The 57,671-nt window shown below is 43.2% G+C and carries 51 protein-coding genes (2 of these 51 cut by a window edge); 34 read left to right on the top strand and 17 right to left on the bottom strand.

Features of this window, described 5'->3' with window-relative positions:
- Positions 1-334: the 5' portion of a condensation domain-containing protein gene (locus tag ACNQO6_RS15040; RefSeq protein WP_440209488.1), read on the bottom strand. The gene continues 2,609 nt to the left of window position 1, outside the view; 334 of the gene's 2,943 nt are visible here — the first part of the coding sequence; it begins with the start codon at positions 332-334; its stop codon lies off the left edge, out of view.
- Positions 335-495: 161 nt separating this feature from the next.
- On the opposite strand from ACNQO6_RS15040, the gene basE reads away from it, so the two are divergent.
- The 9 genes from basE (at position 496) to dhbA (ending at position 11,418) form a co-directional block, all read left to right on the top strand.
- The gene (basE, locus tag ACNQO6_RS15035) at positions 496-2,124 is read left to right on the top strand and encodes a (2,3-dihydroxybenzoyl)adenylate synthase BasE (RefSeq protein ID WP_440209487.1); all 1,629 of its coding nucleotides are present in this window, start codon (positions 496-498) and stop codon (positions 2,122-2,124) included.
- Positions 2,125-2,142: 18 nt separating this feature from the next.
- The gene (locus ACNQO6_RS15030) at positions 2,143-3,012 is read left to right on the top strand and encodes an isochorismatase family protein (protein ID WP_440209486.1); all 870 of its coding nucleotides are present in this window, start codon (positions 2,143-2,145) and stop codon (positions 3,010-3,012) included.
- Between the two features lie 115 nt (positions 3,013-3,127).
- On the top strand, positions 3,128-4,279 hold the full coding sequence (locus tag ACNQO6_RS15025; protein WP_440209485.1) for a histidine decarboxylase: 1,152 nt from the start codon (positions 3,128-3,130) through the stop codon (positions 4,277-4,279).
- Positions 4,280-4,522: 243 nt separating this feature from the next.
- Positions 4,523-6,133, top strand: coding sequence for an ATP-binding cassette domain-containing protein (locus ACNQO6_RS15020; protein ID WP_440209484.1), 1,611 nt, complete (start codon positions 4,523-4,525; stop codon positions 6,131-6,133).
- On the top strand, positions 6,130-7,713 hold the full coding sequence (locus tag ACNQO6_RS15015; protein WP_440209483.1) for an ABC transporter ATP-binding protein: 1,584 nt from the start codon (positions 6,130-6,132) through the stop codon (positions 7,711-7,713). Before ACNQO6_RS15020 ends, ACNQO6_RS15015 begins: the two co-directional genes overlap by 4 nt.
- 67 nt (positions 7,714-7,780) lie before the next feature.
- Positions 7,781-8,515: a thioesterase II family protein gene (locus ACNQO6_RS15010; protein ID WP_440209482.1), complete on the top strand. Its 735-nt coding sequence runs from the start codon at positions 7,781-7,783 to the stop codon at positions 8,513-8,515.
- 9 nt (positions 8,516-8,524) lie between these two features.
- A complete protein-coding gene (locus ACNQO6_RS15005) occupies positions 8,525-9,280 on the top strand; it encodes a 4'-phosphopantetheinyl transferase family protein (protein WP_440209481.1) in 756 nt (251 codons plus the stop codon).
- Between the two features lie 124 nt (positions 9,281-9,404).
- Entirely contained in the window at positions 9,405-10,574 is a 1,170-nt protein-coding gene (locus tag ACNQO6_RS15000) for an isochorismate synthase (protein ID WP_440209480.1), read from the top strand.
- A gap of 91 nt (positions 10,575-10,665) precedes the next feature.
- Positions 10,666-11,418 carry a 2,3-dihydro-2,3-dihydroxybenzoate dehydrogenase gene (dhbA, locus tag ACNQO6_RS14995; protein ID WP_440209479.1) on the top strand — a complete coding sequence of 251 codons (753 nt, stop codon included), beginning with the start codon at positions 10,666-10,668 and terminating at the stop codon, positions 11,416-11,418.
- A gap of 159 nt (positions 11,419-11,577) precedes the next feature.
- On the opposite strand, the gene ACNQO6_RS14990 is transcribed toward dhbA, so the two are convergent.
- Positions 11,578-12,744: a hypothetical protein gene (locus ACNQO6_RS14990; RefSeq protein WP_440209478.1), complete on the bottom strand. Its 1,167-nt coding sequence runs from the start codon at positions 12,742-12,744 to the stop codon at positions 11,578-11,580.
- Positions 12,745-13,328: 584 nt separating this feature from the next.
- Here ACNQO6_RS14990 and ptsP point away from each other — a divergent pair.
- The 4 genes from ptsP (at position 13,329) to ACNQO6_RS14970 (ending at position 20,205) form a co-directional block, all read left to right on the top strand.
- Entirely contained in the window at positions 13,329-16,190 is a 2,862-nt protein-coding gene (gene ptsP / locus ACNQO6_RS14985; protein WP_440209477.1) for a phosphoenolpyruvate--protein phosphotransferase, read from the top strand.
- Entirely contained in the window at positions 16,183-17,133 is a 951-nt protein-coding gene (gene pfkB / locus ACNQO6_RS14980) for a 1-phosphofructokinase (protein ID WP_440209476.1), read from the top strand. Before ptsP ends, pfkB begins: the two co-directional genes overlap by 8 nt.
- Positions 17,120-18,832 (top strand): fructose-specific PTS transporter subunit EIIC, encoded by a 1,713-nt coding sequence (locus tag ACNQO6_RS14975; protein ID WP_440209475.1) that lies wholly within the window; start codon positions 17,120-17,122, stop codon positions 18,830-18,832. The genes pfkB and ACNQO6_RS14975 overlap by 14 nt, the downstream gene beginning before the upstream one ends.
- Positions 18,833-19,056: 224 nt before the next feature.
- Positions 19,057-20,205, top strand: a complete 1,149-nt coding sequence (locus ACNQO6_RS14970) for a DUF1624 domain-containing protein (RefSeq protein ID WP_440209474.1) — start codon at positions 19,057-19,059, stop codon at positions 20,203-20,205.
- Positions 20,206-20,306: 101 nt separating this feature from the next.
- Here ACNQO6_RS14970 and yghU read toward each other — a convergent pair whose 3' ends face one another.
- Entirely contained in the window at positions 20,307-21,158 is an 852-nt protein-coding gene (gene yghU, locus ACNQO6_RS14965; protein WP_440209473.1) for a glutathione-dependent disulfide-bond oxidoreductase, read from the bottom strand.
- A gap of 116 nt (positions 21,159-21,274) precedes the next feature.
- Positions 21,275-22,189 carry a LysR family transcriptional regulator gene (locus ACNQO6_RS14960; protein ID WP_325779674.1) on the bottom strand — a complete coding sequence of 305 codons (915 nt, stop codon included), beginning with the start codon at positions 22,187-22,189 and terminating at the stop codon, positions 21,275-21,277.
- A gap of 111 nt (positions 22,190-22,300) precedes the next feature.
- On the opposite strand from ACNQO6_RS14960, the gene ACNQO6_RS14955 reads away from it, so the two are divergent.
- Both ACNQO6_RS14955 and ACNQO6_RS14950 read left to right on the top strand, forming a co-directional pair.
- Positions 22,301-22,732, top strand: a complete 432-nt coding sequence (locus ACNQO6_RS14955) for a CidA/LrgA family protein (protein WP_440209472.1) — start codon at positions 22,301-22,303, stop codon at positions 22,730-22,732.
- Between the two features lie 11 nt (positions 22,733-22,743).
- A complete protein-coding gene (locus tag ACNQO6_RS14950) occupies positions 22,744-23,433 on the top strand; it encodes an LrgB family protein (protein WP_440209471.1) in 690 nt (229 codons plus the stop codon).
- An 81-nt stretch (positions 23,434-23,514) separates the two neighbouring features.
- On the opposite strand, the gene xseB is transcribed toward ACNQO6_RS14950, so the two are convergent.
- From xseB to ACNQO6_RS14935, 3 genes are all read right to left on the bottom strand, one after another.
- Complete coding sequence (gene xseB / locus ACNQO6_RS14945; RefSeq protein ID WP_440209470.1) at positions 23,515-23,718, bottom strand: exodeoxyribonuclease VII small subunit; 204 nt, start codon at positions 23,716-23,718, stop codon at positions 23,515-23,517.
- The gene (gene xseA, locus ACNQO6_RS14940) at positions 23,693-24,970 is read right to left on the bottom strand and encodes an exodeoxyribonuclease VII large subunit (protein WP_440209469.1); all 1,278 of its coding nucleotides are present in this window, start codon (positions 24,968-24,970) and stop codon (positions 23,693-23,695) included. Before xseA ends, xseB begins: the two co-directional genes overlap by 26 nt.
- A 155-nt stretch (positions 24,971-25,125) precedes the next feature.
- Positions 25,126-26,484, bottom strand: a complete 1,359-nt coding sequence (locus ACNQO6_RS14935; protein ID WP_440209468.1) for an amino acid permease — start codon at positions 26,482-26,484, stop codon at positions 25,126-25,128.
- Positions 26,485-26,625: 141 nt separating this feature from the next.
- Here ACNQO6_RS14935 and ACNQO6_RS14930 point away from each other — a divergent pair, with 141 nt between their 5' ends.
- From ACNQO6_RS14930 to ACNQO6_RS14895, 8 genes are all read left to right on the top strand, one after another.
- The gene (locus tag ACNQO6_RS14930; RefSeq protein ID WP_440209467.1) at positions 26,626-26,949 is read left to right on the top strand and encodes a hypothetical protein; all 324 of its coding nucleotides are present in this window, start codon (positions 26,626-26,628) and stop codon (positions 26,947-26,949) included.
- Entirely contained in the window at positions 26,946-27,371 is a 426-nt protein-coding gene (locus ACNQO6_RS14925) for a hypothetical protein (protein WP_440209466.1), read from the top strand. Before ACNQO6_RS14930 ends, ACNQO6_RS14925 begins: the two co-directional genes overlap by 4 nt.
- Positions 27,372-27,615: 244 nt before the next feature.
- Positions 27,616-28,275: an amino acid ABC transporter permease gene (locus ACNQO6_RS14920; RefSeq protein WP_038345077.1), complete on the top strand. Its 660-nt coding sequence runs from the start codon at positions 27,616-27,618 to the stop codon at positions 28,273-28,275.
- A complete protein-coding gene (locus ACNQO6_RS14915) occupies positions 28,265-28,936 on the top strand; it encodes an amino acid ABC transporter permease (RefSeq protein WP_032866812.1) in 672 nt (223 codons plus the stop codon). Before ACNQO6_RS14920 ends, ACNQO6_RS14915 begins: the two co-directional genes overlap by 11 nt.
- Positions 28,933-29,664 carry an amino acid ABC transporter ATP-binding protein gene (locus tag ACNQO6_RS14910; protein WP_440209465.1) on the top strand — a complete coding sequence of 244 codons (732 nt, stop codon included), beginning with the start codon at positions 28,933-28,935 and terminating at the stop codon, positions 29,662-29,664. Before ACNQO6_RS14915 ends, ACNQO6_RS14910 begins: the two co-directional genes overlap by 4 nt.
- An 18-nt stretch (positions 29,665-29,682) precedes the next feature.
- Positions 29,683-30,585 carry a transporter substrate-binding domain-containing protein gene (locus ACNQO6_RS14905; protein ID WP_440209464.1) on the top strand — a complete coding sequence of 301 codons (903 nt, stop codon included), beginning with the start codon at positions 29,683-29,685 and terminating at the stop codon, positions 30,583-30,585.
- Between the two features lie 34 nt (positions 30,586-30,619).
- Entirely contained in the window at positions 30,620-31,486 is an 867-nt protein-coding gene (locus ACNQO6_RS14900) for a cysteine ABC transporter substrate-binding protein (protein WP_440209463.1), read from the top strand.
- 232 nt (positions 31,487-31,718) lie between these two features.
- Positions 31,719-33,125: a molybdenum cofactor biosysnthesis protein MoeA gene (locus tag ACNQO6_RS14895; RefSeq protein ID WP_440209462.1), complete on the top strand. Its 1,407-nt coding sequence runs from the start codon at positions 31,719-31,721 to the stop codon at positions 33,123-33,125.
- A gap of 74 nt (positions 33,126-33,199) precedes the next feature.
- On the opposite strand, the gene ACNQO6_RS14890 is transcribed toward ACNQO6_RS14895, so the two are convergent.
- The gene (locus ACNQO6_RS14890; protein ID WP_440209461.1) at positions 33,200-34,423 is read right to left on the bottom strand and encodes an MFS transporter; all 1,224 of its coding nucleotides are present in this window, start codon (positions 34,421-34,423) and stop codon (positions 33,200-33,202) included.
- 150 nt (positions 34,424-34,573) lie between these two features.
- On the opposite strand from ACNQO6_RS14890, the gene ACNQO6_RS14885 reads away from it, so the two are divergent.
- Together ACNQO6_RS14885 and ACNQO6_RS14880 are read left to right on the top strand one after the other, a co-directional pair.
- Complete coding sequence (locus ACNQO6_RS14885) at positions 34,574-35,350, top strand: AraC family transcriptional regulator (RefSeq protein ID WP_440209460.1); 777 nt, start codon at positions 34,574-34,576, stop codon at positions 35,348-35,350.
- A 91-nt stretch (positions 35,351-35,441) separates the two neighbouring features.
- On the top strand, positions 35,442-36,593 hold the full coding sequence (locus tag ACNQO6_RS14880; RefSeq protein ID WP_440209459.1) for a winged helix-turn-helix domain-containing protein: 1,152 nt from the start codon (positions 35,442-35,444) through the stop codon (positions 36,591-36,593).
- A 205-nt stretch (positions 36,594-36,798) separates the two neighbouring features.
- Here ACNQO6_RS14880 and ACNQO6_RS14875 read toward each other — a convergent pair whose 3' ends face one another.
- Together ACNQO6_RS14875 and ACNQO6_RS14870 are read right to left on the bottom strand one after the other, a co-directional pair.
- On the bottom strand, positions 36,799-38,049 hold the full coding sequence (locus ACNQO6_RS14875) for an MFS transporter (RefSeq protein WP_343581424.1): 1,251 nt from the start codon (positions 38,047-38,049) through the stop codon (positions 36,799-36,801).
- A gap of 63 nt (positions 38,050-38,112) precedes the next feature.
- Entirely contained in the window at positions 38,113-39,264 is a 1,152-nt protein-coding gene (locus tag ACNQO6_RS14870; RefSeq protein ID WP_440209458.1) for an acyl-CoA dehydrogenase family protein, read from the bottom strand.
- A gap of 329 nt (positions 39,265-39,593) precedes the next feature.
- On the opposite strand from ACNQO6_RS14870, the gene ACNQO6_RS14865 reads away from it, so the two are divergent.
- Together ACNQO6_RS14865 and ACNQO6_RS14860 are read left to right on the top strand one after the other, a co-directional pair.
- Complete coding sequence (locus tag ACNQO6_RS14865) at positions 39,594-40,811, top strand: CaiB/BaiF CoA transferase family protein (protein ID WP_440209457.1); 1,218 nt, start codon at positions 39,594-39,596, stop codon at positions 40,809-40,811.
- 162 nt (positions 40,812-40,973) lie between these two features.
- Entirely contained in the window at positions 40,974-41,819 is an 846-nt protein-coding gene (locus ACNQO6_RS14860; RefSeq protein WP_005231232.1) for an IclR family transcriptional regulator, read from the top strand.
- A 25-nt stretch (positions 41,820-41,844) separates the two neighbouring features.
- Here ACNQO6_RS14860 and ACNQO6_RS14855 read toward each other — a convergent pair whose 3' ends face one another.
- The 6 genes from ACNQO6_RS14855 to ACNQO6_RS14830 all read right to left on the bottom strand — a co-directional run bounded on the left by ACNQO6_RS14855 (position 41,845) and on the right by ACNQO6_RS14830 (position 48,424).
- Positions 41,845-43,020, bottom strand: a complete 1,176-nt coding sequence (locus ACNQO6_RS14855; RefSeq protein WP_440209456.1) for an MFS transporter — start codon at positions 43,018-43,020, stop codon at positions 41,845-41,847.
- 69 nt (positions 43,021-43,089) lie between these two features.
- A complete protein-coding gene (locus ACNQO6_RS14850; RefSeq protein WP_009515938.1) occupies positions 43,090-43,932 on the bottom strand; it encodes an IclR family transcriptional regulator in 843 nt (280 codons plus the stop codon).
- 107 nt (positions 43,933-44,039) lie between these two features.
- Positions 44,040-45,245: a 3-oxoadipyl-CoA thiolase gene (locus ACNQO6_RS14845; RefSeq protein WP_440209455.1), complete on the bottom strand. Its 1,206-nt coding sequence runs from the start codon at positions 45,243-45,245 to the stop codon at positions 44,040-44,042.
- A 14-nt stretch (positions 45,246-45,259) separates the two neighbouring features.
- Positions 45,260-46,783 (bottom strand): 3-hydroxyacyl-CoA dehydrogenase, encoded by a 1,524-nt coding sequence (locus ACNQO6_RS14840; protein ID WP_440209454.1) that lies wholly within the window; start codon positions 46,781-46,783, stop codon positions 45,260-45,262.
- A gap of 61 nt (positions 46,784-46,844) precedes the next feature.
- Positions 46,845-47,606, bottom strand: coding sequence for an SDR family oxidoreductase (locus ACNQO6_RS14835; protein WP_440209453.1), 762 nt, complete (start codon positions 47,604-47,606; stop codon positions 46,845-46,847).
- 29 nt (positions 47,607-47,635) lie between these two features.
- Positions 47,636-48,424, bottom strand: a complete 789-nt coding sequence (locus tag ACNQO6_RS14830) for an enoyl-CoA hydratase (RefSeq protein WP_440209452.1) — start codon at positions 48,422-48,424, stop codon at positions 47,636-47,638.
- A 315-nt stretch (positions 48,425-48,739) separates the two neighbouring features.
- On the opposite strand from ACNQO6_RS14830, the gene ACNQO6_RS14825 reads away from it, so the two are divergent.
- Genes ACNQO6_RS14825 through ACNQO6_RS14800 form a run of 6 tightly spaced genes read left to right on the top strand, consistent with a single transcriptional unit; the run spans position 48,740 to position 55,195 of the window.
- Positions 48,740-49,894 carry an acyl-CoA dehydrogenase family protein gene (locus tag ACNQO6_RS14825; RefSeq protein ID WP_440209451.1) on the top strand — a complete coding sequence of 385 codons (1,155 nt, stop codon included), beginning with the start codon at positions 48,740-48,742 and terminating at the stop codon, positions 49,892-49,894.
- Between the two features lie 58 nt (positions 49,895-49,952).
- The gene (locus tag ACNQO6_RS14820) at positions 49,953-51,236 is read left to right on the top strand and encodes an MFS transporter (protein ID WP_440209450.1); all 1,284 of its coding nucleotides are present in this window, start codon (positions 49,953-49,955) and stop codon (positions 51,234-51,236) included.
- 47 nt (positions 51,237-51,283) lie between these two features.
- Complete coding sequence (locus ACNQO6_RS14815) at positions 51,284-51,952, top strand: 3-oxoacid CoA-transferase subunit A (RefSeq protein WP_101236984.1); 669 nt, start codon at positions 51,284-51,286, stop codon at positions 51,950-51,952.
- Positions 51,952-52,605 carry a 3-oxoacid CoA-transferase subunit B gene (locus ACNQO6_RS14810; RefSeq protein WP_005287070.1) on the top strand — a complete coding sequence of 218 codons (654 nt, stop codon included), beginning with the start codon at positions 51,952-51,954 and terminating at the stop codon, positions 52,603-52,605. Before ACNQO6_RS14815 ends, ACNQO6_RS14810 begins: the two co-directional genes overlap by 1 nt.
- 39 nt (positions 52,606-52,644) lie before the next feature.
- Positions 52,645-53,961, top strand: coding sequence for an outer membrane trimeric porin-like protein DcaP (dcaP, locus tag ACNQO6_RS14805; RefSeq protein ID WP_440209449.1), 1,317 nt, complete (start codon positions 52,645-52,647; stop codon positions 53,959-53,961).
- A gap of 16 nt (positions 53,962-53,977) precedes the next feature.
- A complete protein-coding gene (locus ACNQO6_RS14800; protein WP_440209448.1) occupies positions 53,978-55,195 on the top strand; it encodes an MFS transporter in 1,218 nt (405 codons plus the stop codon).
- 15 nt (positions 55,196-55,210) lie between these two features.
- Here the strand turns inward: ACNQO6_RS14800 and ACNQO6_RS14795 are convergent, their stop codons facing one another.
- Positions 55,211-55,648: a PaaI family thioesterase gene (locus ACNQO6_RS14795; protein WP_440209447.1), complete on the bottom strand. Its 438-nt coding sequence runs from the start codon at positions 55,646-55,648 to the stop codon at positions 55,211-55,213.
- A 325-nt stretch (positions 55,649-55,973) separates the two neighbouring features.
- Between ACNQO6_RS14795 and ACNQO6_RS14790 the strand changes: the two genes are divergently transcribed.
- Positions 55,974-57,671, top strand: partial view of an acyl-CoA dehydrogenase C-terminal domain-containing protein gene (locus ACNQO6_RS14790; protein ID WP_440209446.1) — the 5' portion only. It continues 105 nt past the right edge of the window; 1,698 of the gene's 1,803 nt are visible here — the first part of the coding sequence; it begins with the start codon at positions 55,974-55,976; the stop codon falls past the right edge of the window.

Genomic DNA, 57,671 nt, shown 5'->3' with positions numbered 1-57,671 from the left:
CACTAAGCTTTGAAAAATCATCGACTTCCAATATCTGTTGCGGTATCTCAGGCATGATGTTCGGGATGCCGTCGGCATTCAAACTTAATCTCAAGATCGAGTGTTCTCGATAAAGTCGTTGAAGTGCTAAATGTAATTTTTGTAAATCAATAAACTGACCGTCAAATTCTGCATAGAGGTGAGCAGCGACCCCACCTAAGGTTGCGTTGCCAGAGCGACCAAACCAGCAAGCCGCCTGCATCGAAGTTAATTCACACATTGAACGATAACTCGGTTGACAAATTAATCTTGTTTCAGCATCATACAAACAAATGAAAATGATTACCAGTTGCATTTGTTAATCATTTTCAACTTTGCTGTGAATAGATAGCTTGTCCGTCTTAAGAAATTTCTTTGGTCGGTATTTAAATTAAATATCTATACCGATATTTAATAAAAGTTACGAATAATCAATAGCTTGATAACCATTAAATTAAATCGAATATTTAGAATGCCATGAAAAATCAGTTGATTGAGTTTGTTCGCTGGCCCAAAGAGCGGGCACAACATTATCGAAATAAAGGGTATTGGATTGACCAGCCTTTGACGCGTATTTTAACGGCAGGGGTTCAATCGCATCCGCATTCGCCAGCCATTATTTGTGGTGAGCGACAGTTGAGTTATATCGAGCTGGATCGGTTATCAACAAATCTAGCGACTCGACTCGCTGAAAAAGGCTTGGGCAAGGGGGATACTGCTTTAGTACAACTTCCCAATATTGCAGAGTTTTATATTGTGTTTTTTGCCTTGCTTAAGACGGGTGTGGTTGCGCTCAATACGCTATATAGCCATCGTCAATATGAACTCAATGCCTTTATTCAACAGATTCAACCTAAGCTTTTAATTGCTTCGCGTCAGCATGAAGTATTTAGCAATAATCAATTCATTGATTCACTTGATGACGTAAATTTAAGCCCTGACATTATTTTGATGCTCAATCATCAAGTCACTGATTGCGGACTATTAGACTGGATTGAAACACCCGCAGAAACCTGTATCGATTTTTCATCTACACCTGCCGATGAAGTTGCTTTCTTTCAGTTGTCAGGCGGAAGTACGGGAACACCAAAACTTATTCCACGTACCCATAATGACTATGACTATAGTGTGCGGGCCAGTGCCGAGATTTGTGGTTTAAGCCCGAATACCCGCTTATTGTGTGCGCTACCAGCGCCGCATAACTTTATGTTGAGTTCACCGGGTGCATTAGGGGTTTTACATGCTGGTGGATGTGTTGTGATGGCCCCCAATCCTGAACCGCTGAATTGCTTTTCTCTTATTCAGAGACATCAAGTCAATATGGCCGCTTTAGTGCCAAGTGCCGTCATTATGTGGCTGGAAAAAGCCGCACACTATCAAGATCAAATTCAGTCTTTAAGGTTGCTTCAGGTGGGGGGAGCCAGCTTCCCTGAATCTTTAGCCCGTCAAGTACCTGAAGTCCTCAACTGTAAATTACAACAAGTCTTTGGAATGGCAGAAGGCTTGGTCAATTACACCCGACTCGATGACGCCGATGAGCAAATATTTACGACACAAGGGCGTCCTATCAGTTCTGATGATGAAATCAAAATTGTAGATGAGCAGTACAGAGAAGTTCCGGAAGGTGAAATAGGGATGCTTGCGACTCGCGGTCCTTATACCTTTTGTGGTTATTACCGCAGCCCTGAACATAATTCACAGGTCTTTGATCAGGACAACTATTACTATTCTGGCGATCTGGTGCAGCGTACTCCTGAGGGGAATTTACGGGTCGTCGGCAGAATTAAAGACCAGATTAACCGCGGTGGTGAAAAGATTGCGTCGGAAGAAATTGAAAAACTTATTCTTTTGCATCCGGACGTTATTCACGTTGCTCTGGTTGCAATTGTGGACGAGAAATTCGGTGAAAAGAGTTGTGCCTTTATTGTTGCCCGTCATCCTGAACTTAAAGCTGTGGCGCTGAGACGCCATCTCATGGAGTTGGGGATTGCACAATATAAGCTGCCAGACCAGATCAAATTAATTGCAAGCTTGCCCCTGACCGCTGTTGGTAAGGTGGATAAAAAACAGCTTCGCAGCCTATTAAATACCGCTATAACATCTTGAATAAATATTGAGCAAAATATGGCTATTGCAAAAATTTCTACTTATCTGATGCCCGCACCACAAAGTTATCCAGCTAACAAAACAGACTGGCAGTTAGAGCCTAAGCGGGCAGTTTTATTAATTCATGATATGCAACGTTACTTTTTAAATTTTTACGATGCGGAAAGTGAATTAATTAAAACGGTTGTTAATCATTTGGTTCGACTCAGAAGTTGGGCGCATCAGAATAATGTTCCTGTGGTCTATACGGCACAGCCTTATGAACAACCAGAGGCAGATCGTGCATTATTGAATGCGATGTGGGGACCGGGTTTGCCCGCTTCAACCATCGATCAGCAAAGCATTATTGATCAACTTTCTCCTGCTGAACATGACATTGTCCTCACGAAATGGCGTTATAGCGCGTTTAAACGTTCGGATTTGCTTGAAAGAATGCAAAACTGGAATCGTGACCAGCTCATTATTGGCGGTGTCTATGCCCATATCGGCTGTATGGTGACGGCAGTTGAAGCCTTTATGAATGATATACAAGCTTTTCTTGTTGGGGATGCAGTCGCCGATTTTTCTGAAGAAGAACATCGTTTAGCGTTGCAATATGTCTCTTCACGCTGTGGGCAGGTCGTGGACACTGAATCTGTCGTGGGACAAGCGACAAGTGCCATTACCCGGCCTTGGTTAGAGCAAAAAGTCCAGCAGCTCATAGAAGAGGAAGAATTAGATCCAGAGGAAAATCTGATTATGTATGGATTGGACTCCTTACGGATTATGCAGTTTTCTTCGGAACTGAAAGCGCAGGGAATCAATATTAGTTTTGAAGAATTAGGACGCACACCGACTTTATCAAATTGGTGGTCGTTGGTTGATGCACGGCAAAGGATTGCGGGGTAAAGGGTTGCCACCATAAGGCATACGACAATTCCTGGTCGCTAAATTTATACATGAAATTGATATCTTTGATAGCGACTCCTTAGACGACGTGTTCGTCATATGAACGGAGCAAGAAATGAATTTATCGCCTGCTGATCATGAGAAAATAGAGAAATTCTGGCATTACTGCTTAAAACATCAATACTTCAATATTGGCTATCCTGAATCTGCAGATTTTGATTATTCCGCTTTATTCTGTTTTTTCAAATTTTCTATTAATAATTGTGGTGATTGGAAAGACGTGAGCAATTATGCATTGAATTCTTTTGATTTTGAAAAAGATGTGATGGCCTATTTTGCTGAAATTTTTCAAATTGCTTTTGAGGAAAGCTGGGGATACGTGACCAATGGGGGGACAGAAGGCAATATGTTTGGCTGTTATCTGGCACGTGAATTATTCCCGGATTCGACACTCTATTACTCAAAAGATACGCATTATTCGGTTGGAAAAATTGCCAAATTATTGCAGATGAAATCTTGTGTGGTTGAATCATTGGCGAATGGTGAAATCGACTATGATGATTTAATGGATAAAATAAAAACCAATAAAGAAACACATCCCATTATTTTTGCAAATATTGGTACCACCATGACCGGCGCAATTGATGACATTACAATGATTCAACAGCGCCTGGAGCAAATCGGGATATTGCGTCGAGATTATTATATTCATGCCGACGCTGCCCTAAGTGGCATGATTTTACCTTTCGTCGATCAACCTCAGGCATTTTCTTTTGCGGATGGGATCGACTCGATCTGTGTGTCTGGTCATAAAATGATTGGTTCACCGATTCCGTGTGGCATTGTTGTGGCCAAACGTCAAAATGTAGAGCGTATATCGGTAGATGTGGACTATATCTCTACACGTGATCAAACCATTAGTGGTTCTCGCAATGGGCATACGGTTCTGTTGATGTGGGCGGCTCTTCGTAGCCAAACCAATTTACAAAGACGACAGAGAATCCAACATTGTCTCAAAATGGCCCAGTATGCGGTTGATCGCTTTCATGCAGTGGGAATTCCGGCATGGCGCAATCCGAATTCAATCACGGTGGTATTTCCGTGTCCTTCTGAGCATGTCTGGAAAAAGCATTATCTGGCCACTTCAGGAAATATGGCGCATCTAATTACCACGGCACATCATCGAGATACACGTCAGATTGACCAGTTAATTGACGACGTTATTTTTGATCTGCAAGGCGCCGCTAAACGTACAGTCGGTTTTTAGTCTTATACAGCAAAATATTTTGGACGAATCCATATTCATTTTTACAGTCTAAAAAAGAATTAAAAATATTTTAACCGGATTATTGGGAATTGATGATGCAATTAAATTTTCTAAAAAAATACTGTTTATCAGTTTTTCTTGTTCATGCTTCTGTAATACCAGCAAGGGCGCCTGTTGCAGGTCAATTACTGCGTAACTTTATCTTAAGTGCCGCTTTTTCTATGAATATAAAGAGAGTTAAGCATGTCTGATTTAAAGTTATTTCATCTAATGACAGACTCTTCCTTGGTACCTGCACTCAAGCCAGCATTTCCCAAATTATTGGCCGGAACGCTTGCTGCGGTATGTTCAGGTCTAGCCATGTTAACGGCGCTCTGGGGGATGATTCAGTTGATCGGTTATTTGTCGGCGTACTGGGTGATCTTTTCAACGGTTTTCTGGATGATCGGGGCAGTGCTGGCTGCACTGGCTTCATGGTTAGTACATGATGCAGAGGCAGGATTTTCGGCACGATTACGTCGTCAAATTGCTCATCATTTGATTCGGTTACCGACGACCACCTTATCAAAGCAGGGCGACCAAAGCCTAAAACGACTGGTTTCAGATGATATCGCAGCCTTACATCATATGGTGGCGCATTTACCGTCGGAAATTGCGATTTTTGCTGTGATCCCTTTAGTTTCTATTGTGTTATTAATGGCCTTGGTGGGCCCGATGGCGCTGTGGGTGTTATTACCGGGTGCAATTGCTTCACTCTATTATTTAATTATTGTTCCCCATGTATCAAAACGGGATGGCGCTGCCCGTATGCAGGTCATGATGGATATTATTGGTACAGCTGATGATTATGCGCGTGGCATACGTGATAACCGAATATATGGGCAGCAATCAGGTGCCTTAACGGCCTATACTCAAGCAGCACAAAATTTCACCCAAAATATGGTGTCCTGGGTAAGCAAAGTCGCCACATTAGCTGCTGTTGCCACGGCATTGCTACAAGCGGTTGCAACCTTTGCCATCGCCTATCTGGTTGCCTATCAATACGACAGCATGACCTTGGCGGCAACACTTTTCTTTAGTCTGGCCATCGTGACACCTTCACTACGATTAGGGCATGGTCTTGATTATGTGGCGGCTGGACGAGCTGCAGCGACGCGTTTATCTGCATTCTTGGAAGAACCGGTACTCTCATCTGGCAATCTACAACAGATTGAGGAAGAGCTAACACTTGAAATCGTTAATGCAAGCTTTGCAATTGAAAATCAAAAAGTATTGGACCGATTAAGTTATTCATTTCCAAAAAATTCAATAACTGCAATTACGGGACCGAGTGGCGTTGGGAAAACGACCTTACTGCGCGCACTTGCTGGATTAGCCGAATTGCAACAAGGAGCCGTTCAATTAGCAAAAACAGATATTTTGCAATTACATGAAAAGTTGAGACATGAAAAGATTTTGTTTATTCCACAAGGTGGAGATGTATTACCGACCACAGTAAGAGAAAACCTGTCCTTATCGGCCGTGAATGCAAATGATGAGCAACTTGAACAGGCATTACGCAAGGCCCAACTAAAAGTAGATTTAGATGCAGATGCAACTTTACTTTCAGGTGGTGAAAAACAGCGCATAGGAATAGCACGGGCGTTTTTATCCTCAGCGCCTATTGTTTTATTAGATGAGCCCACCAGCGCACTCGATCAGACCAATGCGACAAAAATAATATTGGAATTAAGCCTCTTGGCTAAAAAGCAGCATAAAACCATCGTCATGGTCACTCATGATCTCGCCTTAGCTGCTCATGCCGACAACAGCTTGGTGCTTAACGGTCCAACTGACTCAGGAAAATCTGTATGAATACTGCTGCTGAATTAAATAAAGATCCGATTTTCTCGATGCTTCCTCGTACAGCCAAACAAAAATTAATGATTGTTGGGTTGGGATGGATCGTTGTGGCGGCAATTGAAGCAATCGCATACACCGTCTTGGCCTTTGCAATTGTGAATCAATGGTCGCCAAGCTGGGTGGTGATCAGTGCCATTGCCGCAATATTCGTGACAGTGGTCGTCACTCGTGCTGGCTTTCTCACGGGCGTGCGCTTAGCGGGGGACCTATTTGCTGAGCTGGGCAAAGCTTTAGCGCGTGCCAAGCTCTCCTGGTTTAGCAATGAACAGCGTGCCCATATCAAGACAATTGCCGGACAGGGAATTCCCGGGTTTATGAGTATTCCGGCTCATCAATTGCAAACCTTTTTACATGCGCCTTTTATGCCTTTGTTTCTCACCATAGGCATGGGCATGCTTGCCGGAGTCGGGGTAACATTCGTTGCTTTAGGCTTAGTTTTATTCTCTTTATTTGCTCAATTTCTGGCACAACGTGCACTCATGCATAGTGATCAAAAGCGTCATACTGCCGATCTAATGGCTGCACAAGCAACGCTGGAACTGGTGGACCATGTTGAGTTATTACGTACGGCAGCCGGTCCTGAACGTGCGGTCCAAAGGCTGGAACATCGTTGGCAAGAACAAGAAACGACTTTAATCGGTATTAATCGTGCTGCCGCATTTGCAAGTTTTGTGGCAACCCTGGCCAGTGTTTTACCGATTGCCGGGATGGCAACCTATCTACTGATGACCGGTGTCAATCAAGCTGCTTTGGTGTTGGCCTTACTCGTCTTAATTGGACGTGCGGCAGCACCCTTAGCTGAACTTGCTACCGCAGGGTTACATATCAATGATTTGTTTGCTGCCCTACGGAACTTCAATCAGATCACACATCCCCCGGAGTTGCCTGAGCCATTACATCCTCAAATTCCTACGGATCATCATATTGCGGTACAAAACATGAGTTATGCACCCGTACTTGAAAATATATCATTCGACATTGCATTGGGGAGCAGAGTATGGGTGACCGGACCAAGCGGTAGTGGTAAGAGTACTTTACTTGAATTGCTGACCCGCTTTGATGATCCCCAAAGAGGAAAAATCACATTGGGTGGCATTGCTCTTGATCAAATGAAATATCAAGATCTGGTTGCAAATATCGCTTATGTCACCCAAGAACCGATTTTGTTCACGGGAACACTGGCTGAAAATATCCGTTTAGGAAAACCTGATGCAACGGATGATGAAGTCGAAATGGCTGCAAGGACTGCGGTATTAGGCGCAATTCTTGACCGTAGTCCAGAAGGCATTCATCAATCTGTGGGGAAGCAAGGCGCCGTATTGTCGGGAGGCGAACGACAGCGAGTGGCAATTGCGCGAGCATTACTCAAAAATGCACCAATCTTAATCCTTGATGAAGCCACTTCTGCCTTGGATGAAGGAACTGAACAGGAAATCGTTACAGCGATACGTACTCTTTCTTCTACGGTTATTTTTGTGACCCATCGTGATTCAGCCATTTGGCAGCCAACTCAAATATTAACTTTAGCCTAAGCTATTTCGTTTATGCAGCGCCCCCTGAGCATTTTGTCATGCTCAGGGGGTGCTAGGATTATTAAAAATGAATAAACATCAATATCATATGTTTTGCTTGCCGCCAGCAGGGAGTAGCGCGAGTATTTATCATTCATGGAAAAAGCAGATTTCTGACCATATTGTTATTATTCCAATTGAATATTCGGGCCATGGTATAAAAATAAATGAACCATTGATTGATGATCCTGACTTATTGGCGATGCAAATTGTCAATGAAATACAAGCTTACTCAGACAAGCCGTTTATTTTGTTTGGACATAGTGTGGGAGGGGGCTTGATCTGGAAGGTGCTCAATCATTTGAGTGAAAAAGACATGCTTGATCAGTTGAAATTAATCGTTATAAGTAGCCGACCTGAGCATCATCATATTCAGCATATGCGCTACAAACATGAGCTAACTGATGAGAAAATTATTGATGAATTAAAGCGATACAACAATTTCCCTGACGAAATTTTAAATCATCCAGATGCACTCAAGTTTTTTCTCAACATTATCCGTAATGATTTTCATCTGAGTGACCGATTACTCAGCGAGAGCATTCATAAGACTGAGGTTCCGGTTGTTGCATTCTATGGTAAACAGGACCCGGATATCCCTGACAAGACGATGATGGATGCATGGCAACAACACACTGAAAACTGGTTGGGTAGTATCGAGTTTGAAGGGGATCATTTCTACTTTCTCAATGCCGAGATCCGAGTCAAAATGCTTGAAAAAATAGCCGCTATCATTGAAACATTGCACATACATATTGAATAAATACAGACGATGAAGAGCGATAATCCGTTAAATAGCGCATTCAATGCTTGTCTGGATGACCTAAATATTCACTATGAAAAGTTAACGGCTTTTGGAGTAGAGATACATAAAGTCCAGCTCAGTCAAATCAAAGACAGATCTAAACTTGATCATCTATATCGGGAGCTGGATATATTTCTTCCAGCGAAGATTGCAGGTGCACGCTTCATTCGTCAATTCGAATTTCTGGCAGGGCGTTTAGCTGCCAAATATGCATTAGAAAGCTTCAACTTACAGGATTTTATTGTCCATCAAGGCCAACAAGGTGAACCACTCTGGCCAGAAGGAGTCATTGGAGGGATTAGCCATGTGCGATCGGAAAAAAAATGTCATGCCATCGCCTATGCTAAAAATCATACCTTTAAAGAAAAAATATTTGGAATCGATATAGAGTCTCAAAAACACGATATTTTTTTTAATCAAAAAGATGAATTTTATGATGTTTTTTTAAATGGAACTGAACAGGAAGAAATGAAAAGACTGCGGAAAAGTCAGGCATATCTGGATGTGACAATATTCTCCGCGAAAGAAAGTGTCATGAAAGCATTCTATTTAAAATACAAACAAATTGTTGATTTTAAAAATATAAAATTTAAAGCGCTAGCGGGTGATTTTCTTTATTTTGATGTCATGCAACAGCCTTTAATGCAGAGAAACCTGGAGGTTAAGGTTCATTTTTTCTATACCGATGACGAGATCATTACAATTTCGGGCCTTGAAAATTAAATTTTTTATTGATAATAATAATCATTTGCATTAATGTGTGTATCAGTATTTTTATACGCCTATATTTAAAAACAAGTACGACAGCATTTACTTGAAAAAAATCAATGTGAGAGGTGATAGATAGATGATGCAGACTCAAGTATCAGAACCACAAAATTTAGATCATGACGGCCAAAACAAATTTTCATGTTTTTCAACCAAGAACTACCATCTCGAGGTGAATGACTTCGTTAAAACGATCAATACACCTGCAGCAGATACCGCACTATTTAATGAAGAGATTGCGAAATGTTTTGCAGAAATTAAAGCACAAGGGCATCAAAATCCGGTTTTAATTGGTGCTCTACCTTTTGATATTACAAAGAAAAGTAGCTTAAATTTTTATGCTGATTATAAAAAAATAACGCAGCCATCTTTGACGGATCATGCATTAAAAAATATGAATAATATTGAAGTCATTCATAAATCATTACTGATTCAACGTCAAAAATTTGAAGGAGCAGTACAGTTAGCCCTAGATGCTTTTGAGAAAAAAAAGGTAGAAAAAGTTGTACTTTCCCAAGCAGTTGAATACGAATTTAATCACCGGCAACAACCACAAAACCTATTGGCTGCCTTATTAAAACAAAATCCAAATGCCTATAATTTTGTGATTCCGGTCGAACATCATAATTATATTCTAGGTGCAAGTCCTGAACTGCTTTTATCAAAACAGGGACGTCTTGTAATGAGTAATCCATTGGCCGGTTCTCGACCTAAATCCCGGATTTCTGAAAAAAATCGAGTCAGCCAACAAGAACTCCATCACTCGGAAAAAGATCAGAACGAACATCGGATTGTAGTCGAAAATATTATAAAAAATCTGGCCACATATTGTGTCGAGCTCAAAGTCTCTGAATTTCCGGATATTTTAGAAACATCAACAATGCTGCATTTATCCTCAGAATTTCAGGGCGTACTCAAACAGCGGGCACCGGATGCATTGAATCTGGCATTGGAATTACATCCAACGCCAGCAGTCTGCGGCGCACCGACTGATGTTGCCAAGCAATTTATTTTAGATCATGAAGGTTATGACCGACAGTATTATACGGGGTTAGTCGGTTGGATGGATGCGGAAGGTAATGGGGAATGGGTAGTGACCATTCGATGTGGCTTACTCAGTGAAAACAAGATGCGCTTGTATGCGGGTGCGGGCATTGTAGCAGGATCCGATGCTGAATCTGAATGGCTGGAAACGGAAGCCAAAATGCAGACCATGTTAAATATTTTTAATACAAGCAGCGCTGTTTGAGGATGCGTTTTGCTCAGGCCTTGCCAGACAGCGTGCATCTCTGGGCTGATCATTCCAAGCTGGATATAGAATATATAATGAGAATTGAATTGTGAATACGACTGAGAAAAAAATTGCATGGGTTGTTGGCGTCAACCTGGGGATTGGACTGGAGGTCATGCAGCGTCTATGTGCTGAAAATATACAGGTGGTCGGTATAGATAAAGCAAACGATCAAGTTCCTGAGCCGTTTAAGGAGATGATCCAGATTTGTGACATACGCGATGAACAGCAAATTTCTAATCTCTGTCGTAGATTGTTAATCAACAGTCCTCCTGATTATTTTATCCATGTTGCGGGAGTCTTACATTTGGGGCAGCATGATGAAATGACATTTGCCCAATGGAGAGAAACATTTGAAGTCAATCTATTTTCTCCCTTTCATTTTTTTCACCATTTAAGTCCATATTTTAAAAAGAAAATGAGTGGAAATATTGTGATGATTTCTTCTAATGCCACCAAAGTACCCCGCATGGGTATGTCTGCATATGGTGCATCTAAATCTGCGCTCACCTATTTCAGCAAAACAGTGGCGCTGGAACTGGCTCAATATGGTATACGCGTCAATATTGTCTCGCCAGGTTCAACAGCGACGGCGATGCAATATCAGTTATGGACCAATCCAGAAGGTGAAAAAAATACAATTACAGGGAATCTTGAGCAGTTTAAGGTGGGAATACCGCTAAAGAAAATTGCGAAAGTAGAAGATATCGCCAATGCGGTCATGTTTTTCATCAGTGACCAATCCTCCCATATTACCATGCATGATTTAGTGATTGATGGTGGCGCAAGCTTGGGGAGTTGAATACTTGGCGAGTTAAGCCCACTGAGTGCTTATTGATGAATATCACACCCTCGAAAGTTGAGCTTATGTGAGTAAAGATGAGTTACAAATACATCGCTGTATTTAGGGAACAAGCGCAATCAAACCAGATTGCGTTTGTTCCATGATGTCTACGACAAATTAAAAATGGTACTGGAACATGACATTCACGAGTTTATTCCATTTACCGTCATCTCCCTGTGCGAGTGAACTGCTGTTTCCGCCGACAAAGGGGTCATTTTTACTCATCACATATTCTGTATTTAAAGACATATTCTTGTATCCCCAAGTGACACCTAGAATATTTCTCTGAGAGTCATTAAAGTTTTGTTCCTGTTTATGAAAACCACTGAATACCAGATAAGGAGTTACATTGAGCGACTCCATCACGTCTTTAAATACATAGCTGGTATCAAGCGTATAGAAATAACCTGTGTTGGCAATGTCATATTCGCTATCAAATGAGCCAAAAGTTGACTGATCAGGGCTTAAGGCATCCTTATTGCGAATCGACTGTTTGCCGCCCGTCAGCACAACATTCAGGTTTTTATAATGAATGCGATTAAACAATGCCCAGGTATTTCTTGAACCGTCAGCCCCATTCTTGTTATTTTCAATGTCTGAGTACCAATAACTTCCACCTACCGATACATTGAGATCATCACGGCTTAAAAGCGCCTGATCCACTCGCGCCATCCACATATTTTTTTCGTTTAAATTGGTTTTTAATGGATCGGAAGAGTGGACCATATTGGCTGTGTAACGGGCTGAATCCTGACTTGCGCCATGATAGTTGCCCCCATCGCTGGCAAAATAGGCCAGATCGATTTTGGTTAAGGAAGGCAGTTCAGTGTGATAATTTATCCCTAAATTGGTCGCATCCTGCAGCCCCATGGTATTGTTGAGCCCTGCATAAAAGCTACTATCCCAAAATCTTCCCGGACCAAAAGGGATTGGTTGCAGGCCCAGTGTAATATTATCCGTGGCATTTAAACGATAGCCCGCATAACCATAGACCAAGGTTGAAAAGTCACATAAACGGTCATATTGATAACAACGATATTCCAGCTTTCCAAACCAGTCCGAGCGCTCATAATCTAAACGTAAAATGGCAGCATCGAACTTAATTTTTTGATCGGAAGCTGGCTCGCCATAGTGTTTATCTTGATAGTTGGCGCGTAAGGTTCCTGAAACAGTTAAGGCGCCCAATTGATTTTGTGCATCACCCAATGTAATGCCAGCAGTGGCTGGTAAAGAAATCGCGAAGAGTAAAAAGCTTAAAGCAGATTGTGCGTAGATTTTTTTCAAAATATTATCCGTATTTATTCAATAAGTTAATTAATTTTCTATAAAAGAAAATACATGTTGAAAGGTCTCAAGGCGTTTTATGGTAATTGTTCATAACCGAATGGTCTAGTTTTTGTAGGGAATTTGGGACTGCAGAAAGGCGGTTTTAAGTCTAAAAAACATCGGGATTTGATGAAAATTTGGTCAGTTGGCCAATGTGGAATTTTAATCTTTTAAGCTTAATTTTATGTGGTCGGATACAGGTTGGGGCTTTGTGAATGTGTCGATGGAGAACAGACCTATCTAAGCCTGAATAGGCATTTTTGAAGGCAGTGGATTGAGCGCTTTGCTTTTTCATTCTATGAAGCTTGAGCGAAACGTTATGATTCAAGTGCTCGACTCTTTGGCACAAACTGGAAGCCAGATCAAGATTGGGCTAAAAAATATTCTGTGAGTGATTTTATTTTTCATAAGATTTGTGACTGTTAAAACGAGAACTCGACACCTTATTGTAGAATGGAGTCAAATTGGATGAACTTTTTTTATATTTCCTTCATTCATACTTAACGAACAATAACGGTTTCAACTTTTTTGAAGGACACTTTATGTTTGTACTTGAGCCAAAGCATGTACATATGAATCTACGTGCCAAGGATAAGGCAACAGCACTGCAATGTTTAGTTAATATTCTGGTTGAAGATCAGTTAACGACAGCAGAGTATTTGACGGGTTTACAGGATCGTGAAGCGCAGGGTGCCACTTATCTGGGACAAGGTATTGCCATTCCACATGGTACACCTCAGTCGCGTGAATTTATCAAACAGACCGGGATCCGGCTTGCGCATTTCCCGGAAGGTGTGGTGTGGGACGGGGAGCATAAAATTTATCTGGCTGTGGTCATCGCTGCCAAATCAGATGAGCATTTACAGGTTCTGCAAATCCTGACCCGCGCTTTAAATCACGATGTCAGTGTTCAGGTACAAACGGCAACCACGGCTGAGCAAATTATCGATATTTTGCAGGTACGCCCGGATACGTTGGTTATCCATGAAAATTTAATCCAGACCCAGACCCATGTTGAAGATATTGATGATTTTTTCTGTGCCGCAGCAAAATTATTAAAACAGCAAAAACTGGTGGAAGCGGGTTTCCTGAGCCAGTTAGATCCTAAAAACCTGATTCAGATTCAGGATGCCATCTGGACCATTTCAGGAAAAAATTACGTTGCAGAAGCCGCCGTCACTATTGTGAAATCCGATCAGATTCTGAATTTTGCACAGGGACAAATACAAACTCTAATCTGTATTGCCCAGCATGAGCAACTTGATACCGTACAGTTGAATCATTTAATTGATCTTCTATTTCAGTCAAATATTCAACAGCAACTTCAAACTGAACAAAGTCGCCATGAAATCGCCAAACTGATTGGTGCAGAAATTATTCCGGACTGGCCGTATCAGCCGGTGGTGCTTGCCAATAAGCATGGCTTGCATGCCCGTCCTGCTACGCAACTGGTCAATATCAGTAAAACATTTAAAGGTGACATTCAGGTTGCAGTGGATGGCGGCCCATATGTTTCCGCGAAAAGTCTGACCAAACTACTGGCTTTGGGTTGTCAATATGGGCAGACCCTGACCTTTATTGCTGAACCCAATACCGATGCCGTAGAAGGTCTCACGGCTATTGTTCAGGCGGTTAAAAATGGTTTGGGTGAAGAGGTTGAACCACTTGACCAATCTGAAACAGCTTCAATGGTTCAAGCAGAAACAGCGTGGGAAGAAATTGTTGATACGGATTTACCTGCTCAGGGAACAGCTGCATCTTCAGGTCTTGCTTTTGGCCCAGCCCATGTGATCAAACCGAAAAAATTTCAATATGAACGTTTTGGGCGCAACCTTAAAGCAGAAAAAGAAAAACTGGAAATCGCACTGTATAGCGTAAAAAACACGATTCACCAGCTCATCCTGAAAACCGAGATTGACGAGATTAAACAAATCTTTCAGGCACATCTGGAAATGCTGGACGACCCCGACCTGATTCAGCAGGTGCATCAGGGTTTAAATCAGAATTTAACAGCTGCAGCAGCATGGCATGACTATATTGAACAGGCTGCACAAACCCAGGCAGCGTTGAATGATCCACTGCTGGCAGAGCGCGCAGCGGATTTACGCGATATCGGAGACAAGGTTTTAAGTGTGCTGTGTGATGAGGTGATGCCGCTTGAACCTGAGCAAGCTTATATTCTGGTCATGCATGATCTTGGGCCTGGGGATGTGGCGCGTTTAGACAAAGACCGCGTAGCAGGAATTTTAACAGCTGTTGGTGGAGCATCGGCACATAGTGCGATTGTGGCACGCGCATTGGGCATACCTGCTGTGGTGGGTGCGGGTGAGCAGATTCTAAAGATTGAGACACAAACCACCGTGCTGATTAACGGTGACACGGGCGTAATTGATATTGATCCAGCAGCTGAGCAGATTGAGCAGGCGATTCGTGAGCGTGAGCAGCAAAAACAGCGACGTCAGCAAGCGGAACGCCATTGTCAGGAAGCAGCGATCACGATAGATCAGCATCAGGTTGAGATTGCAGCCAATATTGGCAAGATTCTGGATACCGCAAAGGCGGTTGATCATGGTGCGGAGGCGATTGGTTTATTGCGGACCGAGCTGGTGTTTATGGCACATCGTCAGGCGCCTAATGAAATTACCCAGGAAAAAGAATATCGTCATGTGCTGGATACCCTTGCAGGACGTCCACTGGTGGTACGGACACTGGATGTCGGTGGTGATAAGCCATTACCTTATTTGCCGATTGCTACCGAAGAAAATCCGTTTCTCGGTTTACGTGGAATCCGCCTGACCTTGAGGAAACCGCAACTCTTACGACAGCAGCTCATAGCCTTGGTCAAAGCCGCAGATGGACGTCCTTTACGGATTATGTTTCCGATGGTGGGGCGAATCGAAGAGTGGCGTGCAGCCAGACATATTCTGGATGAGGTGCTGGCAGAATATCCATGTGAAAACCTGCAAGTGGGAATCATGATTGAAGTCCCTTCAGCTGCCTTGCTCGCACCATTACTGGCCAAAGAAGTGGATTTCTTTAGTATCGGTACCAATGATTTAACCCAATATACCTTGGCGATTGACCGTGGACATCCCGTATTGTCTGCCGAAGCGGATGGATTACACCCAAGTATTTTATTATTGATTGATCAGGCAGTCCGGGCAGCACATGCACACCAAAAGTGGGTCGGGGTGTGTGGTGAACTGGCAGCCGATCCGAAGGCTGTTCCGGTTTTATTAGGCTTGGGGGTGGATGAACTGAGTATGTCTTCATCCAGTATTCCTTTGGTCAAAGCACAAATTCGGACTTTGAATTATGCAGATTGCCAGCAACTTGCTCAACGTGCTTTACAGTGTGAAAGTGCCACAGCAGTCCGTGATTTGGTGGAGTTGACGCATGGCTAAAATATTAACCATTACTTTAAACCCTGCGATTGATGTCACCGTTGAACTGGATGAATTACGAGTGGGTGAGGTCAACCGCCAGCAACAGGTACAATCTCATGCTGCAGGTAAGGGACTCAATGTTGCACAGGTGTTGCATGATCTTGGACATGAGCTGATTGTGTCAGGCTTTTTAGGGAAACAGAATCGGGCCTTGTTTGACCAGCATTTTCAGGCGATGCAGTTTGATAACCAATTCATCTATGTAGATGGTGAAACCCGCCAGAATATTAAGATTGCTGAACAGTCTGGACGAATGACCGATATTAATGCCAAGGGCTTTCGGGTGTCTGAGCATGATAAACAGGCATTTTTTGCGCGTATTCAGGCCTGCTCGCAACACATCGATTATGTTGTGATTGCTGGCAGTCTGGCTCAGGGTTTTAGCATAGATGATTTTAAGTACCTGATCTCGATCTTGCACAAACAGCACAAGCATGTTGCGATTGATAGCAGTGGGCAGGCCTTGGTGGCTGCGATTGAAATGAATCCGTGGATGATCAAACCCAATACCGATGAATTACAGGAAAGTTTTGGTGAAGCAGCTGAAAATTTTTCCCAACAGCTTGCCTTGTTCCAACGCTTAAATTGTCAGATTCAACATATTGTGATTTCGATGGGAGAAGCTGGTGTTAACTGGATCAATCCGGCACTGGCCTTGCATGCCAGTCCGCCTCACGTCACTGTAAAAAGTACCGTCGGTGCAGGTGATTCATTACTGGCAGGCATGGTGCATGGCTTGGTAAGTAACATGACAGCTGAGCAAACCCTCAAAACGGCTACCGCCATTGCCAGTCATGCAGTGACGCAAGTCGGCTTTCGTGTGCCTGAAGCTCAGCGACTGGAAGCGCTAAAACAACAAACCATAATCAACACTTTGGATAACTCTGATGCAAACAATTAAATCTGTTTTATTTGTGATCAATTCGCAACAGTATGTCAATGCGTTGATTCTGGCAAAAAAACTGTCTCAGCTGGCACAGCAGCAAGGCTATGACAGCGCGATCATTGCTGTGCAGGATCAACTTCCTGAACAAGATTTTGATACGGCTGTTTTTATCGGGCAGGCACCCTCACAACTTGAGGCTTTTAATGACTATGCGGTTGCCACTATTTCATTGCAGCAAGCGATGGATAATGCCGAGCAGTCTTTGCAGGATGCTTTAAGCAAGACCACGACAGTTGCACAATTGGCGACACAGCCAAATGATCAGCATCAGGCACAGAATTTTGTTGCGGTGACAGCTTGTCCAACAGGTGTGGCACATACCTTTATGGCGGCAGAAGCATTACAACAGGGTGCAGCTAAATTGGGTTATCGCATTCAGGTCGAAACACAAGGTTCGGTTGGTGCTAAAAATATCCTGACGGATGAAGCCATTGCTGCTGCGGATATTGTGATTCTGGCTACCGATATTGAAGTTAATACCGACCGTTTTGTGGGTAAACGCGTGTATCGTTGCGGTACAGGCTTTGCATTGAAGCAAACCGACAAGGCATTTGCGGAAGCAATCACGGAAGCCAAGCTTTTAGAATCCTCTAAACAAAACAGCCAAAAAGCCAATCCAGAGGCCAATAAGGAAAAAACAGGCGTTTATAAACACCTGTTGACCGGGGTGTCCTTTATGCTGCCAATGGTGGTAGCGGGCGGTTTGCTTATCGCGCTATCTCTGTGTTTTGGACTGAATGCGGCTGAGCAGGCGGGAAGTCTGGCTGCTGTATTAAAGCAGATTGGTGCGGCTGCTTTTAGCCTGATGGTGCCGATGCTTGCCGGATATATTGCTTATTCGATTGCGGATCGTCCGGGTCTGGCGCCTGGTCTGGTCGGTGGCCTCATCGCAACGCAATTAAATGCGGGCTTTTTAGGGGGGATCGTGGCTGGCTTTTTAGCTGGCTATATTGCCTTATTGCTAGCCAAAAAAATCAAGCTGCCTACCAGTCTGGAAGCCTTAAAGCCGATTTTAATTGTGCCCTTATTGGGAACATTATCCGTCGGTCTGATCATGTTTTATGTGGTGGGACATCCGGTCGCGCAAATTTTTGAGATGATGAAGGATTTCCTCAACAATATGGGCACCACCAACGCCGTGCTAATGGGTATCGTACTGGCTTCGATGATGTGTATTGATTTAGGCGGGCCGATTAATAAAGCAGCCTATGCCTTTACCGTGGGTTTATTGACCACCAATACCTATATGCCAATGGCCGCGACCATGGCTGGCGGAATGGTGCCTGCGATTGGGATGGCGATTGCAACCTTATTGGCAAAACAAAAGTTCAACCAAAGTGAGCGAGATGCAGGTAAGGCCGCATTTGTGCTGGGGCTATGCTTTATTTCTGAAGGGGCGATTCCATTTGCTGCCAAAGATCCGATTCGGGTAATTCCTGCCTGTATCGCAGGTGGGGCAGTCACAGGTGCCTTGGTGGCATTATTCCATTGTGAATTGGTGACACCGCATGGTGGGATTTTTGTGTTGCTCATTCCTAATGCGATTAGTCATGCCTGGCTTTATCTTGCCGCTATAGCAATTGGTAGCTGTATTACCGGTGTAATTTATGCGCTGTTAAAACGCCGTGAAGTGGTGGAGGTCCAGGCTACCTAGGCTTTGGGTCTTCTCCGTTAAAATATATAAGGTAGATTGTTGGGCACAATGATCTGCCTTTTTTATTTGTCATTACATCTAGATTACATTAATCAATGTATCGAAGATCACAGCGAATTTTTGTGTTAATTCAATGAATTTTATCTTTCATTTGCCAGCCATTATTTCATTCAATCACTAATTATTGTTATGATATAACATAACTTTAATTTATTTATGATTTTATGTCTGATTTATCTCAACGTTTACAAGCGATTGATGCACTAAGAGGGTTAGTGATTCTGATCATGATGGTTGATCATGTACGGGAAACCTTTTACTTACATCATCAAGTTCCGGATCCGATGGTGATTTCTGAAACAGAAGGATCACTGTTTTTTAGCCGGGTTTTAGCCCATCTTTGTGCACCCGTTTTTGTGGTGCTGACCGGTTTATCTGCTTATCTCTATCAGGCCAAGAATAATAGTATTACGATGACGCGCGAATTTTTGTTGAAGCGTGGTTTATTTTTAATTGGACTCGAACTACTGATTGTCAATTTCGCGTGGACAGGTAAATTCCCGCCCGATGTGATTTATTTACAAGTCATTTGGGCCATTGGTTTTAGTATGATTGCCTTGGCATTACTCATTGGCTTGCCACAAAAACTGCTGTGGGGCATTAGTTTGCTGATCATTTTTGGGCATAATTTAATGGACCATATTTCATTCGCACAGGGTTCTGTGATGAATGCGGTATGGTTGGTCTTACATGAACGGGGCTGGATCAACTTTGGAGATGTGCTACGGGTCAGAACATCGTATCCCGTGTTGCCTTGGATTGGTGTGATTACTTTAGGTTATGGTCTTGGCCAGGTTGTTTTTGGCAAACCGAAGACGACTCAGCAAAAGAATCGTATGCTCTTCACTTTTGGTTTGATTGGCATTGCTTTATTTTTCGTATTAAGGATGCTCAACATTTATGGTGACCAAGCTTGGGAAATGATGCCAACGTGGAGTGAAACATTGATGAGTTTCCTGAACTTGACCAAATATCCACCTTCATTATTTTTCATTTTATGGAATGTGGGTATCGGACTTATTATTCTGGTCTTATTACAGAAGATTGAAACCAAAAACTGGGTCAAGCCTTTAATCATCTTTGGCTCGGTACCAATGTTTTTCTACATCGTGCATTTATTTGTACTTAAAGCCTTATATATTATTGCTGTAGGTATTTGGGGACATAATTATGGCGATTATTATGGCGTGGATCACATGGCGACAGTGTGGGGGATTGCTGTGATTTTAAGCATTGTTTTATATCCGGCGATGCTGAAATTCTCTTCCTTTAAACATCGTAATAAGCATATTCCGTTGCTTAAATATTTTTAGTTTATTGAAAATAGAGTTGTTTTCTCATATTCAGCTTGAATGAGATCGACTATTTAACGATTCAGAAAAACCTCTTGTCTAAGCCAAGAGGTTTTTTACTCTCATTGCAACTTATCTTGGGTTTTGGTCTCAAAGTCACTGGCATCATGCCGATCATGCAGTTGACTGGCTAAATCGCCAAAAGTACGATTCACCATACGACCACGTTGTACCGCAGGGCGCGCCAGTATGGCATCGGCCCAGCGTTGCACATGTTGATACTGATCGACGCTTAAAAACTCATCCGCATTATAAACCCAGCCTTTGACAACGCTGCCATACCACGGAAAAGCCGCAATATCGGCAATGCTATATTCCTGACCTGCGAGGTATTCGTGCTTTGATAAATGTTGGTCTAATACGTCCAGTAAACGTTTAGTCTCCATCGCAAAACGGTTAATCGCATATTCAATTTTTACGGGCGCATAGGCATAAAAATGTCCTAAACCCCCACCAATATAAGGTGCGCTGCCCATTTGCCAGAATAACCAGTTTAAACATTCGGTGCGTGCAGCAATGTCAGTGGGAATAAAGGCTTTAAATTTTTCAGCCAGATAGAACAGGATTGAACCTGATTCAAATACCCTGAGGGGTGGATTTTGACTATGATCCACCAAGGCGGGAATCTTAGAGTTCGGATTAATTTCAACAAAGCCGCTACCGAATTGTTGGCCTTCACCAATTTTGATTAACCATGCGTCGTATTCTGCCTCGACATGTCCAAGCGCGAGTAATTCTTCTAGTAGAATCGTGACTTTTTGTCCGTTCGGAGTGGCAAGTGAATATAACTGTAATGGGTGCTTTCCGACCGGGAGCTTGTGCTCATAGCGACTCCCTGAGGTGGGCTGGTTGAGATCAGTTTTTTCGCCAGTCCATTGCCAGACTTTAGGTGGGATATAGTTTGAATCCTTCATTTTTATTGGCCATATCATGAATCGATTGATTCAGTGTAGGTGAGCCAGCGCAGGATTGAGTGGGTTTTTTGTGGCAAAACTTTAACCGTTTTTGAATCAACAAGACTGAAGCCTGATTAATCAGATTTTGATTGCATGATCTGAAAGTGTTGATCAATCACATGTAGCCAGGCCTGTACTGCCGGAGAGACGGGCAGATTCTTTTTCCATGCCATAGCCAGATGCCACTGAATATTTGGCTTTTCTAGGGGAATGGCGGCAAATAAATCGGGATCGAGCATGTCGGTATAATATTGCGGTAACAGGGCAATACCCATACGCTGCAGCACCATATCTGCCAGCAGGTTCCATTGACTGGTACGGCAGGCAATGCTTGGGTAGAAACCATGCTGTTCACAGGCATCCAGAATAATACGATTCAGCGAGAAGTTTTCAGGAAACATCAAAAAGGATTGATGCTGTAATTCTTCTAGATGTATTTTCTTTCGTGTTGCCCACGCTGCGTCTCGTCTTAATAGTACCATCAACGGATAATCACACAATTCAATGCTATTAAAAATGTGCTGGTCAAAAGGATGCAGCAACACGCCTACGTCCAGTTCATTATTTAATAACGCCTGTTCAATTCCTTTGGAACCGACCTCAAGAAAGGCAAGCTCGATCTCTGGCCATTGTTGATGATAATCAAATAGGGCGGTGGTCAGCAGTTGCGAGCCTAAAGGCGGAACTCCCAACTTTAAAGTGCCAGTTTTTAGTTGCTGATAATTTTCGATTTCCAGAAAAATATTTTGTTCTGCTTGAAGAAGTTCGAGTGCATGTTGATAGATGCGCTGGCCAATTTCCGTCAGTTCAACCTGTCTTTTTCTGCCGTGTTCAGGTTTTACCAAGAGCTGTACCTGCAGTTGTTCTTCCAACTGCTGCAAGATTTTACTGATGGTCGGTTGAGTCAGATAGAGCTGTTCTGCGGTACGGGTAAAACTTTTGGTTTTGACTAGCGTGACAAAGCATTGAAGTGATTTGAAGGAAAGCATAATAAAGGTAATATTATTCCGTTTAGGCATAATATTAACATGAATAATTCATATTTTCCGAATAGCACTGGGCTAGCATAATGAGGTAGTTCACTAATTTATTTGCTTGTCATGAGTACTGAATCCACTTCTGCAACGTTTTCTCCCAATAACTTGTTCACATTGCTCAAACAGATTTTAATTCTGGCGGCTTTTTGGGGCGCAGGCTATATTCTGCATCAACAACTCGGTGTCCCGATCTCCGCAGGGATTTTAGGCATGTTGTTATTGCTGATCTGTCTGTCTCTAAAACTGATTAAAATAGAGCAGGTGGCCATGGGGGCTACGGTGGTTTTAGGCGAGTTATTGCTATTTTTTGTACCTGTAGTTGTTGCCGTAGTCCAATACAAAACCTTATTTATGACTGAAGGCTGGCAGATTGTACTGAGTATTGCCTTAGGCACAATTCTGGTGATGTTGAGCACCTGCTTAACCATTCATTATTACAATCGTCTCAAAAGCTATTTGCAAACACGTAAAGCGTTTCAGCATAAGCATATCTAAAGGCATTTCACATGAATATCTGGTCAATCCTGTGTCTGATCTGGACGTTGCTCGCCTATGTGGTTGCAAAACGCCTCTATCAGAAACATCCTAAATTATGGCTTTCACCTGCGATTAGTGTGCCGGTGCTCACGATTGTATTGATGACGATTTTTGGCATTTCCTATCAGACTTATGCCCAAGATACGCAATGGATCGTGAATTTGCTTGGACCAGCAACGGTTGCCTTTGCTGTGCCTATTTACCGCTATCGCGATACCATCCGTAAAAACCTGGGGGTGTTATCCATCGCGATCATTGTCGGCATGAGTGTGGGGGTTATGTCGGCTTATGAGATGGCACAACTGTTTCATTTCAGTCCCGAAGTCACCAACAGTTTGATGGCCCGTTCAATTTCAACACCTTTTGCGATGATTCTCGCTGAAGATATTCATGGTTCGGCTGCACTGGTGTCGTTATTTACCGTAATTACCGGCTTGGTCGGGATGATTTGTGGCGATGCTATTTTAGCATTCACCAAAATCCGTTCAGCGGTAGCCAATGGTGCCGCATTCGGTAATGCAGCTCATGGTTTTGGTACAGCCCGGGCGCAGCAACGTAATAGTGAGGAAGGGGTGATTGCCAGTTTAACCATGGTGATTGCGGGTATCCTGATGGTATTGGTCGGGCCGTTTGCCATTCACCTATGGTTATTAATTTAAGTCTTGAATTGACTGTTACATAAGAAAATAGGGCGTGAGTCAAAGCTGATCGTTAATCACAGCAATTGGCCTTTGGGTTCTCTATGACTCACTGTCCTTAAAGGTTTCATTCAAGGCCAGTTGCACTGCATCGACTCTGGATTTACAGGCTTTATAAGCCGTCATTGATTCCTCGACGATTTTCATTAAATTATCAATATCCGGTTGTTCCTGCGCTTCCAGTAGTTCGGCATTTTTTTTTAATAATGCATAACCGTCTTTAAAACTTAGTTCTTTCTTCATCATGGTCAATCACCTCGGTAAGCTTGGCATGGATATAGCCATCCTGCATTTCAATAGATAGGGATGAACCCGCTTGATGGATAGAGCGAATCGCCTTGTTTTCACTACGGACAATGCCATAACCCTTGGCGAGTACGTTTCTGGGATTTTGCAATAAAGTTTCCCGCATCAAGGTTTCGATTTGAGTCGAGGCCGTTTTGAGTTGCTGCTTGGCAAAATATTGTAGTGTTGATCTGGCAACCTGAAGCTGCATATGGCTGGTGCTGATCTGGTTCTCAGCCTGTGACCTGATACGATGAATCAACTGCTCATTCTGGCTTTGATAAGCCGTAATCTGATGTTGAGACAGCAATTTGATGCTTTGAAAATATTCCATCACTTCTACAGAACGTTGCGAGATCAGATTGCGGATACCTGCAATCACCTTACTTGGCGTATCGAAGGAACGATGCGCAATTTCATCTAAAATGGTTCGATCTTTTTCATGTCCAATCCCGACCCAAATCGGTACTTTACGTTTACATAGCAGGGCGGCCAGATCATAGTCATTTAAATAGGCCAGATCGTTGACTGCACCGCCACCTCGAATGATCACGATCAGGTCGGGCGGAATGGTGTAATCTGCTGCCCATTGACGTAGTCCTGTGCCTAAGGACTCCATAATGCTATTGGCTGCGGTATTCCCCTGAAAAGTCGCGGTGTGATAGACAAAAGTGCAGACACCTGCTTGCTGTAATGCGTCGGCATCTTTCTTAAAGTCACCTAATCCAGCTGCATTTTCGGGTGCAATCACCAATACATGTTCAATATCAAATGGTGTGGGAAGCGCTTTATTGAGGGCAAGTAAACCATCACTGCTGAGTCTGGCCAAGATTTGCTGATAACGTTTGGCAATATCACCGAGGGTAAAACTCGAGTCGATATCTTCAATATTGACAGAGAAACCGTATTGCGGATCGAAGCGAGCCTTGATTTTAATCAATACATTCAAATCTCTGGATAGCTCAATGCCACTTTCACGCTCGAACTTCAGCACGATTTTTGCGGCAGTAAATTTCCAGATCGTGGCTTTACAGCTGGCAATGACTTTGTCGGTGTCCTGTTCTTTTTCAGCCAGTTCAAGATAATAATGTCCACCCTTGATACTGAGATTGCGAATCTCGGCTTTCACCCAGACTGGCTCGTCAAAGGTCAGGCGAATGATTTCCTGTACGGTTGCTAGATAGTCGCTAAGAGAAAGTTGCGGTTCAGACATTAGGTCGGACAATGAATAGGATAGGGCTATAGTAGCAAATGGATTAACCTGATAACAAATCAGACCTATCTTGTTTTTATATATTTTTGATAAGTCATAACGCATCTACAGTCTATTTTTAAAGATTGCTGTAGATGCGTATTGTGAGGTAGATATTAGAGTGATTTATTCCATTTCAAGAATTTAAATAATCCAAACATAAACATGATCCAGACCGGAATTAAAATCACTGATTCCTTAAAGCCTTGCGTCCACATGATATATAAAATCATCACGATAAATGCCAAAACCAGATAATTACTCAGGGGTGAGAATAGGGCCGGGAATTTGACGGTTTTGCCTTGTTCCTGAATGGCACGTTTAAATTTTAAATGGGTAAAGCTAATAATGGCCCAGTTTAGGACCAGCGCTGCAACCGCCATATACATCAAGTGGCTTAAGGCTTGTTCCGGTACAAAATAATTCAGTAATACACAGCCAAAAATCAAAATCGAAGAAAAGATTACCGCAGGCATCGGCACACCTTGTTGACTGACTTTTGCAAAAACTTTTGGGGCGTTGCCTTGAACAGCCAAGCCATACAACATCCGGCTATTGGCATACATGCCGCTGTTATACACAGAGAGTGCGGCGGTTAAAATAATAAAATTGAGTAAATGTGCAGCCCAATCAATCCCGAGTTGGCTAAAAATCATCACAAATGGGCTTTTATCCAGACCGCCCAAATCCAGTTGATTCCATGGAATGAGTGACATGATAATGGCAAGCGAAGCCACGTAGAAAATCAGAATCCGGAAGATCACCTGATTGATAGCTTGCGGAATGCTTTTCTCAGGATTTTCTGCCTCGGCAGCAGTCATACCGATCAATTCAATGCCACCAAAAGCAAACATTAAAAAGGCCAGCATATAAAACAGACCAGAGAAACCATGCGGGAAAAATCCGCCGTGTTGCCATAAGTTGGTGAAACTAGCAGTAGAATCAGCTCCTGCAGTCAGCAACAGGTACAGACCGAACACAATCATGGAAATGACAGCAACGACTTTGATAATGGCTAACCAGAATTCAGATTCGCCGTAAAACTTCACATTGCCTAGATTTAAGCAGGTCACCACAATGAAGAAAAACAAGGTCGAGATCCACGCTGGAATATGTGGCCACCAATAATGGATATATTTGGCAATGGCTGTCAGCTCAGTCATTGCCACCAGAATATAGACGACCCAATAATTCCAACCCGATAAGAAACCAGCAAATCTTCCCCAATATTTTTGTGAAAAATAACTAAAAGAGCCTGCGACAGGTTCTTCTACAATCATTTCACCCATTTGACGCATGATCAGAAATGCGATCAGGCCAACAATGGCATAGCCCAAAATAATCGAAGGGCCAGCAGACTGGATCACTTGAGCAGAACCTAAAAACAGACCTGTACCCACCGCACCGCCCATAGCGATTAGGTGGATATGACGATTTTTAAGCCCACGTTTTAATTGGGGAGAGGAAGTACTCAAAATAAGATGCGCTGAACAAAAAAGAAGTGATTGTAATGGATTGTGAGGGGGGCGACTAGTTTGAAAGTGAGAATATAGGCCTAATTTTCTCATACATTTTTTACTAAAATATTTAAAGAAGGCAATATTTTGTTGAAAATAATGCCTTGGCTAAAACCATCGATTTCTTCAGGGGCGGCTGTTTATAAAGGTGCTTCTAATGATGATATTTATACAGCTTTTAAAGAAATAGCTGGAATTAGAACGTTACCAAGCACAGGTAACCCAATGTATCAACCGATTAAAGGAAAAACTTCATTAAGTGGTCAGCCTGGATACATTATTCGTGTACCTCAAGCAGATGGTAGCACCGTGGTATTAAGGAATTTCTCTTTATCACAAGATGTTTCAAAAGCGCGATTTACAATTGAGATTCAAAAGCCTGCTGGGATAAACAAGCGTACTCTGGAGTTAAAGTTTCAATGAATCAAATAGATGCAATTATTTATAATCTAAAAAAGTATAATCTTACTATGGGCTTGGCTGATTTGTGGTTTGCCTGTAATTCTGATGCAGTTAAGGAGGAACATCCCAATATCTCAATTGAATATGATCCAGAAGCAGCATTTTTTAAAGCCTTATTAGTACTATTGGAAAGTGGTGACTGGTGTTTATTTTATACATTGAATAGTCAAGAGCCGTCTCTAGATGGTGAGCATCTCACTGGTTCTCCACAAGAGCAAATTACGTTGCTGAAACAGGCATGGGTGGGTAAAGCAGAAATGGATAAAATGGATGAAGAAAATGGTTATTTAGGGTGGTATTTTTTAATACATTGTCCGTATTCATTGGCCCATAAAATATATGACGAAAGCGGTTATTTTTTAAAATGGTGCCATGCCGAATAAGTTTTATAGTTTAACTTCATTTTCTTGTTGAAATATGATTTTTTATTTAAGAATGGCGGTATTTAATCTGAAATATCGCCACTTTTTTATTTTTTACTTAACTAAAAAATCATCATTCCAATTTCAGCAAAGCTTAGCAAATAATAATATTTTATGTGAATTTTCAACCAGATTAGACTCATCCAAAGATAAATAACAACAATGTATTTATCAAAAGAATCAATTTTTCATTCGGATGTTTTCTTTGGATTGGCAGTATATACAGAGTGTGCTGCCGCAGTTCTATGCGGCCACCCTCATGACCTTAAAAATCTCCTTTATCGGTATCGTACTCTCTATTCTGCTTGGGCTGATCTGTAGCATCATCAGCACATATCAGGTTCGGATACTCAATAAAATTGTCAAAGTTTATATCGAGGTTTCCCGCAATACCCCTTTGCTCATTCAGCTATTTTTTCTCTACTACGGTTTGCCCAAGATTGGCATCAAACTGGATGGTTTTAGCTGTGGTGTGATTGGCCTGACTTTTCTTGGCGGTAGCTACATGGCAGAAGCTTTCCGTGCGGGTTTGCAGTCTGTTGCGCAAGGGCAAATTGATTCGGCCAGAAGTGTAGGATTAAACGCCGTGCAAGTCTTTCAATATGTGGTATTTCCCCAAGCGTTATCGCTGTCCATTCCTGCCATTGGCGCAAACTGTTTGTTCCTGATTAAAGAAAGCTCGGTTTTAAGTGCCATAGCAGTGGTAGAACTTCTGTTTGTGACCAAAGACCTGATCGGGATGGATTATAAAACCACCGAAGCTTTATTTCTGTTAATCGTGGCTTATCTGATGATCTTGCTACCTGTTTCAGCACTGACCAGTTATCTGGAATATCGCAGTCGCAAGGTGAGCCATGGGACTTGAGTATTTATTTCAACCGAGCCATGTCGAACGTTTGCTGTATGGCTTGTTGCAAACCATTGAAATTGCCTTTTTATCGGTATTTTTATCAGCCATTTTCGGCACCATTTTTGGCGTGATCATGACCTCTAGAAATTTGCTGGTCAAGATCCTGTGCCGTTTCTATCTGGAAACCATTCGGATTGTACCGATTCTGGTGCTGTTATTTGTGTTCTATTTTGGTCTGGCGACATGGTTTAACTGGCAGTTGTCATCATTTTGGGTCTGTATTTTTGTCTTTACCTTATGGGGAACCGCGGAAATGGGGGATCTGGTTCGTGCTTCTATCACTTCGATCGATCAGCATCAACGTGATACAGCTTATGCCGTAGGTCTAAATCATGTACAAACTCTGGTTTATGTGATTTTTCCGCAAAGCCTAAAACGGGTTACCCCGGGCGCACTGAATCTGTTTACTCGGATGATCAAAACCAGCTCTCTGGCGGTATTGATCGGTATGGTGGAAGTGCTGAAGGTAGGGCAGCAGATTATTGAAAATTCATTATTGACGGTCCCTAGCGCATCGTTATGGATCTACGGTTTTATCTTTATTCTTTATTTCCTGATTTGTTATCCATTATCGCTTTTAGCAGCGCATTTAGAAAAAGTGTGGGAAAACGCATGACTTTGTTATCGATACGGCATTTACATAAATTTTATAAGCAAAGTCAGGTATTGCATGGCATTGATCTGAATGTGCAACAAGGTGAAGTGGTAGTGATTCTGGGGCCATCCGGTTGTGGAAAGAGCACCTTGTTGCGCTGTATCAATGGGCTGGAACCGATTCAGCAGGGAGAAATTCAGCTCAAAGATGTGGGCGTGCTTGGGCAGGACTTGCCTTGGGATAGCGTACGTCAGCAGATTGGTATGGTGTTTCAGAACTATGAACTTTTCAAGCATATGAATGTGATTGATAACATTCTGCTGGGTCCGCTAAAAGCACAAAAACGCCAACGTGCAGAAGTGGAACAACTGGCAGATCAGTTATTGCAGCGCGTGGGTCTACTGGATCGTAAATATGATTATCCATCTAATCTATCAGGTGGGCAGAAACAGCGGATTGCCATTGTCCGTGCCTTGGTAATGCAGCCCAAAGTCATTCTACTGGATGAAATTACTGCGGCCTTAGACCCGGAAATGGTACGCGAAGTCCTAGATGTGGTACTGAAACTGGCACAAGAGGGCATGACCATGCTGATTGTTACGCATGAAATGGGCTTTGCCCGCAAAGTGGCAGATCGCATTATTTTTATGGACAAGGGCCAGATTATCGAGCTAAGCACCCCTGAGGATTTTTTTAAGCATCCGCAGACGGAACGGGCCAAAACTTTTTTAAATATCTTGAATTATTAAAAGCAATCAGAGGACGTGATGAGATTACATTTAGTCGCCGGACGATCTGGCAATACATCGAAAATAAAAACGGTAAGGCTTGGCATTAGCTGTGTGCTGGTGGCAGGCATATTAACAGGGTGTAATAAACCGGCTTCATCAGAACCCAAAACGAGTACAGCAGATAGCTCCTTGGAGCAGATCAAGAAAAATGATGTGCTACGGGTTGGAGTGTTCGCGGATAACCCGCCGTTTGGTTATGTGGACAGTGCTGGTAAAAATCAGGGCTTCGATGTCGCCTTGGCGAAGCGTGTGACCAAAGATTTGCTCGGAGATGAAAATAAAATCCAGTTTGTCGTCACAGAAGCAGCCAATCGGGTTGAATTTTTAAAGTCAGACAAAGTCGATGTGGTCTTTGCCAGCTTCTCTGTGACACCCGAACGTCAACAGGTGGTGGATTTTTCCCAACCTTATTTAAAGGCATCACTAGGCATTGTTTCACCTAAAGCCACAGCCATTACCGATGTGAAAAGTCTGGAAGGCAAAACTTTAATTGTGAATAAAGGCTCAAGCTCGGACAGCTATTTCACTAAAAACTATCCAAAAGTGAATTTGTTGAAGTTTGAACAAAATACCGATGCGTTTAATGCCCTCATCGATGGTCGGGGTGATGCGATTTCCCAAGACAGTACCTATGCCTTGGCATGGGCTGCCAAGAATCCGGATTATGTGGTCGGTATTCCACAGATTGGCAATGAAGATTTTATCGCCGCAGGCGTGAAAAAAGGCAATACCCAATTGCTGCACTGGCTCAATGATGAAATCAAACAGCTACGCAGCACGGGCGAAGTTCAAAAGATTTATGACCAAACCTTAAAGCCGATATACGGTGAAAAAGTGAATCCTAATATCTTTTTAGATGTCGATTTAGCGAAGCAATAACATAAATGAAAAGGTTAAAAATAGAGGTAACGATATGCAGACAATAACATTCTCAAATATTCAAAAACTGTTGCTGGCTTCTGTATTCAGTCTGGGTCTCACCGCATGTAACAAGACGCCACAGTCGGCAGAAAAATCAGCAGATAGCTCAGCTCAGGTTTCCAGTATCGAGCAGATCAAGAAAAATGGTGTGGTACGTATTGGGGTGTTTAGCGATAAGCCGCCTTTTGGTTATCTGGATGCACAAGGTAAAAACCAAGGTTTTGATGTGGAAATTGCCAAGCATGTGGCCAAGGATTTATTGGGAGATGAAAACAAGGTTCAGTTTGTGCTTACAGAAGCTGCCAATCGTGTTGAATATTTGAAAGCTAATAAAGTCGATATTATTTTTGCCAATTTCACCGTGACCCCTGAACGTAAGCAAGTGGTGGATTTTGCCAAGCCTTATTTAAAAGTTGCCTTAGGTGTGGTGTCTCCAAAAAATAAACCGATTACGGATATCGCTCAATTAAAGGATCAGACTCTATTAGTGAATAAGGGCACCACAGCGGACTCTTTTTTTAGCAAACAACATCCTGAAATTAAGCTGCAAAAATATGAGCAAAATACCGAAACCTTTGATGCACTAAAAGATGGTCGTGGTGCTGCTTTGGCCCATGACAATCTATTGGTACTGGCCTGGGCGAAAGAAAATCCAAATTACGCCGTCGGCATTACCAATCTGGGTGAGCAAGATTTAATTGCACCTGCTGTACAAAAAGGCAATAAAGAATTGCTGGATTGGTTAAACCAGGATTTAGAAAAGTTGGCTAAAGAGGGGGTTATTCATCAAGCTTATGAAAAAACTTTAAAACCTATTTATGGTGAGGGTATCCCAGCCAAAGATTTGATTATTGAATGATTTAAATTACCTTCAAGATTATAAAAGTATATGTTTTAAGTGTTTATATATTAAGCGCTATTTTTCTAGTAAATCATTTAAAATGCCCTGGCTTTTTTGCTGGGGCTTTTTCTTTAATATTTTTTATTCTTCAGTATGAAGGGATAATTATATTTTTAAAAGCTGTCATATTTTTATCATTATAAATAATAGAGTCGTACTTACTTTATCAGTACACTGCGGAATAATATAGATGTTCAATCGATTGCCTGTACCTGAAAACCTTCCCTGTAGATTAACGGATGCCTTTTACCGCATTCATCAATATTTACCAAAAGGAAATGTAAAACAGCGGGTTAAGCTGGATGATGCACTTAACCAGATCAATACCGACGATCATTATGCATTACAGGATTTTCCCCTGCACAATTTTTCTGCCTATGAAGGCTGGGGCATTGATTCGAATATCACTCAGCAGGTTAGTTCAAAAAATCTGGTGATAGAAAGAGATTTGTATTTCTGGACACAGCAGCTATATCACTCTATTAATCCTTATAAACTCGATCTGGACAGATATATAATCAAGATCCCTAAATTTACCAGACTTCCTGAAGGGGTAAATACTATTATTTTAGAACAGGATAAACGCTTAGATTTCTCTGGTAAGAGCAGCGGTGTAAAAATAAAAAAAACGATTGCGCCGATGCAAGGTGTTATTCAACAAGGCAGTGTGTTTAAACAAGGCGATTTAATCCTTGCAAAAAATCAGAAAATTACACCTGAACGCTTAGTCGCACTCAGACGTGCGGGTATTACAGAGCTATCTATTTATCGACACCCTAAAATCCTGATTGTTAATATGTTTCCTTTCGATGAAGCGGGGGAAATCAGTGAAGAATGCTTATACCTCAAAGATTTGCTAAAAACATGGGGGTATGGTGAGGTTGAGATTAAACCGCATAAACCGGCACGTTATGACGGAGCATTTAATTACCATCAAGAAGCTGGACATCCCGCATTAGATGGAAGCTTGACTTCCGCTTGGGACGAATATCATCAGTTTTTTGATGAGCAAATTCCTGAGTTTGACATTATTTTATGCTGGTCACCTTTAAATCATTATGGTTCTGGATTAGGGCTTTCAAAGCTGGCTAACTTTTATCAAGGCAATGGTGATGGTCCCGTTATGACACGTTGTGTGCCAGCCAGTGAATTCCGGATTTTTCAGAGTAATGACCGAAGCCCTAGACTCTCTCAGGTCGTAAACCGTTATGGTGAACGTGGGCAGCTAAGGGAAATACGGACAGAGATCACTGAAGATCGAACGACAATTATCAGCCTACCGGGTAATATGCATGATGTTGCGTTGTTGATGCACGTATTTGTGAAATATATTTTAAATAAGCATGATCCTGATTTTTTTGAGAATCTATATTTGCAAGGCAGGATCGACCAGCAGCTTGAGTCTGATCCAATGTATAGAACATTATTATGGGGACGCTACCAGTTTGAAGCAGATGATCAATATTCGCTACAGGTCATTCCACAACAAGCTTTTCAGATCGATGGTTTTGCTGCTGCCAATTGCATTATCATTGTCCCATTTGCAGAGCCGCCGATTCAGTCTGGTGAATCTGTATATTTTATTAAAATAGATTAGGTCTGAATCACTTTAATGTTTTACAGGTCAGACAACAGTCGAGAGTGGCTGTTGTCTGATAGGGAAGATAAAAATTACTTTTTAGTGTTGGGTAATAACGCAGTCATAAAACCTAACAAAGGTAAGAAAGAACAAAGTTTATAGACCCAGACAATGCCATGTGTATCTGCCAAATGGCCTAAACCTGCTGCACCAATTCCGCCAATGCCAAACATTAGTCCAAACATTAAGCCTGCGACCATGCCCACCCGACCGGGTACTGCTTCCTGAGCATAGACCACCAACGCAGAGAAAGCTGAAGACATCACTAGACCAATGATAATCACCAGAATGGCAGTTCCCGTTAGGCCGACATAAGGCAACATCAGGGCAAATGGCGCAATCCCCAGGAAAGACACCCAAACCACGGCTTTACGTCCGATACGGTCACCGACTGGACCACCTGCAAAAGTACCGAGTGCAACAGCACCTAAAAATATAAATAGGTAGAGCTGAGAGGTTTGAATTGAAACATTAAATCTTTCAATGAGGTAAAAGGTAAAATAGTTGGTAATGGCTGCGATATAAATAAACTTGGCAAATAGTAAAATACAGATCACGGCCATAGCCTGAATGACCTGTTGACGCGTCAAAGTCGACATAGCACGTTGACTGGCGAGGCGTTGTACTGGTGCTTGTTTAACCAGCCATTTGGTTACGCGTAACAACACAAAAATAGCTAAAGCAGCGACTAAAACAAATAAGCCAATTGCACCTTGTCCGTGAGGAATAATCACGGCAGCAGCGACTAAGGGGCCAAGGGCTGAACCGGTATTTCCGCCAACCTGAAACATGGATTGCGCCGTACCAAAACGGCCACCCGAGGCCGTGCGCGCAATACGAGAAGCTTCAGGGTGAAAGGTGGATGAACCCACCCCAATCAGTGCCGCAGCAAAAAGTAGGCTGTGATAACTGCCTGCTGTTGCCATCAGTCCAATACCAATGAGCGTGGCAAACATCCCGGCAGGGAGTAAATACGGTTTAGGATGTTTATCGGTATACAGGCCGATCCACGGTTGTAATAATGAGGCCGTGATTTGATAAACCAAAGCAATCCAGCCAATCTGGGCAAAACTCAATGAAAACTCTGCTTTGAGCAGGGGATAACTTGCAGTGACCACCGCCTGAATCGAGTCATTTAAGAGATGGGCAAATGCGACTGCACCGACAATACCTAACACGAATTTTTGTGGTTGATCTTGTGGCGGAAATTGCGCTTGTGGACCTGTGTTCTCAAGCGTTCCTGTATGATTTGCCATGTGTGCTCCAACATGCTGTTTTAGCTTAAATCGTGATATTGAAGAAGGTTTGTTTTTCAGCATTCATATCCTAAACTGAACTGAAAGCGGCCCACAATCATATTTGGGACATATAGTATCGAGTTCAGGCCATTTTGAAGGACCAAGGCAATGCGTAATATTCAGGTCAACGATTTTGAGGATGTCGCCCGTAATGTGATGGCGACGGGCAATGATTATGTGGATGGCCAGATTCTGGCAAGCCATCGTCATGCCCGGGGACAATGCCTGTATGCGATCACAGGGGTATTAACCGTCACGACCAGTAAAGGCAGCTGGGTGGTGCCGCCAAAACGGGCACTCTGGATTCCCGCTGGAATTGACCATGAGGTACACATGGGGGGACTCACCAAAACCCGTAGTGCCTATATACTTCCAGACATTGCAAGTAAGGCAGGTTTGCCTGGTGATTGTGCGGTGATCAATGTATCGCCGTTATTACATGAACTGTTATCTAGCGCTGTAGATTTGCCTGCTGAATATGAACTGGGCGGGCGGGATGACTATTTGATGCAACTGATTATTGCAGAAATTGCCTTGATGCCTGAATTGCCGTTGAATGCACCTTTGCCACAAGAGCCACGTCTGGCAGCATTATGTCTGCAACTATTAAAAGCACCGAGCTTAGATCATGATCTGGATGAGATAGCCGAACAGGTCGGGATGAGCCGTCGTAATTTTACCCGAATTTTTCGGCAACAGACGGGGATGAGTTTTAGTCATTGGCGGCAACAGGCTTGTTTACTCAATGCCTTGACGCGTATGGAGCTGGGCCAGTCGATTACCGAGGTGGCAATTGCGCTTGGTTATAGCAGTAGCAGTGCATTTACAGCAGCGTTTAAACGTTCTTTAGGTCAGGCGCCACGCTTTTATATACAGGCCAAATAATCAGGCCGGATGTGTTAATGTATAGGGGCTGGGTTGACTCAATGCATGAGCCTTCCTCTGGATTCACGAAAACAATATAAATGATAAAACTATGCTTTCATTATTAAAAGCTTTGGCCTTGTCTCATCAAGGTCTGCACAAAAATGACATATTCGGTGAGGGATTATCCGGAACCCTGAACGCGATTGAACATCTGGGTTATGTGCAAATTGATACCATTTCAGTAGTTGAGCGTGCCCATCACCATGTCTTGTGGAATCGGGTGCCTGATTATCAGCTGGACCATTTAAATCAGCTGGTGCAACAGCAACAGATTTTTGAACACTGGGCGCATGCAGCTTCTTATCTGCCGATGCGGGATTATCGTTATGCCATACCGTTGATGAATGCAATCCGAAATGGCGAAAGCCGCTATTTCAGAGCAGATCAGCGTTTGATGAATGAAATTCTGGCACGGGTCAGGGCAGAAGGTAAAATTCAGCTTCGACAGATGGAAAAGCAAACGCGGGAAGGTTCCGCTGGCTGGTGGAATGCCGGACCAAGCCGAAAAGCGCTTGAACAGTTATTTATGCAAGGCGACCTGATGATTTGTGAGCGTAACGGGATGGAGAAAGTCTATGACCTGACGGAGCGTTGTCTACCTCCGGGCATCGATCTCAGCACACCGACTTTGCATGAATATGCTGATTATTTATTAAAAATGAATATACGGGCCCATGGCGTATTTACCTGGAAACAGTTATTACATTTAAAGGGAAAAGAGCTGCGTCATGTAATGCGTACTGTTCTGGATGACTATATTGATGCGGGTTTGGTGAAGGTTTTGCAACTCGAAAATGGACAGACGGTTTATGCTGCCAGCGCCATATTGCAACATCAGCCCATCATTCAGCCGGAACTTAAAATATTGTCTCCTTTTGATAATCTGGTGATTCATCGGGAGCGCTTGGATTGCTTATTTGACTTTAATTATCGCATCGAATGCTATGTCCCGGCCGCGAAAAGACAATACGGTTATTTTTGTTTACCGCTGTTGTATGCAGATCGCTTTGTGGGTCGTATGGATTGTAAAGTGCACCGACGTGAAAAGCGACTGGAAGTCATTGCTCTGCATTTGGAAGATCCGAATATGCAGGATCGGGAGGCTTTTATCAACGCTTTAGAGCTGGAGTTACAGCGTTTCGCTCAATTTAATCAGTGTACGATGATTGATGTAGAAAAGATCAGCCATTTAATGCGTTAACGCATGCAATTGATAGGTTTCTTTTTTAAACCTAGCCCTCGAGAGGACTAGGTTTACCTAAAAAGTTCAATCTTAGAGTGATCAATACCCTAAGCTTTTGGGTAAGAAGAAGATGAATTCTCCTGCATGAATACATTGAACAGATCAGTATATTCAAGCCATCATCGCGTATGTACGCTACCCCGTGATGTTCAGTCGTATCCTCTTAAGAGTTCTGTGGATCATATTGTTTTTCCTTGATAAACAGTGCCGGAATCACACCACAGATCAGGTAGGCTGCACCCATGACCACAAAACCCAAACCGATCGAACCGCCAGAGGCTAAAAAGCCGATGGTTGCTGGTGCAATTGCGGCACCTAAACGACCGACATTGTACGCACCGCCAATCGCGGTACCACGGATAGCAGTCGCGAAACTCTCGGTCATATAGGTTGCATTTACGCCGTATGGGATGCCATATAAGAAGCCGAATGTGACCAGCAAAAACAGAATATTGTCTGGAGAGTTATAAAACACAATCAGCGGGAGAAAAATCGCAGTGCCAATTGCACCAAAGGCGTAGGTAAAACGGCGGCCCAGTTTATCTGCCATCATACCTGCCAGTACTTTACCCAGAATCATGGCAGTATAAGTGCCGACCATATACGTGGTCATTTCCTTAAACTTCATGCCCAGTTCACTTTCCAGATAGGACGGCATCCAGTTATTTACGCCGTAATAACCGAACTGTAGAAAACCTGCGGTTAAAGCCCACAGAATAAACATGTTCCGATTACGTTTATCTTGAAAGATCAGTTTGAAGGCAGAAGCTTTTTCGGTATTTGCTGGGGCATTTGACTGTTTTAAACGGGACTGCTGCCATGCTTCAGGTTCTGGAACAAGCAGATGCATCAATACGGCAATCATGACCGGAACAATCGCGACATAAAACAGCATACGCCAGCCATGATCTGGAATAATCCAGCCAGCCAGAAGCGTTGCCACAATATATCCCACAGTCCAGCCAGCCTGTAAGGTGCCGAGTACAGTGGTACGATAACGGGTGGGAACATATTCTGCCATGAGGGTATTACAGGCAATATAAAGTGAACCCAGACCAAGTGAAGCAAAGAATCTTAAAATTCCGAATTGCATAAAGCTTTGGGTAAAACCCAAGCCACACGTTAATAGCGAAAAGGTGAGAATAGAAATCACAACGATGCGGACGCGTCCGAATTTATCACATGCCCAGCCGCCAAAAATCCCGCCAATCGCCATACCTGCCAAGGTAAAACTCCCCAGCATTCCGGCCTGAACCGAACTTAAGCCAAATTCTGCCTTGATACTGTTTAAGCTATAAGACAGCAGCATCAGATCGGCGCCATCGACCAGTAGAGCCAGAAAAGCAAAAATAAAAGCAATTTTCCAGGTGCGGGCCTGTACAGCGGAAACGGGTAAATTGTCGTGTGTAGCCATAATCCATTACCTACATTTGATTTTTTAAAGCACCTTAAGTCGTTTAAAGTGCTGGGGAGTTGATTAAGACGCCGCCCGGATCATGTTTCGGGCAATAATCATTTGTTGAATTTGCGTGGTACCTTCATATAAACGGAACAGACGGACATCGCGGTAAAAGCGTTCGATGGCATACTCACTGATGTAGCCGGCGCCGCCATGAATCTGTACACAACGATCCGCCACGCGACCGCAGATTTCAGTGGCAAACATTTTGGCGCAAGAGGCTTCTGTACTGACGTTTTGCCCGTGATCGCGTAAGCGTGCTGCATCCAGCACCATACATCGAGCTGCATAGATTTCGGCTTTAGAGTCAGCCAGCATGGCTTGAATCAGTTGAAATTCGGCAATCGGCTGACCGAACTGTTTACGCTCGATCGCGTAATTCAATGCATCATCCAGCATCCGTGTTGCTGCCCCGACACTGAGCGCTGCAATATGCAGTCGGCCTTTATCCAGAACTTTCATCGCCGTTTTAAAACCAACGCCTTCTATGCCACCAATCAATGCCGAAGCGGGTACGCGACAATTTTCAAAAATCACATCACAGGTATGCGCACCTTTTTGTCCCATCTTTTTATCGCATTTACCGAGAGAAATCCCCGGGGTGCTGCTGTCCACGATAAAGGCCGAAATACCACCTGCACCTTTAATATCCGGACTGGTTCGTGCCATCACTGTAAATACACCTGCATGCGGTGCATTGGTAATAAAGCGTTTGGTTCCATTTAAAATATAAAAGTCACCATCTTTTACTGCACTGGTTTTTAAAGATGCCGCATCAGAACCAGCATCCGGTTCGGTCAAGCAAAAAGAACTGATCACTTCACCACGTGCTAAACGGGGTAAGAAAAAAGATTTTTGCGCTTCCGTCCCATCAAGAATGAGTCCACTAGAACCAATGCCATTATTCGTTCCAATAAGAGAACGAAAAGCAGGAGAGGTACGACCAAGTTCGAAGGCGATATAGACTTCTTCTTCCATGGTCAGCCCAAGACCGTCGTATTGTTCTGGAATGGTTAAACCGAATAATCCGAGAGCTTTCATTTGCTCAACGATATCTTTAGGAATGTCATCCGTTTCAGCGACTTCATTTTCATGAGGAATCAAGACACCTTCAACAAATTGCCGAATCATATCGACCAGCTGGTTCAGCGTTTCCTGATCACGAATCATAGTCATATCCTTTGTACATACAGCTAAAAACAGCCATACGGTGTTCGTAAAATCATCAATATTGATGCGATAGTAATCAAAGAAAAGCCGCAAAACAATATATTTTGAAAGTAAATTTCGCAATGCGATATATTATTTGTATTTTGTTTTTTCTAATCTGTTGATTTAATTCATCTATATTTATTGGAAATTAATCATATTTTTTAATGGGAAATTAGGGTTTGATTTTTTAAAATCTTGTTTGTATATTAAAAATATATATCGCTATGCGAAACTTTTGTTAAATAAGTTTTCATCTGGGAAATAAGCTGTAAATTGAAGGGATAAACATGGGTGCTTTAAATGGAATTCGTGTACTTGATTTGAGTCGGGTGCTGGCTGGACCGTGGTGTGGCCAGATACTTGCTGATCTGGGTGCAGAAGTGATCAAGGTAGAACGGCCAAAGCTTGGAGATGATACCCGATCTTGGGGACCACCCTGGATGAAGGATAATTCAGGACAAGACACGCAAGAGGCAGCTTATTATCAGTCGACCAACCGGAACAAGCTCTCGGTGGCGATTGATATTGCCAGCTCTGAAGGACAGGAGCTGATCAAGGCTTTAATTCTGGATAGCGATGTTGTCATTGAAAACTATAAGGCGGGTTCGTTAAAAAAATATGGTTTGGACTATGAGTCTTTAGCTGCTATTAACCCTGGTCTGGTCTACTGTTCAATTACCGGTTTTGGGCAAAATGGCCCACGTGCAGAAGAGCCCGGTTATGATTTTATTATCCAGGGCATGGGCGGATTAATGTCCATCACCGGTGAAAAGGATGATTTAGCAGGTGGCGGTCCGCAAAAAGTCGGGGTGGCGTTTTCGGATCTGGCGACCGGGCTTTATTCAACCATTGCCATTCAGGCTGCGTTGCTTAACCGCCATGAGACAGGTTTGGGGCAGTATATTGATATGGCGCTGCTTGACGTACAAATTGCCACCATGGCCAATCAGGGTATGAATTATCTTTCCTCAGGAAATATCCCCAAGCGTTATGGTAATGCACACGCCAATATCGTGCCTTATCAGGTATTTAAAGCTGCTGATCGGGAGTTTATTATTGCCTGTGGCAATGATACCCAGTTTATTCAGTTATGTAGCAGTATCGGTTTAGCTGATTTACCGAATGATCCCCGGTTTCGACGCAATGCCGACCGTATCCGCTATCGTGAGGAAATCATCGAAATTTTATCCAAACATTTTTTAAGCAAGAGTGCAGATGATTGGGTTGCTGCCATTCATGCCGCCAAAGTTCCGGTGGGTGTGATCAATAATCTGGAGCAGGCTTTTCAGGAACCACAGGTGCAGGCAAGGGAAATGCTGGTTGAGATGCAGCATCCGCAACGCAAAAAGCTGACCGTGATTGGATCGCCGATTAAACTTTCAAGAACGCCAGTCGAGTATAAAACTGCACCGCCTTTATTGGGGCAACATACCGATACGATTCTCAGCCGGATACTTTCACCAGAAAAACTGCAGCAACTCAAGCTGAAAGGAATTGTTGGATAAAACATGCACCCATGTCAAAATGCATCTGTATTTTGGCATGGGCTATATATGACTATTATTTTGCTTGCCCAGATAAAGCAGAAAATGCTTTTCACTGTTTATTATAGAAAAAATAGATTATAATTTTCGCAGTGCGAAATAAAGAAGTAGATTGGTAGAATCATGAATGATGCCGTAGATGCAGAACAGACAGAAAAATTATTAGCGCCTTTAAGGCATGAATTATTGCATCCGATTGAAGACATGCAGGATGAAAATGACCGTCAATTTATCACGGCTTTAGCCCGCGGTTTAGAACTGCTACGTTGCTTTACCCCCAAGCATCAACATCTGGGCAATCAGGAACTGGCGCAGATGACGGGTTTACCCAAGCCAACCATTACCCGTTTAACCCATACCTTATCGCGTTTGGGCTATATCAAGCAGGTACCAAATTCAAGTAAATTCCAGCTCTCGGTTGGGGTATTGGCTTTTGGTTATTCCATGTTGTCCAATGTGTCGATCCGCTCAATTGCACATCCTTATATGAAAAATCTGGCGGACTATGCCGGTGCTGCAGTTGCCATGGCTACACGTGATCGCCTGAATATGATCTATCTGGATGTGGTACAGGGTAAAGGCAATATGACCATGCGACGTCAGGTGGGGACCTACTTACCCATTCATCTGAGCTCAATGGGACGTGCCTGTCTGGCAGCCATGCCAGAAGATGAACGGGAGTTTTTGCTGGATGCGATTCGTAGCAAGCATAAAGAGGACTGGATCAAGATTAACCGCGATCTGGATAAGGCCTTTAAGGATTATCAGGACTTTGGCTATTGTTTTTCCGTAGGTGAATGGCATAAGGATGTCAACTCGGTCGCTGTGCCCTTGGTTCATGAACAGCATGGTTTGCTGGTGTTTAACTGTGGTGGACCAAGCTTTATCATGAACCGAGAAAAACTTGAGGAAGATATTGCACCACGTTTATTACATATGGTGAATAATATCCGTACCGAGATTAGTTAAGTCTTATCGTTTTAAAAAGCCAGCATCATTCACTATGCTGGCTTTTGGCATCCCGAATACAGAAAAATAAACATAAAACCGCAAAAACAAGTCCCAGAATACAAACGCCTGTCCAGCCAAAATGTTTCCAGGCATAACTTCCAGCCGTAGTGCCGAGCGCTCCACCTGCAAAATACCCCGTCATATACAACGCATTAAAGCGTGAACGTAATTCCTGATTCAGCTTGAATACAATACTCTGGTTGGTGACATGGACTGCCGATAGTGCTGCGTAGAGCAGAAGTAAACCTAGGATATAAAAGAGAAAATGATAGGGAAGCAGGAGAAAGAACAGCCAGCTTAAAATCAGGCCAAGACCACAATAAACCGAAATTTTATGGACATAGCCCTGATCAATAAACTTGCCTGAAAAATTGGCAATAAAGGTTCCCAGAATACCGACAAACCCAAATAAACCAATACTAAAATCACTAAAAAAATAGGGTGCAGGCGCCAATAGCAGCGACATGGTGGTAAAAATCAGGCTGACACAGGCAAAAGTACACCCCCCGATATAGGTGCGTGTTCTAAGGCGAGGACTATTCAGAAAAATCTGTGGCAGTGAACGTATGCTGGAAAGATAGTTCTCGGATTTGGTTGGGGGAAACAATCCGATATTACGGTACAGGATAATCGCAATGGCCAGTAACAGAAATCCACTCAGCAGATAAATTACATGCCAGTCAAACAGGGTAGACATCAGCCCGGAAAGGGAACGAGCCAGTAAAACCCCCATCATCAGACCACTGAGCAGGAAGCCCACTACACGTCCACTCTGCTGGATCGGAACCAGACTGGCGGCAAGGGGTAATAACAGTTGTGCCGAGCTGGAGAACAGGCCGGTAATGATGGTTCCCAAGATTAAAAGATAAATATTAGCGGCAAAACCACTGAGAATCAGTCCGAATGCTGCCAGTAACATGAAGCTAAACAGCAGTTTACGTTTTTCCAGAATATCGCCTAAAGGCATCAGGAACAGCAAACCACAGGCATAGGTAATCTGCGCTAGCGTGGGCACCCAGGCCGTGGTGGTTTCATCCAGACTCATGCTCAAGCCAATCGAATGAATTAAGGGTTGGCTAAAGTAATTGCCGCCAGTACAGATACCTGCTGCAATTGCCATCAGGATGATGGTCGGGGTATAGAGTGCATTTTTCATCATGTCTATTGTCACAACGAAATTGGCATGTTAATCCTCAACCATGATCAGGCATCGCTCAATCTGGCTGTGTTAATGCGTTTCACTCAAGGCATCTTGAATGTTATGCACCATATGGATTAAACGTGGTCCAATTTCACCTTCGAGTTTTTCCGGATTTAAATGGAAACTTGGTGCGCCGCAGTTAAACACATAAAGACCGTGTTTCGAGCTGACCAGAGGCACAGCGACCGAATTCACTTCTTTATGCCATTCGCCTAGAGACAGGCAGTAGCCATAATCCTGATAATCACGGAATGCCCGTTCCAGAGAACGTTTGATTGCAGGCCAGTTTTCAGGATTTTTCTGTTTAAGCGCATCAAGTAAAAAATTACGTTCACGTTCAGGAGTTGCGGCTAAACAAGCCCGTCCCATCGAACTACTGTGCAGTGGTAAGGTTGATCCGATCGGGCGACGCATATTTAATGCTGTTTCGGTCTGGACCACATCGATATAGACCATATTCAGGCGGTCACGTGTAGCCATGGCGACCGGCGCCTGAACGTACTGGCTCATCTCTTCCATATATTGATGCGCAATATTACGGATAGAGATATTGGATAGGGCGGCATAACCGAGAGATAAAACCCCAATATCCAGTGTATATTTGGTTGAGCCCGGCAATTGTTTCAAATAACCCAAGGACACCAAAGTATTGGTAATACGGGCAATGGTGGGTTTGGGTAAACCGGTCATCTTGGCCAGTTCCTGGTTACCCAGAACCTGATTGTTGACCGAAAAACAGCGTAGCAGTTCTAAACCGCGTGCCAAAGAAGCAATAAATTGTGGGTTATTTTCCCGATGAATATGTGAAATCGGATCCAGGCGTATCTCATCAAAATTTATGGGTTGTTCAGTTTCTGATTTCTGAGACATTCGATACTCAAATATAATAAAGCAATAGCTTGCCATTATATTTCGCTCTGCAAAATAAATCCATTCATCACTGTGTCGTTGTGATGAATGGAGTTTCAATGACATGATTATGAGACGTTTTCAATCACCATTGCCAACCCTTGACCTACACCTATACATAGGCTGACCACAGCATATTTCTTGTTACGGCGTATCAGTTCACGTGAAACTGTTAGGGCAAGACGGGCACCAGAAGCACCGAGTGGATGTCCGATTGCAATGGCGCCACCATTCGGATTGACACGTGGATCATTAAAATCAACATTCAAGCCTTTTAAACAAGATAAAACTTGAGAGGCAAAAGCTTCATTGATTTCAATAATATCCATGTCGTCTAAAGTTAAGCCAGCACGTGCAACTGCTTTTTTAATGGCTTCGATCGGGCCTGCACCCATAATGCGCGGTTCAATCCCGGCCGCTGCTGCAGACAAGATTTTTGCCATTGGCTTCAAACCATATTGCTTGCCAGCCGCCTCTGAACCAATCAAGAGGGCTGCTGCACCGTCATTAATCCCTGATGCATTACCCGCAGTCACTACGCCACCTTCAAACAGCGGTTTTAGTTTGGTGAGGGCTTCAACCGTAGAGCTTGGGCGAGGATGCTCATCTTCTGAAACCAGTTTAGGTGGTAATTTTTTACCCTGAAATACCTCAATCGGCGTAATTTCATCGGCAAAGAAACCTTCTTGTTTGGCTTTTTGATATTTGGCTTGTGATTGAGCGGCAAACAGATCGGCCTGTTCACGGCTAATACCAAACTCAGCCGCAACGTTGTCTCCTGTTTCCGGCATTGAATGACCGCCGTACTGGGCAGTAATCTTTTTATTGGGAAAACGAGAGCCAATGGTGGTGTCATAAAGTTTAGCATCACGACTATAAGCACTTTCGGCTTTTCCCATGACAAAAGGTGCGCGTGACATACTTTCTACACCGCCTGCGATATACAGATCGCCTTCACCACAGGTAATGGCACGTGCTGAGTCAATTACGGCACCTAAACCACTCGCACATAAGCGGTTGACTGTCTGGCCCGGTACAGTGACAGGTAAACCGGCAAGTAATAACGCATTCCTCGCCACATTCCGGCTATCTTCACCCGCCTGATTGGTATCACCTAAAATGACATCTTCAATATCCGCGCCCGGCACACCTGTTTTTTCAAGTAGTTTTTGAATGACTGTTGCGGCAAGATCATCAGGACGAATGGAGGCAAGTTCACCGGCATGACGGCTAAATGGACTACGTAAACCCTCATAGATATAGGCATTTAACATGGGGAAATTCCTTTTCAAGACTCGTGAGTAAAAGTAAGAGGTAAATGTAGAGCAACACGACGCTGTAACCACGGACTAGGGCGATAGCGCGGGTCATGCGTAAGGGCTGTTATACGGTTTAGAATAAGTAAGATTTTTTCGCTACCGACTTTATCGCCCCATTCAATGGGTCCAAATGGATAGCCTAAGCCAAGACGTACTGCCGCATTGATATCATCAACCGTTGCAATATTCTGTTGGGCAATGTCACAGCCTAAATTGATCACCATCGCTAAGACACGCTGCGCAACAAAGCCAATACTTTCATTAATCATACTGACGATTCCGCCATCCAGATTGAAAATCGAGTGAGCGGCTTGTCGGTATTCAGGTTTGGTAATAAGTGAAGGCATTAAGGTGCGGTGCTTGGCAATGCCATAAAGCATATCGATAGCAACAGCTTGCGCAGGATTAACGCCTAGGCGGGTCGCCGCTTGGGTGGTATCTTCACCATAACAAGCGAGTAAGCATAGACTGTCTGTTTGAGGTTCGGGGTTGCTGTCTATGTCGATATTTTGCTGGGTTAAATAAGCTTCGAGCTGTTTTTTATCTTCAGGAAAATCGGCTGCAATCCAAACTTTTGGATATTGCGCTAAACGCTCTACAGCCTGGGCAGGTTGTTCACCTGTTTTTTCACCCGTTGCATAATTATAAAAACCTTGTTTGACCTTACGTCCAAGCTGTTTTGCTTCCAGCATTTGTTTGGTCAGCGGATTGGGTTTATAACGGGCTTCTTCATAGTACTGATGATAAATCGACTCCATGACCGGATGAGAAACATCCAGTCCTGTGAGATCCATCAGCTCGAATGGTCCCATTCTAAAACCGACACCATCGCGTAAAATACGGTCAATTTCACTGATGTCACAAACATTTTCATTTAAAATTTTGAGTGCTTCCGTGCCATAAGCGCGACCAGCATGGTTAATAATAAATCCAGGCGTATCCTTGGCCACGACAGGACGATGACCAAATGCGTGAGACAGTTCAATTAATGCTTGAATAATCGCCGGATCGGTTTTCAAGCCTTGAATGACTTCAATCACTTTCATGAGCGGAACGGGGTTAAAGAAATGAAAACCGGCCACACGTTCAGGTCTATTACAGTTCGCGGCAATTGCAGTAATCGAAAGAGAGGAGGTGTTGGATGCTAAAATGGTGTGTTCAGAAACCACTGCTTCAAGCTGCTGCATCAAACTTTGTTTGATATCCAGACGTTCAATAATCGCTTCTACAATCAGGTCACAGTCTTTTAAATCTTCCAGTTGATGCGCAACAACTAAGTTCTTGTTTGCTGCCGCCGCCTGTTCAGTTGTAATTTTATTCTTATCCACCAGCTTCTGGAAAGTTGCTGCCAGTTTATCTTTTGCCTGTTCAGCTGCACCTGCTTTGGTGTCGTATAGATAAGTGATATGGCCTGACTGGGCAGCAATTTGGGCAATTCCGCTGCCCATAATCCCGACACCAATCACAGCCATGCTTTTAATATCATAAGTCATGTCGATCATCCTGATGATTAATTTATATTTGAAATTAAACGGAAAAATAAGGTTGGGTGATTTAGCTTAGGCATTGCTTGTCACCATCAATTGGTAAAGTCTGGCCTGAAATTGAACGTCCGCTATCTGAGGCCAGAAACAGGCATAAATCTGCAATATGCTTTGGATCGACAAAGTATTTGAGTGACTGATTTTTCAGTGCGTTTTGAGTCACTTCTTCAAGTGAGGTATGGGCTACATCGGCGCGGGCCTGTAAGACACGTTGAACCCGATCACCATCGACTGCTCCCGGAAGAATGGCGTTGACCCGAATATTGTCAGGGCCAAGTTCCATGGACAGGGTTTTGGTAAATCCGATCAGGCCCCATTTTGAAGTGGAATAGGCCAATCGGTATGGATAGCCTAAGCGGCCAGCAATTGACGACATATTAATAATTACGCCTGCCTGTGCTTTCTTTAAATAGGGAATGGCTAACTGGGTAATTAAAAAAGTACTGTTCAGATTCAGGTTGATGACCTGATTCCAGTCTTCAAAACTTAGCTCATCTGCGGCAACAGTCGGACCTGAAATGCCCGTGTTATTGACTAAAATATCAATACCGCCAAGTTTTTGAACTGCTTCGCCAAACATCAGTTTAATTTGTTTTTGATCAGCCAAATCACAGCTATGTATATGCAGTTTTGGATAATCGTGTTGAAACTGTTCGAGGCTTTTAGTGCTAATATCACAAACAAAAACTTCATCATGATTATTTAAAAATGCTTCGGCAATGCATCGTCCAATCCCGGAACCACCTGCACTAATCAATACTTTTCTGCTCATTATCATTCCTTTGTGATTATCGTTTTAAATTATTTACCTTGATAAGACGGTTTTCGTTTTTCAATAAAGGCTTGAATACCCTCATTTTTATCTTCAGTTGAAAACAACAGCTGGAATGATTTACGTTCGAGTGCCAGTCCGGCATTCAGCGGAATATCGTCACTCATCAAGGCGACTTCCTTGATTTGTTGTAAGGCAATAGGAGGCATTTTTGCCAGACCTTGTGCCATATGGATCGCAGTTGCAATGGTCTGGTCATCCTCCGTAACTTGAGAAACTAGGCCTATGCAATAAGCTTCTTCTGCCTTGACCATGGCACCTGTCATAATCATGCGCATGGCATGAAATTTACCGACAGCGCGAAATAAACGTTGGGTACCACCAGCACCTGGCATTAAGCCGACTTTAATTTCAGGTTGACCAAAGGTTGCGCCTTTACCCGCGATAATAATATCGGCGTGCATCGCCAGTTCACAGCCACCACCAAGCGCATAACCATTTACCGCAGCAATGACAGGTTTCGGACATTGGGCAATTGCATTCCAGTAGCGCTCGGTATGGCGAAGTAACATTTCAGTTGATGTGGCTGTTGCCATTTCTTTGAGATCTGCTCCCGCAGCAAACACTTCTTCACCCCCTGTCAGCACAATGGCATGAATATCATCATTGAAACTTAACTCGGTGAACGCCTGAGCCAGTTGCTTGCGGACTTCTGTATTCAGTGCATTTTTGGCATCGGGACGGTTAATTTTGACAATCGCCACTTGCGGAGTGGAATAATCAAGCTCAATGAAATTGTTCCCTGTTATTTTGCTCATTTTTGAATTCCTTGTTTCGCAGATCAAAACTATATTGTTTTAATCATGCTTATTTTGAAATTTATTTCAAGCATTTTTTATTTGTCTCCTCGGTGTTTTAGGATTTTATTCAGGTAAGTATTTGATATTTAGTATTGGTTGATTTTTAAATTTCGTTTAACGAAATTAATTTTCAAAAAAACTTGAAATTTGGGTTTTTATTCTCGTACTATGAAACACATCCACAGTAAACAAGATTTAAAACATCGTCTCTGCAATCAGATGGGAAGTAGCTCTGAGGAATACGATGCAAGTACATAAAAAGGGAGATCACAGATGATCCGTGATGAAGGGATGTTGCAGCAGTTGCTTACAACAATTCGCGACTTTGTAAAAAATGAATTGATTCCGCGTGAGCATGAAGTTGCTGAGCAGGACAAGATTCCTGATGACATTGTGCAGCAAATGCGTGAGTTGGGTTTATTCGGACTCACCATTCCGGAGGAATATGGCGGTTTAGGAATCACCATGGAAGAGGAGGTCAATGTTGCATTTGAACTTGGACAAACGTCACCTGCATTTCGTTCCTTGATTGGGACCAATAATGGCATTGGTTCCAGCGCGATTTTGATTGATGGTACAGAAGAGCAGAAGCAAAAGTATCTGCCACGCTATGCCAGCGGTGAAATTATTGGTTCATTTTGTCTGACTGAACCTGAAGCCGGTTCAGATGCGGCCTCTTTAAAAACCAGCGCGGTCAAAGAGGGCGATTTTTACATATTAAATGGAACCAAACGTTTTATTACCAATGCACCCCATGCGGCGACGTTTACCGTTATGGCCCGCACCAATCCTGACATTAAAGGTGCCAGTGGTATTTCTGCTTTTTTGGTTGAAGCAAATACACCTGGTATTAGTCTGGGCAAAATCGATCAGAAAATGGGGCAAAAGGGTTCTCATACCTGTGATGTGATTTTTGACAATTGTCGTGTACCAGCCACTGCACTGATTGGTGGCGTCGAAGGCGTTGGTTTTAAGACCGCCATGAAAGTTCTGGACAAAGGTCGGTTACACATTGGCGCGTACAGTGTGGGTGTGGCAGAACGCATGCTGGACGATGCACTACGATATGCCATCGAACGTAAGCAGTTCGGTCAGCCGATTGCCAGTTTTCAGTTGATCCAGGCCATGTTGGCCGACTCAAAAGCCGAGATTTATGCAGCCAAATGCATGGTGCTGGATGCTGCTCGTCGCCGCGACCAAGGTGAAAATATTAGTACCGAAGCATCTTGCGCAAAAATGTTCGCCACTGAAATGTGTGGGCGTGTGGCTGACCGTTGTGTACAGATTCATGGGGGGGCGGGTTATATCAGTGAATATGCAATTGAGCGTTTTTACCGCGATGTACGCCTGTTTCGTTTATATGAAGGAACGACGCAGGTTCAACAATTAATTATTGCAAAAAACATGATTCGGGAAGCGACGAACTAATAAAAAATCAAGTGCCATGAGGCAGTGGATGCCTCATATTCTTGCTGAGGATATGGACATGACAACAGATACAGCTACACAAAAAATTGATCGCGGGGAAGCGATTCAAACACCTAAAAAGATTTGGATTACCGCATTTATATTCGCTTTTTTAACATTGTTATGTGACGGGGCAGATTTAGGTTTTTTGGCATTGAGCCTGATCAGTCTTAAAACAGAATTTCATTTAACGGGTGTACAAGCTGGAACATTAGGCAGTTTAACACTTTTAGGTTCAGCAATTGGTGGCCTGATTGGTGGTTGGGCTTGTGACCGTTTTGGGCGGGTCCGCATTATTGTGTTCTTTATTGCTTATTCTTCAGTTTTAACCAGTGCGCTGGGTTTTACTGATTCTTATCTGCAATTTGCAGTTTTAAGAACTTTCGGGGCGATGGGCTTAGGTGCGCTCTATATTGCCTGTAATATTTTAATGTCAGAAATGGTGCCAACCAAACATCGCTCGACTGTTTTGGCTACTCTCATGACGGGTTATACCTTAGGTTCTTTGTTAGCGACTTTATTAGCAGGTCATATTATTCCTGAACATGGCTGGCGTTTCCTTTATTGGATTGCAATTACGCCTGTGGTGTTATCAATTTTAATGCACTTTTGTGTACCTGAACCTGAGTCTTGGAAAAAAGCACGTCAATTAAAAGCGCTAGAAGTCGCTCAAAGTAACCAACCTAAAAAACGTCAAAACCCATATCTTGAAATTTTAAGAGATAAGAAACACGGCACCATGTTTGTACTTTGGATTATTAGTACCGGTGCATTGCAGTTCGGTTATTACGGGGTAAGTAACTGGTTACCGGCTTATTTAGAGTCTGATCTTGGTATCAAGTTTAAAGAAATGGCCATGTATATGGTCGGTACTTTCCTGATTATGATGTTTGCCAAAGTGATTGCAGGAATTATTGCCGATAAATTAGGACGTCGTGCTGTATTTGCTTTTGGAACCATCGGTACAGCCTTATTTATTCCAGTCATTGTCTACTTAAATACACCAACGAATATTTTATGGATGATGCTGTTCTTCGGTTTCCTTTACGGTATTCCTTACGCAATTAATGCCACCTATATGACAGAAAGTTTCCCGACCTCTATTCGGGGCTCGGCAGTGGGTGGCGCTTATAACATTGGTAAAGTACTTTCTATTTTCTCTCCATTAACAATTGGTTTTCTATCTCAAAATGGCTCGATTGGTTTAGGTCTATTAGTGATGGCGGGTGCTTACTTTATCTGCGGCGTAATTCCATTGTTATTTATTAAAGACCGGCTATTTAACCCGCAAAAAGCAGAGTGATGGCTTGCGCTGTTACTTCAATTGAAGGATGAAAAGGGATTAATGAAATGATAAATAAAATCACGGCGAATATCGAACCGATTTTAAAAGCAATTCCAGATGGTGCAACCATCATGACCAGTGGCTTTGGGGTTACAGGTCAACCTGCAGAGCTTATCGAAGCCTTAATTGATCTGGGAAAAAAAGAGCTGACCATTGTCAATAACAATGCCGCTTCCGGTGATCGGGGCTTAACGAAATTGATCATCGCAGGTTGTGTAAAGAAGATGATCAGCTCATTCCCAAAGTCAGCAGGGTCAACAGTATTCCAGGACTTGTATCGCGCAGGAAAAATCGAGCTGGAACTGGTACCCCAAGGCAATCTGGCATGCCGTATCCAGGCTGCAGGTGCGGGTTTGGGGGCAGTTTTTACCCCGACAGGTTATGGAACCAAAATTGCTGAAGGCAAAGAAACCCGCACCATTAACGGTAAAAACTATGTACTTGAATATCCGATTGATGCTGATTTTGCCCTGATTTATGCCGACAAAGCCGATCGTTGGGGCAATTTAACCTACCGCAAGGCGGCACGAAACTTTGGGCCGATTATGGCCAAGGCTGCAAAAACCACCATTGTTCAGGTTAACGATACGGTTGAGATAGGAACACTCGATCCTGAGTGCATTATTACCCCGGGAATCTTTGTACAACATGTTGTAAAAGTAGGAGATATCTAATGTCAGTTCAAAAACGCTCTCGTGAAGAGATTGCCATGTTGATTGCACAGGATATTCCTGAAGGTGCATATGTCAATCTGGGCATTGGCCTTCCCACCAATGTCGCCAAGTATCTGCCTAAGGATAAGGAGATATTCCTGCATTCTGAAAATGGTGTTCTGGCTTTTGGGCCACCTCCACAACCTGGCGAAGAAGATGAGGATCTGGTCAATGCTGGCAAGGAGTTGGTGACCTTGCTGGATGGAGGCTGTTTTATGCATCATGGCGATTCGTTTGACATCATGCGTGGTGGGCATCTGGATATTTGTGTCATTGGTGCCTTCCAGGTTGCAGTCAATGGGGATTTAGCCAACTGGCACACCGGCAAAGCAGATGATGTACCTGCTGTAGGCGGGGCAATGGATCTGGCGGTGGGCGCTAAAAGTATTTATGTGTATATGGAACATGTGACTAAAAAAGGTGAGGCAAAAATTGTTGAAGCCCTCACATATCCCATTACTGGCGAGCAATGTGTTGACCGTATTTACACCGATTTATGCATTATTGAGCTCAAAGATCAGCAAGCCTATGTCAAGGAAATGGTATCAGGTTTAAGTTTTGAACAATTACAGGCGCTGACAGCCTGTCCATTGATTGATGCGCGAGTGGCTTAACTGAAGCACACGCAAACAAGTATCTTAAAGGATTAAAAGATGAAAAAACTCATTTTAGCGACAGCCTGTGCTGTCGCTTCAGGGACTACTTTTGCCAATACGGCAACCACGACAGAACAAAGGATCAATCTGTTAGAAACCGAATTGCAAAAATTAAAGGCAGAGCTGCAAGCACAAAAGCAGACGCAAAATAAATTGCAGGTTAAACAGGCAAAAATTGAAGAAAATGTAGAAAAAAATATTACTGCCGAGACGGCAAAGCCGATTGCACCGTCATGGGTGACCTGGACCGATAATGTAAAGGTGTACGGAATCGCCCGGCTGGATGCCACAGTTGATTTTAAATCCTCACCCGATTCAGGCGGAAGAACCACCAGCAGTATTTATCGGACTCCATTTGAAAATGATAAACGCGCGAATCATTCCCGTTCCGATGCAAGTATTAATGCCAGTCGATTGGGAGTGTATTTCAATAGTCCGGACAAGGCGGTCACAGGCAATGTCGAAGCTGATTTCTTTGACAGTTCCAATATGGGAACGGGTGATGGCAAGTTCCGTATTCGCCATGCCTATTTTACCTATAAAGACTGGACCTTTGGTCAAACTTGGTCATTGATGTCCAATATGGAAACCCGAACCGAGTCAGTCGATTATACTCAGTTTATGGGGACATCTTATACCCGTACGCCGCAAGTACGTTATGACTGGAAAATTGATCAGAATCACGACCTGAAAGTTGCTTTGGAGCATACTGGGTCACGAGTTTCCGCTTTTCCTTCATTGACGGGGCGATATACCTTTAAACAAGGCCCTCTGACTGCATTGGCGCAAGGTTTCGTGAACGAAAAATCAGTCGATGTAGCCAAAGATACGGTCAAGAAAGTCAGTTGGGGCGCTGGAACAGGATTAAAATACCAATTTGATCCGCAACAGTCTGTTCAGGCGAATTATCAATATATTGTAGGGGATCAGAAGTTTATGCCTTATACCACGCAAAGTGGTTTGGCAAATGCAACTGCATTGAATGCGGCAGGTGATTTCTCTTTAGATCAGGATAAAACCGATTTGCTGATGAATAAACTGCATAGCTTTAATATTGGTTATTCGTATAAATTCAATGATCAGTGGCGTAGCAATCTATCTGCTTCTTTATTTGAATATGATGACAATACTGAATATGCCAAGCTGAATCAGGATGCGAACAAACGCTTAACCGATTATGCTGCCAATATCTTTTACTCGCCTGCCGAGCAAATTGATATCGGACTCGAATATCATCAGGGCAAACGTGAAGTCTTTGATGGCAGAACAGCGGACGTATCGCGTCTTAACTTTGTATCGATGTACAAGTTTTAAAAATAGGACAGGCTAAATGGAAAAAATGGTTCGGCCCGACACAGACACGCTATTGTCAAAAAGTTTTATTTTCATCATGGCAGTGACATGTGGCCTTTGTGCAGGGTCGAACTATTATAACCAGCCTCTGATTTATTCAATTGCTCAAGCCTTGCAGGTGAATGCCGAGCAGGTGGCGTTTACCATCGTCATTGGCCAACTGTCTTATGCAGTTGGTCTTTTTATTCTGGTTCCGCTTGGGGATTTTTTTGAAAAGCGTCGCTATATCTGTGTGTTGATGTGCTGCACCGGCTTTGCCCAAGTGGGCTTATCATTGAGTCAGTCTCTACCCATACTCTATGGGTTCACTTTTTTAGCAACCTTTTTTTCGATTGCAACCCAAGTTCTGGTGCCATTTGCTGCAGGATTGGCAAGCCCTGAAAAAAGCCCGCAAATTGTGGGGACCTTAATGAGCGGTTTATTTCTGGGGATTTTACTGGCCAGATCGGTTGCAGGGTTATTATCTACAATCTGGTCGTGGCATGCCGTCTATTTATTAAGTGGTTTGTTGATTCTAGCGTTTGCAGCCGTGATGTGGTTAAAGTTACCCGATGCCCGAAAATCCCATCAATTAACGGTTCTACAAATTTATCGTTCTTTATTTTCTTTGGCGACACATCAACCCCATTTACTCCGTCGTGGTCTGGCGGGCGGAATTGGCTTCGGCATTTTGGCACTGATTTTTACCACCATGACTTTTATTTTGGCGAATGAACCGTATCACTTTAACGATTTTCAAATCGGTCTATTTGGTATCGTTGGACTGGCAGGTGTTTTTGCAACGCCGTGGGCGGGAAAGCAGATTGCAGCAGGTGGGGAAAATCGGGTCGCACTTATTTGTATGTGGTTACTGTTAATCGCATGGATACCGCTGTATTTTGCCCAGCAGTCATTATTTGCCTATGCCATCGGGGTTATTCTGGCTTACTTTGGTTTGTCTGCCTTTCATGTTTTAAATCAAAATCTGGTGTACCGGATTTCCGCAGAAGCGCGTTCCCGTATTAACTCGATTTATATGACCCTGTACTTTGGTGGCGCAGCACTAGGTTCCTTCATTGCCGTGTATGCATGGAAACATTGGGGATGGCCGGCCTGTGTAGCTTTGGGGCTCAGCATGGCTGTGATCAGTTTTATGATTGATCGCCTTGATTTTCGTGCAGTAAAGAATGCCGAGCTGGAGAAGCAAGCCTCATAAAGAGGCGCTTTCTTTCTATGCCTTGCGAATAATCATTAAGGTCGCGGAAGCAAACGCATACACTTTTCCATTCTCATCTACGATTCTACCTTCAGTCGTAATGATATTTCGTCCGGCATTAATCAATTCGGCCTGCGCGTAATAAATGCTATCAACTTGCATAGGACGAATCATTTTCACATTCAGATCGATGGTGCCGTAACCCACCCCATGTTCCAGTAGGGTATGCGCTGCACTCCCGGTGACAGTATCCAGCGCTGTTGCACAAAAGCCGCCATGCACACCACCCTGTATATTTCGATGTTGCTGTCCAGGGGTCACTTTATAAGTCGCTTTTCCTTTTGAGACTTCGATCAGTTCCATGGGAATGGTGTGAGCCATGGGAGAAGGAGAGACCTCACCATTTTTTAAAGCCGTTAAGAATTCAAGACCAGTGTATTTCGGGTTATCCATAAATCATCCTTGCAAGTCTAAGCAATCTCATCAACATACTATAATTTAATTTTTTACGGAATATAATTTCGTAAAACAAAATTTTTATTTTCCGCTTTATTTTTTGTTGAAATGCATTTTAGATTTATATTTTTATATGTATACAATAACTTGCGGTTTTTTTAATGTGAATCTGGAAGTGGTTTTACAAAATTAAAGCTATTAAAATGAAAATAAATTTTGCAATAAGAAATTTATTTGATATTTTTAAAGTCAGGAATAAGAAAAGTTCATTCAGGAACATCGCTTGATTGCATCTTGGTGAAAGATAGATAAGGAAAAAACCATGCCTTTATACAAAGCTCCTCAACGCGATATGCAATTTGTGCTGCATGAATTGCTTCAAACCGAACAAAACTACCAAAAATTATCTAAATATCAGGATGTCGTCAGTCGTGAACTGGTGGATCAATATTTAGAGACAGCAGCAGATTTTTGTGAAAATGAGTTGGCACCGATGAATCAAAATGGCGATCAGGAAGGTTGTCATTTAAACCAAGGTGTAGTCACCACCCCGAAAGGCTTTAAAGAAGCTTATGATAAATATGTGGAACTCGGTTTTACTTCACTCACAGCCGATCCTGAATATGGCGGGCAAGGTTTACCGACACTGCTGCGTATCGCGATTTCAGAAATGTTATGTGGATCGAACTGGGCATGGGCAATGTATCCGGGTTTATCCCATGGCGCGATGCGCACCATTGAGCATCATGGTACTGAACAGCAGAAACAGCTATTTTTAACCAAGTTAATCACAGGTGTCTGGACCGGCACCATGTGTTTAACAGAATCGCATGCAGGGTCTGACCTCGGGCTAATCCGGACGAAAGCGCTACCCAATCCAGATGGAAGTTATGCCATCACGGGGGAGAAGATTTTTATTTCTGCAGGGGAACATGATCTTTCTGAAAATATTATCCATATTGTGTTGGCGCGTTTACCCGATGCTCCTGCGGGTACCAAAGGAATTTCGCTGTTTATTGTGCCTAAATTGAATGTTGACGGTCAGGGAAATCTCCAAGGCCGAAACAATGTGCTGTGTAGCGCGATTGAACACAAGATGGGAATTCATGGCAATGCCACCTGCGTTTTAAATTTTGATGCTGCAAAAGGTTATCTGATTGGCCCTGAAAACCGTGGGCTCAACTGTATGTTTACCTTTATGAATACCGCCCGCATTGGCACGGCTGTGCAAGGACTGGCTGCCTCCGAAATTTCATTTCAGGGTGCTTTAGCCTACGCCAAAGACCGTCTGGCCATGCGTTCTCTAGCGGGTACAAAATGCCCGGACCAAAATGCAGATCCAATTATTGTCCATCCTGCTGTTCGCAGCATGTTAATGACCCAAAAAGCTTTCTCTGAAGGAGGGAGGGCATTGGCTTATTTTCTGGCGCAGCATGTCGATATCGTGGAAAGTTCCAATGACCCGGAGCAGTGTGAAAAATCAGATCAATTACTGGCCTTGTTAACCCCTATTGCCAAGGCTTTCCTGACTGAATCGGGGAATGAGTCTGCCAAGCATGGTATGCAGGTCTTTGGCGGGCATGGATTCATTGTTGAGCATGGCATGGAACAGATCGTGCGTGACGCAAGGATATCTACCTTGTATGAGGGCACCACTGAAATTCAGTCTTTAGATTTACTGGCACGGAAAGTATTGAAGTCCGAAGGCAAACTGTTAAAAAACATGACGGATTTAATCGATCAGTGGATTATTGAGCATCAGTCCAATTCAGCCCTGTCAGCTTATGGGGAAAAACTCACTGAACTGAAGCAGCAATGGTTATCGCTAACCCGCGATATTGCTCAAAAAGCCAAGCAAAATCCTGAAGAAATTGGTGCGGCTTCGGTCGATTATCTCTATTTTTCCAGTTATGTGGTCTTTGCCTATCTTTGGGCACGGATGGCTCAGGTTGCACAAGAACAGTTGCTTGCAGGAACGACAGAAGAAAAGTTCTATCAGGCCAAACTCACGACAGCCAAG

It is taken from the genome of Acinetobacter calcoaceticus, assembly GCF_051947995.1.
Classification (GTDB): domain Bacteria; phylum Pseudomonadota; class Gammaproteobacteria; order Pseudomonadales; family Moraxellaceae; genus Acinetobacter.
The sequence above is the reverse complement of the archived record's forward strand: the minus strand, read 5'-3'. Positions and strand labels throughout refer to the sequence as shown.

What these genes read in the sequence shown, in the direction of transcription:
- ACNQO6_RS14910 (WP_440209465.1), top strand. Translation starts at nt 28,933, where the DNA reads ATGACTTTGTTATCGATACGGCATTTACATAAATTTTATAAGCAAAGT.
- xseB (WP_440209470.1), bottom strand. Translation starts at nt 23,718, where the DNA reads ATGATGAAGAAAGAACTAAGTTTTAAAGACGGTTATGCATTATTAAAA.
- ACNQO6_RS14955 (WP_440209472.1), top strand. Translation starts at nt 22,301, where the DNA reads ATGAGTACTGAATCCACTTCTGCAACGTTTTCTCCCAATAACTTGTTC.
- ACNQO6_RS14830 (WP_440209452.1), bottom strand. Translation starts at nt 48,424, where the DNA reads ATGAGCAAAATAACAGGGAACAATTTCATTGAGCTTGATTATTCCACT.
- ACNQO6_RS14810 (WP_005287070.1), top strand. Translation starts at nt 51,952, where the DNA reads ATGTCAGTTCAAAAACGCTCTCGTGAAGAGATTGCCATGTTGATTGCA.
- ACNQO6_RS14895 (WP_440209462.1), top strand. Translation starts at nt 31,719, where the DNA reads ATGTTCAATCGATTGCCTGTACCTGAAAACCTTCCCTGTAGATTAACG.
- ACNQO6_RS14860 (WP_005231232.1), top strand. Translation starts at nt 40,974, where the DNA reads ATGAATGATGCCGTAGATGCAGAACAGACAGAAAAATTATTAGCGCCT.
- ACNQO6_RS14880 (WP_440209459.1), top strand. Translation starts at nt 35,442, where the DNA reads ATGCTTTCATTATTAAAAGCTTTGGCCTTGTCTCATCAAGGTCTGCAC.
- ACNQO6_RS14840 (WP_440209454.1), bottom strand. Translation starts at nt 46,783, where the DNA reads ATGACTTATGATATTAAAAGCATGGCTGTGATTGGTGTCGGGATTATG.
- ACNQO6_RS14795 (WP_440209447.1), bottom strand. Translation starts at nt 55,648, where the DNA reads ATGGATAACCCGAAATACACTGGTCTTGAATTCTTAACGGCTTTAAAA.
- ACNQO6_RS14975 (WP_440209475.1), top strand. Translation starts at nt 17,120, where the DNA reads ATGCAAACAATTAAATCTGTTTTATTTGTGATCAATTCGCAACAGTAT.
- ACNQO6_RS15025 (WP_440209485.1), top strand. Translation starts at nt 3,128, where the DNA reads ATGAATTTATCGCCTGCTGATCATGAGAAAATAGAGAAATTCTGGCAT.
- ACNQO6_RS15010 (WP_440209482.1), top strand. Translation starts at nt 7,781, where the DNA reads ATGAATAAACATCAATATCATATGTTTTGCTTGCCGCCAGCAGGGAGT.
- ACNQO6_RS14845 (WP_440209455.1), bottom strand. Translation starts at nt 45,245, where the DNA reads ATGTTAAATGCCTATATCTATGAGGGTTTACGTAGTCCATTTAGCCGT.
- ACNQO6_RS15015 (WP_440209483.1), top strand. Translation starts at nt 6,130, where the DNA reads ATGAATACTGCTGCTGAATTAAATAAAGATCCGATTTTCTCGATGCTT.
- ACNQO6_RS14815 (WP_101236984.1), top strand. Translation starts at nt 51,284, where the DNA reads ATGATAAATAAAATCACGGCGAATATCGAACCGATTTTAAAAGCAATT.
- ACNQO6_RS14820 (WP_440209450.1), top strand. Translation starts at nt 49,953, where the DNA reads ATGACAACAGATACAGCTACACAAAAAATTGATCGCGGGGAAGCGATT.
- ACNQO6_RS14850 (WP_009515938.1), bottom strand. Translation starts at nt 43,932, where the DNA reads ATGTCTCAGAAATCAGAAACTGAACAACCCATAAATTTTGATGAGATA.
- ACNQO6_RS14925 (WP_440209466.1), top strand. Translation starts at nt 26,946, where the DNA reads ATGAATCAAATAGATGCAATTATTTATAATCTAAAAAAGTATAATCTT.
- xseA (WP_440209469.1), bottom strand. Translation starts at nt 24,970, where the DNA reads ATGTCTGAACCGCAACTTTCTCTTAGCGACTATCTAGCAACCGTACAG.
- ACNQO6_RS14970 (WP_440209474.1), top strand. Translation starts at nt 19,057, where the DNA reads ATGTCTGATTTATCTCAACGTTTACAAGCGATTGATGCACTAAGAGGG.
- ACNQO6_RS14905 (WP_440209464.1), top strand. Translation starts at nt 29,683, where the DNA reads ATGAGATTACATTTAGTCGCCGGACGATCTGGCAATACATCGAAAATA.
- ACNQO6_RS14875 (WP_343581424.1), bottom strand. Translation starts at nt 38,049, where the DNA reads ATGGCTACACACGACAATTTACCCGTTTCCGCTGTACAGGCCCGCACC.
- basE (WP_440209487.1), top strand. Translation starts at nt 496, where the DNA reads ATGAAAAATCAGTTGATTGAGTTTGTTCGCTGGCCCAAAGAGCGGGCA.
- ACNQO6_RS14800 (WP_440209448.1), top strand. Translation starts at nt 53,978, where the DNA reads ATGGAAAAAATGGTTCGGCCCGACACAGACACGCTATTGTCAAAAAGT.
- ptsP (WP_440209477.1), top strand. Translation starts at nt 13,329, where the DNA reads ATGTTTGTACTTGAGCCAAAGCATGTACATATGAATCTACGTGCCAAG.
- ACNQO6_RS15005 (WP_440209481.1), top strand. Translation starts at nt 8,525, where the DNA reads ATGAAGAGCGATAATCCGTTAAATAGCGCATTCAATGCTTGTCTGGAT.
- ACNQO6_RS14835 (WP_440209453.1), bottom strand. Translation starts at nt 47,606, where the DNA reads ATGAGCAGAAAAGTATTGATTAGTGCAGGTGGTTCCGGGATTGGACGA.
- ACNQO6_RS14885 (WP_440209460.1), top strand. Translation starts at nt 34,574, where the DNA reads ATGCGTAATATTCAGGTCAACGATTTTGAGGATGTCGCCCGTAATGTG.
- ACNQO6_RS14865 (WP_440209457.1), top strand. Translation starts at nt 39,594, where the DNA reads ATGGGTGCTTTAAATGGAATTCGTGTACTTGATTTGAGTCGGGTGCTG.
- ACNQO6_RS14960 (WP_325779674.1), bottom strand. Translation starts at nt 22,189, where the DNA reads ATGCTTTCCTTCAAATCACTTCAATGCTTTGTCACGCTAGTCAAAACC.
- ACNQO6_RS14915 (WP_032866812.1), top strand. Translation starts at nt 28,265, where the DNA reads ATGGGACTTGAGTATTTATTTCAACCGAGCCATGTCGAACGTTTGCTG.
- ACNQO6_RS14900 (WP_440209463.1), top strand. Translation starts at nt 30,620, where the DNA reads ATGCAGACAATAACATTCTCAAATATTCAAAAACTGTTGCTGGCTTCT.
- dcaP (WP_440209449.1), top strand. Translation starts at nt 52,645, where the DNA reads ATGAAAAAACTCATTTTAGCGACAGCCTGTGCTGTCGCTTCAGGGACT.
- ACNQO6_RS14825 (WP_440209451.1), top strand. Translation starts at nt 48,740, where the DNA reads ATGATCCGTGATGAAGGGATGTTGCAGCAGTTGCTTACAACAATTCGC.
- ACNQO6_RS15030 (WP_440209486.1), top strand. Translation starts at nt 2,143, where the DNA reads ATGGCTATTGCAAAAATTTCTACTTATCTGATGCCCGCACCACAAAGT.
- yghU (WP_440209473.1), bottom strand. Translation starts at nt 21,158, where the DNA reads ATGAAGGATTCAAACTATATCCCACCTAAAGTCTGGCAATGGACTGGC.
- ACNQO6_RS14930 (WP_440209467.1), top strand. Translation starts at nt 26,626, where the DNA reads ATGCCTTGGCTAAAACCATCGATTTCTTCAGGGGCGGCTGTTTATAAA.
- pfkB (WP_440209476.1), top strand. Translation starts at nt 16,183, where the DNA reads ATGGCTAAAATATTAACCATTACTTTAAACCCTGCGATTGATGTCACC.
- ACNQO6_RS14855 (WP_440209456.1), bottom strand. Translation starts at nt 43,020, where the DNA reads ATGATGAAAAATGCACTCTATACCCCGACCATCATCCTGATGGCAATT.
- ACNQO6_RS14950 (WP_440209471.1), top strand. Translation starts at nt 22,744, where the DNA reads ATGAATATCTGGTCAATCCTGTGTCTGATCTGGACGTTGCTCGCCTAT.
- ACNQO6_RS15000 (WP_440209480.1), top strand. Translation starts at nt 9,405, where the DNA reads ATGATGCAGACTCAAGTATCAGAACCACAAAATTTAGATCATGACGGC.
- ACNQO6_RS14870 (WP_440209458.1), bottom strand. Translation starts at nt 39,264, where the DNA reads ATGATTCGTGATCAGGAAACGCTGAACCAGCTGGTCGATATGATTCGG.
- ACNQO6_RS14890 (WP_440209461.1), bottom strand. Translation starts at nt 34,423, where the DNA reads ATGGCAAATCATACAGGAACGCTTGAGAACACAGGTCCACAAGCGCAA.
- ACNQO6_RS15020 (WP_440209484.1), top strand. Translation starts at nt 4,523, where the DNA reads ATGTCTGATTTAAAGTTATTTCATCTAATGACAGACTCTTCCTTGGTA.